The sequence below is a fragment of the Mycobacterium sp. IDUB_3 genome (assembly GCF_055419585.1).
Map to the genome: position 1 here is coordinate 1833553 of NZ_JBVAXZ010000001.1, position 57671 is coordinate 1891223.

The 57671-nt window shown below is 68.6% G+C and carries 53 protein-coding genes and 1 pseudogene (2 of these 54 only partly in view); 26 read left to right on the forward strand and 28 right to left on the reverse strand.

Going from position 1 to position 57671, the window contains the following annotated elements; translation table 11 throughout:
* From ACZYVJ_RS07975 to ACZYVJ_RS07985, 3 genes are all read left to right on the forward strand, one after another.
* On the forward strand, positions 1-3110 hold the 3' portion of the coding sequence (locus ACZYVJ_RS07975) for a multifunctional oxoglutarate decarboxylase/oxoglutarate dehydrogenase thiamine pyrophosphate-binding subunit/dihydrolipoyllysine-residue succinyltransferase subunit (protein ID WP_463830507.1). It extends 613 nt beyond the left edge of the window; only the last 3110 of its 3723 coding nucleotides appear in the window; the start codon falls outside the window, past its left edge; its stop codon occupies positions 3108-3110.
* A gap of 105 nt (positions 3111-3215) precedes the next feature.
* Entirely contained in the window at positions 3216-4043 is an 828-nt protein-coding gene (locus ACZYVJ_RS07980; RefSeq protein WP_463830508.1) for an SDR family NAD(P)-dependent oxidoreductase, read from the forward strand.
* A gap of 97 nt (positions 4044-4140) precedes the next feature.
* Positions 4141-4992, forward strand: a complete 852-nt coding sequence (locus tag ACZYVJ_RS07985; RefSeq protein ID WP_463830509.1) for an SDR family NAD(P)-dependent oxidoreductase — start codon at positions 4141-4143, stop codon at positions 4990-4992.
* Positions 4993-5053: 61 nt separating this feature from the next.
* Here ACZYVJ_RS07985 and ACZYVJ_RS07990 read toward each other — a convergent pair whose 3' ends face one another.
* The 3 genes from ACZYVJ_RS07990 to ACZYVJ_RS08000 form a co-directional block, all read right to left on the reverse strand.
* Entirely contained in the window at positions 5054-5923 is an 870-nt protein-coding gene (locus ACZYVJ_RS07990; RefSeq protein WP_463830510.1) for a glycine betaine ABC transporter substrate-binding protein, read from the reverse strand.
* On the reverse strand, positions 5920-7128 hold the full coding sequence (locus ACZYVJ_RS07995) for an NAD(P)-dependent malic enzyme (protein ID WP_463830511.1): 1209 nt from the start codon (positions 7126-7128) through the stop codon (positions 5920-5922). Before ACZYVJ_RS07995 ends, ACZYVJ_RS07990 begins: the two co-directional genes overlap by 4 nt.
* 99 nt (positions 7129-7227) lie before the next feature.
* Complete coding sequence (locus ACZYVJ_RS08000; RefSeq protein ID WP_463830512.1) at positions 7228-8217, reverse strand: malate dehydrogenase; 990 nt, start codon at positions 8215-8217, stop codon at positions 7228-7230.
* Between the two features lie 190 nt (positions 8218-8407).
* Here ACZYVJ_RS08000 and corA point away from each other — a divergent pair, with 190 nt between their 5' ends.
* Entirely contained in the window at positions 8408-9508 is a 1101-nt protein-coding gene (gene corA / locus ACZYVJ_RS08005) for a magnesium/cobalt transporter CorA (RefSeq protein ID WP_463830513.1), read from the forward strand.
* A 6-nt stretch (positions 9509-9514) separates the two neighbouring features.
* Here corA and ACZYVJ_RS08010 read toward each other — a convergent pair whose 3' ends face one another.
* The 6 genes from ACZYVJ_RS08010 to ACZYVJ_RS08035 are packed head-to-tail and all read right to left on the reverse strand — an operon-like array spanning position 9515 to position 15011.
* Entirely contained in the window at positions 9515-10102 is a 588-nt protein-coding gene (locus ACZYVJ_RS08010) for a suppressor of fused domain protein (protein ID WP_463830514.1), read from the reverse strand.
* Positions 10099-11277, reverse strand: a complete 1179-nt coding sequence (locus ACZYVJ_RS08015; RefSeq protein WP_463830515.1) for an ABC transporter ATP-binding protein — start codon at positions 11275-11277, stop codon at positions 10099-10101. The genes ACZYVJ_RS08010 and ACZYVJ_RS08015 overlap by 4 nt, the downstream gene beginning before the upstream one ends.
* A gap of 4 nt (positions 11278-11281) precedes the next feature.
* Positions 11282-12133 (reverse strand): carbohydrate ABC transporter permease, encoded by an 852-nt coding sequence (locus ACZYVJ_RS08020; protein WP_463830516.1) that lies wholly within the window; start codon positions 12131-12133, stop codon positions 11282-11284.
* Positions 12123-13010 (reverse strand): carbohydrate ABC transporter permease, encoded by an 888-nt coding sequence (locus tag ACZYVJ_RS08025; protein ID WP_463830517.1) that lies wholly within the window; start codon positions 13008-13010, stop codon positions 12123-12125. Before ACZYVJ_RS08025 ends, ACZYVJ_RS08020 begins: the two co-directional genes overlap by 11 nt.
* Positions 13011-13054: 44 nt before the next feature.
* On the reverse strand, positions 13055-14467 hold the full coding sequence (locus tag ACZYVJ_RS08030; protein ID WP_463830518.1) for an extracellular solute-binding protein: 1413 nt from the start codon (positions 14465-14467) through the stop codon (positions 13055-13057).
* Positions 14468-14489: 22 nt separating this feature from the next.
* Positions 14490-15011 carry a YflT domain-containing protein gene (locus ACZYVJ_RS08035; protein WP_463830519.1) on the reverse strand — a complete coding sequence of 174 codons (522 nt, stop codon included), beginning with the start codon at positions 15009-15011 and terminating at the stop codon, positions 14490-14492.
* Positions 15012-15246: 235 nt separating this feature from the next.
* Here ACZYVJ_RS08035 and ACZYVJ_RS08040 point away from each other — a divergent pair, with 235 nt between their 5' ends.
* The 6 genes and pseudogenes from ACZYVJ_RS08040 (at position 15247) to ACZYVJ_RS08065 (ending at position 20675) form a co-directional block, all read left to right on the forward strand.
* Positions 15247-15852 carry a DUF4190 domain-containing protein gene (locus ACZYVJ_RS08040; protein ID WP_463830520.1) on the forward strand — a complete coding sequence of 202 codons (606 nt, stop codon included), beginning with the start codon at positions 15247-15249 and terminating at the stop codon, positions 15850-15852.
* 16 nt (positions 15853-15868) lie between these two features.
* Positions 15869-15990 (forward strand): annotated as a pseudogene (locus ACZYVJ_RS08045) (hypothetical protein); the annotation flags it as partial.
* A 157-nt stretch (positions 15991-16147) separates the two neighbouring features.
* Positions 16148-17455 carry a magnesium transporter MgtE N-terminal domain-containing protein gene (locus tag ACZYVJ_RS08050; protein WP_463830521.1) on the forward strand — a complete coding sequence of 436 codons (1308 nt, stop codon included), beginning with the start codon at positions 16148-16150 and terminating at the stop codon, positions 17453-17455.
* Complete coding sequence (locus ACZYVJ_RS08055) at positions 17452-17994, forward strand: DUF1003 domain-containing protein (protein WP_463830522.1); 543 nt, start codon at positions 17452-17454, stop codon at positions 17992-17994. Before ACZYVJ_RS08050 ends, ACZYVJ_RS08055 begins: the two co-directional genes overlap by 4 nt.
* A gap of 107 nt (positions 17995-18101) precedes the next feature.
* Positions 18102-19460, forward strand: coding sequence for a lytic transglycosylase domain-containing protein (locus ACZYVJ_RS08060; RefSeq protein WP_463830523.1), 1359 nt, complete (start codon positions 18102-18104; stop codon positions 19458-19460).
* A 57-nt stretch (positions 19461-19517) separates the two neighbouring features.
* Positions 19518-20675, forward strand: a complete 1158-nt coding sequence (locus ACZYVJ_RS08065) for an Mrp/NBP35 family ATP-binding protein (protein WP_463830524.1) — start codon at positions 19518-19520, stop codon at positions 20673-20675.
* A gap of 40 nt (positions 20676-20715) precedes the next feature.
* On the opposite strand, the gene tatB is transcribed toward ACZYVJ_RS08065, so the two are convergent.
* The 4 genes from tatB to sigE form a co-directional block, all read right to left on the reverse strand.
* Positions 20716-21132, reverse strand: coding sequence for a Sec-independent protein translocase protein TatB (gene tatB / locus ACZYVJ_RS08070; protein WP_463830525.1), 417 nt, complete (start codon positions 21130-21132; stop codon positions 20716-20718).
* On the reverse strand, positions 21132-22643 hold the full coding sequence (gene htrA, locus ACZYVJ_RS08075; protein ID WP_463830526.1) for a serine protease HtrA: 1512 nt from the start codon (positions 22641-22643) through the stop codon (positions 21132-21134). The genes tatB and htrA overlap by 1 nt, the downstream gene beginning before the upstream one ends.
* 145 nt (positions 22644-22788) lie before the next feature.
* Positions 22789-23184 (reverse strand): anti-sigma E factor RseA, encoded by a 396-nt coding sequence (gene rseA, locus ACZYVJ_RS08080; protein WP_463830527.1) that lies wholly within the window; start codon positions 23182-23184, stop codon positions 22789-22791.
* A gap of 129 nt (positions 23185-23313) precedes the next feature.
* Complete coding sequence (gene sigE, locus ACZYVJ_RS08085; RefSeq protein WP_463830528.1) at positions 23314-24069, reverse strand: RNA polymerase sigma factor SigE; 756 nt, start codon at positions 24067-24069, stop codon at positions 23314-23316.
* A gap of 201 nt (positions 24070-24270) precedes the next feature.
* Between sigE and ACZYVJ_RS08090 the strand changes: the two genes are divergently transcribed.
* The 6 genes from ACZYVJ_RS08090 (at position 24271) to ACZYVJ_RS08115 (ending at position 30690) form a co-directional block, all read left to right on the forward strand.
* Complete coding sequence (locus ACZYVJ_RS08090) at positions 24271-24939, forward strand: O-methyltransferase (RefSeq protein WP_463830529.1); 669 nt, start codon at positions 24271-24273, stop codon at positions 24937-24939.
* A 129-nt stretch (positions 24940-25068) separates the two neighbouring features.
* A complete protein-coding gene (locus tag ACZYVJ_RS08095) occupies positions 25069-25707 on the forward strand; it encodes a TetR/AcrR family transcriptional regulator (RefSeq protein WP_463830530.1) in 639 nt (212 codons plus the stop codon).
* Positions 25697-26650: an ABC transporter ATP-binding protein gene (locus ACZYVJ_RS08100; protein WP_463830531.1), complete on the forward strand. Its 954-nt coding sequence runs from the start codon at positions 25697-25699 to the stop codon at positions 26648-26650. Before ACZYVJ_RS08095 ends, ACZYVJ_RS08100 begins: the two co-directional genes overlap by 11 nt.
* Positions 26647-28290 carry an ABC transporter permease gene (locus tag ACZYVJ_RS08105; RefSeq protein WP_463830532.1) on the forward strand — a complete coding sequence of 548 codons (1644 nt, stop codon included), beginning with the start codon at positions 26647-26649 and terminating at the stop codon, positions 28288-28290. The genes ACZYVJ_RS08100 and ACZYVJ_RS08105 overlap by 4 nt, the downstream gene beginning before the upstream one ends.
* Positions 28291-28297: 7 nt before the next feature.
* On the forward strand, positions 28298-28972 hold the full coding sequence (locus tag ACZYVJ_RS08110) for a methyltransferase family protein (RefSeq protein WP_463830533.1): 675 nt from the start codon (positions 28298-28300) through the stop codon (positions 28970-28972).
* 29 nt (positions 28973-29001) lie between these two features.
* Positions 29002-30690 carry a CocE/NonD family hydrolase gene (locus ACZYVJ_RS08115; protein ID WP_463830534.1) on the forward strand — a complete coding sequence of 563 codons (1689 nt, stop codon included), beginning with the start codon at positions 29002-29004 and terminating at the stop codon, positions 30688-30690.
* Here the strand turns inward: ACZYVJ_RS08115 and glgC are convergent.
* The gene (glgC, locus tag ACZYVJ_RS08120; protein WP_463830535.1) at positions 30687-31901 is read right to left on the reverse strand and encodes a glucose-1-phosphate adenylyltransferase; all 1215 of its coding nucleotides are present in this window, start codon (positions 31899-31901) and stop codon (positions 30687-30689) included. The genes ACZYVJ_RS08115 and glgC overlap by 4 nt on opposite strands.
* A gap of 170 nt (positions 31902-32071) precedes the next feature.
* Here glgC and glgA point away from each other — a divergent pair, with 170 nt between their 5' ends.
* Positions 32072-33235 carry a glycogen synthase gene (gene glgA / locus ACZYVJ_RS08125; RefSeq protein WP_463830536.1) on the forward strand — a complete coding sequence of 388 codons (1164 nt, stop codon included), beginning with the start codon at positions 32072-32074 and terminating at the stop codon, positions 33233-33235.
* Between the two features lie 31 nt (positions 33236-33266).
* Here the strand turns inward: glgA and ACZYVJ_RS08130 are convergent, their stop codons facing one another.
* The 7 genes from ACZYVJ_RS08130 to ACZYVJ_RS08160 all read right to left on the reverse strand — a co-directional run bounded on the left by ACZYVJ_RS08130 (position 33267) and on the right by ACZYVJ_RS08160 (position 38990).
* On the reverse strand, positions 33267-33440 hold the full coding sequence (locus ACZYVJ_RS08130; RefSeq protein WP_003878471.1) for a DUF3117 domain-containing protein: 174 nt from the start codon (positions 33438-33440) through the stop codon (positions 33267-33269).
* 166 nt (positions 33441-33606) lie between these two features.
* The gene (locus tag ACZYVJ_RS08135; protein WP_463830537.1) at positions 33607-34188 is read right to left on the reverse strand and encodes a DNA-3-methyladenine glycosylase I; all 582 of its coding nucleotides are present in this window, start codon (positions 34186-34188) and stop codon (positions 33607-33609) included.
* Positions 34185-34544, reverse strand: a complete 360-nt coding sequence (locus ACZYVJ_RS08140) for a DivIVA domain-containing protein (RefSeq protein ID WP_463830538.1) — start codon at positions 34542-34544, stop codon at positions 34185-34187. Before ACZYVJ_RS08140 ends, ACZYVJ_RS08135 begins: the two co-directional genes overlap by 4 nt.
* Positions 34545-34603: 59 nt before the next feature.
* Positions 34604-35620, reverse strand: coding sequence for a glucosyl-3-phosphoglycerate synthase (locus ACZYVJ_RS08145; RefSeq protein WP_463830539.1), 1017 nt, complete (start codon positions 35618-35620; stop codon positions 34604-34606).
* Complete coding sequence (gene folP / locus ACZYVJ_RS08150) at positions 35617-36441, reverse strand: dihydropteroate synthase (protein ID WP_463832898.1); 825 nt, start codon at positions 36439-36441, stop codon at positions 35617-35619. The genes ACZYVJ_RS08145 and folP overlap by 4 nt, the downstream gene beginning before the upstream one ends.
* A gap of 131 nt (positions 36442-36572) precedes the next feature.
* Positions 36573-38351, reverse strand: coding sequence for a long-chain-acyl-CoA synthetase FadD6 (gene fadD6 / locus ACZYVJ_RS08155; RefSeq protein ID WP_463830540.1), 1779 nt, complete (start codon positions 38349-38351; stop codon positions 36573-36575).
* Positions 38352-38426: 75 nt separating this feature from the next.
* Positions 38427-38990 (reverse strand): TIGR00730 family Rossman fold protein, encoded by a 564-nt coding sequence (locus ACZYVJ_RS08160; protein WP_463830541.1) that lies wholly within the window; start codon positions 38988-38990, stop codon positions 38427-38429.
* An 88-nt stretch (positions 38991-39078) separates the two neighbouring features.
* On the opposite strand from ACZYVJ_RS08160, the gene ACZYVJ_RS08165 reads away from it, so the two are divergent.
* Positions 39079-41205 carry an AAA family ATPase gene (locus tag ACZYVJ_RS08165; RefSeq protein WP_463830542.1) on the forward strand — a complete coding sequence of 709 codons (2127 nt, stop codon included), beginning with the start codon at positions 39079-39081 and terminating at the stop codon, positions 41203-41205.
* Here ACZYVJ_RS08165 and dapE read toward each other — a convergent pair.
* Together dapE and ACZYVJ_RS08175 are read right to left on the reverse strand one after the other, a co-directional pair.
* Positions 41202-42266, reverse strand: coding sequence for a succinyl-diaminopimelate desuccinylase (gene dapE, locus ACZYVJ_RS08170; protein ID WP_463830543.1), 1065 nt, complete (start codon positions 42264-42266; stop codon positions 41202-41204). The two genes, ACZYVJ_RS08165 and dapE, sit on opposite strands and share 4 nt — an antisense overlap.
* Before the next feature lie 157 nt (positions 42267-42423).
* Positions 42424-42651 (reverse strand): PE/PPE C-terminal domain-containing protein, encoded by a 228-nt coding sequence (locus tag ACZYVJ_RS08175; protein ID WP_463830544.1) that lies wholly within the window; start codon positions 42649-42651, stop codon positions 42424-42426.
* A 235-nt stretch (positions 42652-42886) separates the two neighbouring features.
* On the opposite strand from ACZYVJ_RS08175, the gene dapD reads away from it, so the two are divergent.
* Complete coding sequence (gene dapD, locus ACZYVJ_RS08180) at positions 42887-43840, forward strand: 2,3,4,5-tetrahydropyridine-2,6-dicarboxylate N-succinyltransferase (protein ID WP_463832899.1); 954 nt, start codon at positions 42887-42889, stop codon at positions 43838-43840.
* Between the two features lie 8 nt (positions 43841-43848).
* Here dapD and ACZYVJ_RS08185 read toward each other — a convergent pair whose 3' ends face one another.
* From ACZYVJ_RS08185 to ACZYVJ_RS08205, 5 genes are all read right to left on the reverse strand, one after another.
* Positions 43849-45144, reverse strand: coding sequence for an MFS transporter (locus tag ACZYVJ_RS08185; RefSeq protein ID WP_463832900.1), 1296 nt, complete (start codon positions 45142-45144; stop codon positions 43849-43851).
* 188 nt (positions 45145-45332) lie between these two features.
* The gene (locus tag ACZYVJ_RS08190) at positions 45333-46757 is read right to left on the reverse strand and encodes an acyl-CoA synthetase (protein WP_463830545.1); all 1425 of its coding nucleotides are present in this window, start codon (positions 46755-46757) and stop codon (positions 45333-45335) included.
* A gap of 29 nt (positions 46758-46786) precedes the next feature.
* Positions 46787-47695: an alpha/beta fold hydrolase gene (locus ACZYVJ_RS08195; protein WP_463830546.1), complete on the reverse strand. Its 909-nt coding sequence runs from the start codon at positions 47693-47695 to the stop codon at positions 46787-46789.
* A gap of 60 nt (positions 47696-47755) precedes the next feature.
* Positions 47756-50038, reverse strand: coding sequence for a CaiB/BaiF CoA transferase family protein (locus ACZYVJ_RS08200; protein WP_463830547.1), 2283 nt, complete (start codon positions 50036-50038; stop codon positions 47756-47758).
* Positions 50035-51495 (reverse strand): aldehyde dehydrogenase family protein, encoded by a 1461-nt coding sequence (locus ACZYVJ_RS08205; protein WP_463830548.1) that lies wholly within the window; start codon positions 51493-51495, stop codon positions 50035-50037. Before ACZYVJ_RS08205 ends, ACZYVJ_RS08200 begins: the two co-directional genes overlap by 4 nt.
* Positions 51496-51689: 194 nt before the next feature.
* On the opposite strand from ACZYVJ_RS08205, the gene ACZYVJ_RS08210 reads away from it, so the two are divergent.
* The 7 genes in view from ACZYVJ_RS08210 to ACZYVJ_RS08240 are tightly spaced (at most 19 nt apart) and all read left to right on the forward strand, a layout consistent with a single transcriptional unit that may run on beyond the window.
* Positions 51690-52886 carry a cytochrome P450 gene (locus tag ACZYVJ_RS08210; protein WP_463830549.1) on the forward strand — a complete coding sequence of 399 codons (1197 nt, stop codon included), beginning with the start codon at positions 51690-51692 and terminating at the stop codon, positions 52884-52886.
* A gap of 3 nt (positions 52887-52889) precedes the next feature.
* A complete protein-coding gene (locus ACZYVJ_RS08215) occupies positions 52890-54074 on the forward strand; it encodes an acyl-CoA dehydrogenase family protein (RefSeq protein ID WP_463830550.1) in 1185 nt (394 codons plus the stop codon).
* A 19-nt stretch (positions 54075-54093) separates the two neighbouring features.
* Positions 54094-54639: an FAS1-like dehydratase domain-containing protein gene (locus ACZYVJ_RS08220; RefSeq protein WP_463830551.1), complete on the forward strand. Its 546-nt coding sequence runs from the start codon at positions 54094-54096 to the stop codon at positions 54637-54639.
* Positions 54639-55037 carry a Zn-ribbon domain-containing OB-fold protein gene (locus ACZYVJ_RS08225; RefSeq protein ID WP_463830552.1) on the forward strand — a complete coding sequence of 133 codons (399 nt, stop codon included), beginning with the start codon at positions 54639-54641 and terminating at the stop codon, positions 55035-55037. Before ACZYVJ_RS08220 ends, ACZYVJ_RS08225 begins: the two co-directional genes overlap by 1 nt.
* A gap of 8 nt (positions 55038-55045) precedes the next feature.
* The gene (locus ACZYVJ_RS08230; RefSeq protein ID WP_463830553.1) at positions 55046-56158 is read left to right on the forward strand and encodes an acyl-CoA dehydrogenase family protein; all 1113 of its coding nucleotides are present in this window, start codon (positions 55046-55048) and stop codon (positions 56156-56158) included.
* A complete protein-coding gene (locus ACZYVJ_RS08235; RefSeq protein WP_463830554.1) occupies positions 56155-56610 on the forward strand; it encodes a MaoC family dehydratase in 456 nt (151 codons plus the stop codon). Before ACZYVJ_RS08230 ends, ACZYVJ_RS08235 begins: the two co-directional genes overlap by 4 nt.
* Positions 56607-57671, forward strand: partial view of a lipid-transfer protein gene (locus ACZYVJ_RS08240; RefSeq protein ID WP_463830555.1) — the 5' portion only. The gene runs 105 nt beyond the window's last position; only the first 1065 of its 1170 coding nucleotides appear in the window; its start codon is at positions 56607-56609; its stop codon lies beyond the right edge, outside the window. The genes ACZYVJ_RS08235 and ACZYVJ_RS08240 overlap by 4 nt, the downstream gene beginning before the upstream one ends.

Below are 57671 nucleotides of genomic sequence, written 5' to 3' on the forward strand. Positions count from 1 at the left end.
CCAACCTCGGCCTGGCGATCGACCTGCAGGGCAAGGACGGCAAGCGTTCCCTGGTGGTCGCCGGAATCAAGGGCTGCGAATCCATGCGCTTCGCGCAGTTCGTCACCGCCTACGAAGACATCGTGCGGCGCGCCCGCGACGGCAAGCTGACCGCCGAAGACTTTGCGGGCGTGACCATTTCGCTGACCAACCCGGGCACCATCGGCACCGTGCACTCGGTACCGCGGCTGATGAACGGCCAGGGCGCCATCATCGGCGTCGGCGCCATGGAGTACCCCGCGGAGTTCCAGGGCGCCAGCGAGGAACGCATCGCCGAGCTGGGTATCGGCAAGCTGATCACGCTGACCTCCACCTACGACCACCGCATTATCCAGGGCGCCGAGTCCGGCGACTTCTTGCGCACCATCCACGAGATGCTGCTGTCGGACGCCTTCTGGGACGAGATCTTCCGCGAGCTGGGCAACCCGTACCTGCCGGTGCGCTGGAGCACCGACAACCCGGACTCGATCGTCGACAAGAACGCCCGGGTGATGGAGTTGATTGCGGCCTACCGCAATCGCGGTCATCTGATGGCCGACATCGACCCATTGCGGTTGGACGGCAGCAGGTTCCGCAGCCACCCCGATCTGGAGATTCTCAACCACGGGCTGACGCTGTGGGACCTCGACCGGGTGTTCAAAGTCAACGGCTTCGCCGGCAGTGAGTACAAGAAACTGCGCGACGTGCTCGGCCTGCTGCGCGACGCCTACTGCCGCCACATCGGCGTGGAGTACACCCACATTCTCGAACCGTCACAACAGGAATGGCTGCAGCAGCGCGTCGAGACCAAGCACGTCAAACCGACGGTGGCCGAGCAGAAGTTCATTTTGAGCAAGCTGAACGCGGCCGAGGCCTTCGAGACCTTCCTGCAGACCAAATACGTTGGCCAGAAACGATTTTCGCTGGAAGGCGCGGAAAGCATCATTCCGATGATGGATGCCGCGATCGATCAGTGCGCCGAGCACGGGCTCGACGAGGTGGTCATCGGGATGCCGCACCGCGGCCGGCTCAACGTGCTGGCCAACATCGTCGGCAAGCCGTACTCGCAGATCTTCAGCGAGTTCGAGGGCAACCTCAACCCGGCGCAGGCGCACGGTTCCGGTGACGTCAAGTATCACCTGGGCGCCACCGGCGTGTATCTACAGATGTTCGGCGACAACGACATTCAGGTGTCGCTGACCGCCAACCCGTCGCACCTGGAGGCCGTCGACCCGGTGCTGGAGGGTCTGGTGCGGGCCAAGCAGGACCTGCTGGACCACGGCGCCGAAGACCAAGGCGACGAGAAGGCCTTCTCGGTGGTGCCGATGATGCTGCACGGCGACGCCGCGTTCGCAGGTCAGGGCGTGGTCGCCGAGACGCTGAACCTGGCGAACCTGCCCGGTTATCGCGTCGGCGGCACCATCCACATCATCGCCAACAACCAGATCGGCTTCACCACCGCGCCGGAGTATTCGCGGTCCAGCGAGTACTGCACCGACGTCGCCAAGATGATCGGGGCGCCGATCTTTCATGTCAACGGTGATGACCCGGAAGCGTGCGCGTGGGTGGCCAAGCTGGCCGTCGACTTCCGGCAGGAGTTCAAGAAGGACGTCGTCATCGACATGCTGTGCTACCGCAAGCGCGGGCACAACGAGGGCGACGACCCGTCGATGACCAACCCCGCGATGTACGACGTCGTCGACCTCAAGCGCGGCGTCCGCAAGAGCTACACCGAAGCCCTGATCGGCCGCGGCGACATCTCGATGAAAGAGGCCGAGGACGCGCTGCGTGACTATCAGGGCCAGCTGGAGCGCGTGTTCAACGAGGTCCGCGAGCTCGAGAAACACGGCGCGCTGCCGAGCGAATCGGTCGAGGCGGACCAGATGCTGCCGGCGGGTCTGGCCACTGCGGTGGACAAAGCGCTGCTGGCCCGCATCGGTGACGCCTTCCTGGCCACCCCGGACGGCTTCACCGCACACCCGCGAGTGCAGCCGGTGCTGGAGAAGCGCCGCGAGATGGCCTACGAGGGCAAGATCGACTGGGCCTTCGGCGAACTGCTGGCGCTGGGCTCGCTGGTGGCCGAGGGCAAGCTGGTCCGGCTGTCGGGGCAAGACACCAGGCGCGGCACCTTCTCCCAGCGGCACTCGGTGATCTTTGACCGCAACACCGGCCAAGAGTTCACGCCACTGCAATTGCTGGCGACAAACCCCGACGGCACCCCCACCGGGGGCAAGTTCCTGGTCTACGACTCACCGCTGTCGGAGTACGCCGCCGTCGGCTTCGAGTACGGCTACACGGTGGGCAACCCGGACGCCCTGGTGTTGTGGGAGGCGCAGTTCGGGGACTTCGTCAACGGCGCGCAGTCGATCATCGACGAGTTCATCAGCTCCGGTGAGGCCAAGTGGGGTCAGCTGTCCAACGTCGTGCTGCTGCTGCCGCACGGACACGAGGGCCAGGGTCCCGACCACACCTCGGGCCGCATCGAGCGCTTCCTGCAGCTGTGGGCCGAGGGGTCGATGACGATCGCGGTGCCCTCGACGCCGTCCAACTACTTCCACCTGTTGCGGCGCCACGCCCTCGACGGTGTCCAGCGGCCGCTGATCGTGTTCACGCCGAAGTCAATGCTGCGCAATAAAGCAGCGGTCAGCGATGTCCGGGACTTCACCGAGATCAAGTTCCGCTCGGTACTCGAAGAGCCGACCTACGAGGACGGCATCGGTGATCGCGGCAAGGTCACCCGGGTCCTGCTGACCAGCGGCAAGCTCTACTACGAGCTGGTGGCCCGCAAGGCCAAGGACAACCGCGAAGACGTCGCGATCGTGCGGATCGAGCAACTCGCCCCGCTGCCGAAACGCCGGCTGGGCGAGACGCTGGACCGCTACCCGAATGTCAAACAGTACTTCTGGGTGCAGGAGGAGCCGGCCAACCAGGGTGCGTGGCCGCGGTTCGGGCTCGAGCTGCCCGAGCTGCTGCCCGACAAGCTGACCGGGATCAAGCGGATCTCGCGGCGGGCGATGTCGGCCCCGTCGTCGGGCTCGTCGAAGGTGCACGCCGTGGAGCAGCAGGAGATCATCGACACGGCCTTCGCCTGACCGACCAGGGGGCTGCCCCGGGCCGGGATTCGGCAACCCGCGGGTATCAGGGACCGCTGGTACCGGCTAGCCTCGACGCAAACGTGCCGATAAGGAAGGGTGCTCATGCAAGGGTTCGCCGGCAAGGTCGCGGTGGTGACGGGCGCGGGTTCGGGTATCGGGCAGGCGCTGGCCTTGGAGCTGGCCCGCTCGGGCGCCAAGGTGGCCATCAGCGACGTCAACCTCGAGGGCCTGGCCCACACCGAGGAACAGCTGAAGGCGATCGGTGCGTCGTTCAAGTCCGATCGGCTCGACGTGACCGAGCGCGAGGCGTTCCTGGCCTACGCCGACGGCGTCAAGGAGCACTTCGGCAAGGTCAACCAGATCTACAACAACGCAGGCATCGCCTTCACCGGTGACGTCGAAATCAGCCAGTTCAAGGACATCGAACGGGTGATGGACGTCGACTTCTGGGGCGTGGTCAACGGAACCAAGGCGTTCCTGCCGCACCTGATCGCCTCCGGCGACGGGCACGTCATCAACGTGTCCAGCGTGTTCGGGCTGTTCTCGGTGCCCGGCCAGGCGGCCTACAACTCGGCCAAGTTCGCCGTGCGCGGCTTCACCGAGGCGCTGCGACAGGAGATGGGGGCGGCCGGCCACCCGGTGGCGGTGACCACGGTGCATCCCGGTGGCATCAAGACCGCCATCGCGCGCAACGCCACCGCCGCCGAGGGTCTCGACCAGGCGGAGCTGGCCAAATTGTTCGACAAGCGGCTGGCCAAGACCACCCCACACCGCGCGGCCCAGATCATCCTGGATGCGGTGCGCAAGAAGAAGGCGCGGGTGCTGGTCGGGCCGGACGCCAAGATCCTGGACATCCTGGTGCGGCTGACGGGTTCGGGTTATCAGCAGCTGTTCGGGCCGGTGATGGGCCGATTGCTGCCCAAGCAGTGAGCGATCTCTCAGCGTCCCCGATTCACGATTTCGCACTGCTGTAGCCGCCATCGCTGGTAACGATTAGCGTCAAGCGGTCATTCGAGGGAGTTTTTGCATGGATACGTTCGCCGGCAAGGTGGCCGTCGTCACCGGCGCGGGTTCGGGCATCGGCCAGGCGCTGGCGGTCGAGCTGGGCCGGGCCGGTGCCAAGGTGGCCATCAGCGACGTCGACACCGCGGGGCTGGCGCAGACCGCCGAACAGCTGACGGAGATCGGCGCGGCGTTCAAGTCCGATCGACTCGACGTCACCGAGCGTGGGGCCTTCCTGGCGTACGCCGACGCGGTGAACGAGCACTTCGGCAAGGTCAACCAGATCTACAACAACGCCGGCATCACGTTCATCGGATCCATTCAGGACAGCCGGTTCAAGGACATCGAACGGGTGATCGACGTCGACTACTGGGGCGTCGTCAACGGCACCAAGGCGTTCCTGCCGCACCTGATCGCCTCGGGCGACGGGCACGTCATCAACATCTCGAGCGCGCTGGGCCTGTTCTCGGCGCCCGGCCAGGCGGCATACGTCTCGGCCAAGTTCGCCGTCCGGGGATTCACCGAGGCGCTGCATCAGGAGATGGCCCGCGCCGGCCACCCGGTGCGGGTGACGACGGTCCACCCGGGCGGCATCAAGACCGCCTTCGCTCGCAACGCGACCGGCGTCGAGGGGCTCAACCATGCCGAGCTGGCCAGCCTGTTCGAGGAGCAGCAGGCCAAGACCACCCCGCAGCGAGCCGCACAGTTGATCCTCGACGGCGTGCGCAAGAACAAGCCCCGGATCCTGGTCGGTCCCGACGTCAAGGCGATGGACCTCTTGGTGCGGGTCGCCGGGCCGAACTACGACCGGCTGTTGGGCGGGCCCGTGATGAGCCGCGTCAAGGACTTCGTCACCCGGTTGCTGCCGAAGCGCTGACCCGGTCGATGAGCGCGTGGATACGCGCGAACCGGGCCGGGGCACGTCAGTCCTAGCCCGATCACCGGCCGAGCGGGTGCTCGGCGAGCCAGCCTCCCGCCGCCGCCTGCGGGTCGGTGCCGGCGGCCACCTGCCGGCGCATCTCGACCAGGGCCGCGGTGTCCAGCACGCCGGCCACCTCATTGATCGCCAGCAACTGTCGCTCGCTGAGCGCGTTGCGGCGATACAGCGGCACCACGTTCTCGGCGCGGATCAGCGCGGGCTTGCCGTCGGCCAGCGCCACCAGGTCGGCGGGGGTGCCGGGGTCGGTGGTGGTCGTCCACCCCACGGTCAGCTGTCCCGCCCGGATCGCGGCGAACATCGTTGCGCCATCCGGGAATTCGTGCGGCACGGGAAGCAGGCAGGATCCGACCGTCGACGGCTCCTGATGACCCGCGACCGTCCCGACGACGAGGCCGTCGCAGTGTCGGGGCAGCGTGTTCAAGTCGGCACTGACATCGCTGCCGCCCCAGGCCTTCGCGGTCGGCTGACTCACCAGCAACACGGGCTTGTCCTCGGCGGCCGTCGTGTAGTCGCCCGCGGCGACGCCCTCGGGCAGCGCGGCGATCATCGCGCGGTAGACGTCTTTGTCCGACATCGCCGTCGCGCCGGGCTGTAGCGCTTCCAACGTGCGGCCGGTGAACGCGGGAACGACGGTGAATGCGCCGGAATCCAATTGCGGTTTCGGGTCGGGCGCGGTCGCGGCCCGCGCGCCGAATCCGTAGGACCGCAGGGCGGCGACGTACACGCCGGCCAGCAGCGCCGCATCGGCGTCAGGCCGGGATCCGACCACCACTTCGGCACGGGCGCGATGGTCGCCGGTGTCGGTCGCACAACCGGCGACGATCAGTGCGGCGGCGAGCAGCGGCACCGCCAGCCTGCCGATTCTCACCCCCCGGCGACGGAAGTGTCCGAAGGTTCCGTGGCCAGCGCGACCGCCGAGGCGACCGCTTCGCCGACCCGGGTGTCCAGGGGGCTGGGGACGATCCGGTCAAGGGCGAGGTCGTCGCTGACGACGGAGAAGATCGCCTCGGCCGCCGCGACCATCATCTTTTCGGTGATCCGGCGGGCGCCGGCTTCGAGCGCACCGCGGAAAACCCCGGGGAAGGCCAGCACGTTGTTGATCTGATTCGGGAAATCGCTGCGGCCGGTGGCCACCACCGCCGCGTACTTGGCCGCGATCTGCGGGTGGATCTCCGGATCGGGGTTGGACAGCGCGAAAACGATCCCGTTGGGCGCCATGGTGGCGATCATCTCTTCGGGGACCACGCCGCCCGACAGACCCAGGAACACGTCGGCGTCCCGAATGGCGTCGGCCAGGCTGCCGGTCAGACCGGTGGGGTTGGTGCGCTGCGCCAGAGCCGCCTTGACGTCGTTCATGTCGTCGCGACCGGTGTGCAGAATCCCGCGCGAGTCGAGCACGGTGATATCCGAAACGCCCATCACCATAAGGAGATTGGTGCACGCGATACCGGCCGCACCGGCTCCGGACACCACCACCTTCAGCGAGGCCATGTCGCGGCCGAGCACCTTGCCGGCACCCATCAGCGCGGCCAGCACCACGATTGCCGTGCCGTGCTGATCGTCGTGCATCACCGGGCAGTCCAGCGCCTCGATGAGACGACGCTCGATCTCGAAGCAGCGCGGCGCCGAGATGTCCTCGAGGTTGACGGCGCCGAACGTCGGGCGCAGGCGCACCAGGGTTTCCACGATCTCGTCGGGGTCCTTGGTGTCCAGCACGATCGGGATGGCGTTCAGCCCGCCGTATGCCTGGAACAGCGCGCACTTGCCTTCCATGACCGGCAGCGACGCCGCGGGCCCGATGTCGCCGAGGCCCAGTACCGCACTGCCGTCGCTGACCACGGCCACCAGCCGGTTCGCCCACGTGTAGCGGGCCGCCTGGGCGTGGTCGGCGGCGATTGCTCGGCTGACCTGTGCCACGCCGGGGGTGTAGGCGATCGACAAAGCGCGCTGGGTGTCCAACGGGGACGTCAGGCCTACGGAGAGCTTGCCGCCTGCATGTGCCTCGAAGATCTCCGCGTCGGTGATCACGCCCTGCTCGGCATTCGTCTGTATCGATTCAAGCAATTCGGACACGCGCTTCAGGGTACTGACTACCCATTAGTAGGCCTAATTGGTGAAGTAGGTCTCACTGGCGACCCGCTGCGCCCGGCTTCGCCGCGCGTGCGATCGCCACTAGATCAGCTTGAGCTCCGTGACGGCGGCGCGCTCGTCGACCAGCTCGGCGGTGGTCTTGTCGATGCGGCCGCGGGAGAACTCGTCGATCTCCAGCCCCTGCACGACCGACCAGTTGCCGTCCTTGGTGGTTACCGGGAACGACGACACGATGCCCTCGGGCACGCCGTAGGACCCGTCGGAGTAGACCGCCATCGACACCCAGTCGCCGTCCGGGCTGCCCAGCAGCCAGGAGCGGGCGGCGTCGACCGTGGCCGACGCGGCCGAGGCGGCCGAGGAGGCACCGCGCGCGTCGATGATCGCCGCGCCACGCTTGGCGACCGTCGGGATGAAGTCGTTCTCGATCCAGTTCTGGTCGTTGACCACCTCGGCGGCGTTCTTGCCGCCGACCTCGGCGTGGAAGATATCGGGGTACTGGGTGGCCGAGTGGTTGCCCCAGATCGTCACCTTCTTGATGTCGGTGACCGCGGCACCGGTCTTCTTGGCCAGCTGCGAGATCGCCCGGTTGTGGTCCAGGCGGGTCAGCGCGGAGAACCGCTCCTTGGGAATGTCGGGGGCGTTGCTCAGCGCGATCAGCGCGTTGGTGTTGGCCGGGTTGCCGGTCACGCCGATGCGGACGTCGTCGGCGGCGACCGAGTTGAGCGCCTTGCCCTGCGCGGTGAAGATCGCGCCGTTGGCCTCCAGCAGGTCGCTGCGCTCCATGCCGGGGCCACGCGGCCGCGCGCCGACCAGCAGCGCCAGGTTGACGCCGTCGAAGATCTTGTTCGCGTCCGCTCCGATCTCCACGTTGGACAGCAACGGGAACGCGCAGTCGTCCAGCTCCATCACGACGCCCTCGAGCGCCTTGAGCGCGGGCTCGATCTCGAGGAGACGCAGCTCGATCGGTCGGTCGGGGCCCAGCAGCGAGCCACTCGCCAGGCGGAACAACAGGCTGTAGCCGATCTGGCCGGCGGCGCCGGTGACGGCGACCTTGAGAGGACTTGCGCTCACGTCGATTTACTCCTTGTGGAGAAGTTCGTGCAGATTCGGGTTTCGGCTCGAAACTAGCGCACCCCTCTCGCCCGCCGATCCCCGGTCCGCTACCAGGGCTTTCCCGACACCTGACCGTCGCGCTCCGAACAGCCGGGACGCGTAGCATGGAGCACCGCCCGGTCGGACCTGCGGACGGTGGGAGGTGGATGTGTTCCAGGGATTTGACGCATTGCCCGAAGCGCTTCGGCCCCTCGCCCATGAACCGCAGCCCAAGCCGAGCCCGGCCCCCGAACCGCCCAAGGAGACGCTGGTCGATTGCGGCGTCTACGCCGACGGCCACCGGTTGCCCGGCAAACTCGGCTACGCGGCCGCCCTGGATAAAGTGCGCGAGATCGAAACGCTGGGGCACGACGGCTTCGTCTGGGTCGGCTTGCGCGAACCCAGCCAGTCCGAGATGCAGGAAGTGGCCGACGTGTTCGGGCTGCACCCGCTGGCCGTGGAAGACGCGGTGTGCGCCCACCAGCGGCCCAAGGTGGAGCGCTACGACGACACCCTGTTCCTGGTCCTCAAGACCGTCAACTACGTGCCCCACGAATCGGTGGCGCTGGCCCGCGAAATCGTCGAGACCGGCGAGATCATGGTCTTCGTCGGCAAGGATTTCGTGGTCACGGTCCGCCACGGCGAACACGGCGGGCTGTCCGACGTGCGCAAGCGGATGGACGGCGACGCCGAGCAGATGCGGCTGGGCCCGTACGCGGTGATGCACGCGATCGCCGACCATGTGGTGGACCACTACCTCGAGGTGAGCAGCTTGATGATGTCCGACATCGACGGCATCGAGGGGCTGGCGTTCGCCCCGGGCAGCAAGATCGACGTCGAGCCAATCTACCTGCTCAAGCGCGAGGTGGTCGAACTGCGCCGCTGCGTCAATCCGTTGTCGGCCGCGTTCCATCGAATTCAGATGGACAACAAGGACGTGATCTCCAAGGAGGTGCGGCGCTATCTGCGTGACGTCGCCGACCATCACTCCGAGGCCGCCGACCAGATCGCCAGCTACGACGACATGCTCAACTCGCTGATCCAGGCGGCGCTGGCCCGGGTCGGGATGCAGCAGAACAACGACATGCGCAAGATGGCGGCGTGGGCCGGTATCTTGGCGGTGCCCACCATGGTCGCCGCCATCTACGGGATGAACTTCCATTTCATGCCCGAGCTGAACTGGACGTGGGGTTACCCGGGGATCATGGCCGTGATGGCCATCGCCTGTGTCGGACTGTACTTCCAGTTCCGCCGCAACAACTGGCTCTAGCGGGCGTCAATCGGGCTGTGCGGCAGGGCGATTCGGATCCAGCACGTCGACGCCGTCGTTGTCCCACGCTTGACGCATCGCCTCGGCGCCCTTGAGCCGAACCCACGCAGCTTCGGTGGCGGTGATGGGCGTGGCCGACAGGAACTGCACCGGGTCGCGGGGTGGCTCCAGCGGCAGATCGCCAATCTCGCTGCGGCCCAGCAGGACAGCGGTGAACGGCACCCGCGACGACGGGGACGCCCACAGCGGCGAGCCGAGGTCCACCAGCGCGTCGGCGCACAGCACCACACCGTCGACGGCAGGCGCTGCCGCCAGGATCGCCAGACTGCGCGCGATGCCGGAGACCGGACCGGGATCGCGCAGCCGCAGCACGACTTCGGCGCGCGGACCGCGCACCGGGTCGACAACGTCCAGCGTCGGCTCGGCCATCGGGTGACGCGAGCAGCCCAGGGTGACGTAGTGCACCGTCCCGTCCGGCTCGCGGAAACGCAGCACCTCGATGGTCTCGGTGCCCAGGAAGGTCACGCTCGCCGCATCGGGCTCGGCGTCGGTGAAGTGAGCCCGCAGATGCGCACGTACTTGGTCTTGTGTCACGGTGTCCCCGACGGCGCGATGGTCAGGTTCGCGCCCGAGTCGGCGTCGAAGACCGCCAGCTTGGCGGTGTCGAACGCCAACTCGATCGACTGCCCGATGGCCGCCTTCGATTCTGCGGGAACCCTTGCCACGAACTGGTTTTCGTGAGTGTTCGACTCGGCGGCCAGCTCGTCCAACTGGGCCGAGTGGGCGGCCCACGCGGCGGTGGAGAAGTAGACGTACTTGTCCGCGCCCAGCGACTCGACGAGGTCGACCTTCACCTCGAACGTCAGCGCCCTGATGCGCTGGTAACCGTCGATCAGTGCGGCATCGGACAGGTGCTCGGGGCGCACACCGACGATGACGTTCGCGGGTGCCGGATGTTGCCCGATCACCTCTTGGACCTCCGGTGTCAGCATTACCTCGCCGAACGGCAGTTTGAGCCCGCCGGGCGTCAGCGTGGCCGGGAAGAAGTTCATCGCCGGCGAGCCGATGAATCCGGCGACGAACAGGTTGGCTGGATGCTCGTAGAGCTCGTCGGGGCTGCCGATCTGTTGCGCAACACCGGAATGCATCACCACCACGCGGTCGCCCAGCGTCATGGCCTCGGTCTGGTCGTGGGTGACGTAGACCGTCGTGGTGCCCAGCCTCTTCTGCAGCCTGGCGATCTCGCCGCGCATCTGGACCCGCAATTTCGCGTCCAGGTTCGACAGCGGCTCGTCCATCAGAAACGCCTTGGGGTGGCGCACGATCGCGCGACCCATCGCCACCCGTTGCCGCTGCCCGCCCGACAATTGCGACGGTTTGCGGTCCAGAAGTTCGGTGAGGTCAAGGGTTTTCGCCGTTTCCTCGACCTTCTGGGCGATCTCGGCCTTCTTCATCTTGGCCAGCGTCAGCGGAAAGGCGATGTTCTGCCGCACCGTCATGTGCGGGTACAGCGCATAAGACTGGAACACCATTGCGATGTCGCGGTCTTTGGGCGCCTTCTCGTTCACCCGTTGGCCGCCGATGCGCAGTTCGCCCGACGAGATGTCCTCGAGCCCGGCGATCATGTTCAGCGTCGTGGTCTTGCCGCAGCCCGAAGGGCCCACCAGGATCAGGAATTCCCCGTCGGCGATGGTGAGGTTCAGGTCGTGCACCGCCGTCGCGCCGTCGGGGTAACTCTTGCTGACATGGTCCAGCACAATCTCGGCCATCGCGCTATCCCTTCACCGCGCCGGAGGTCAACCCGGCGACGATTCGTCGTTGGAAGATTAAAACAAAAACGATGATGGGGACGGTGATCACGACGGCGCCGGCCGCGATCGAGCCGGTCGGCTCCTCGAACTGCGAACTGCCGCTGAAGTTCACGATCGCCACCGGCGCGGTGATGGCCGCTTTGGTGGCGGTCAGGGTCAGCGCCAGCAGCAGATCGTTCCAGGCGAAGATGAACACCAGGATCGCGGCCGTCACCACGCCGGGCGCCGCGAGCGGCACGATCACCTTGCGGAATGCCTGGGCCGGTGTCGCGCCGTCCATTTTCGCCGCCTTCTCCAGATCCCAAGGGATCTCCCGGAAGAAGGCCGACAGCGTGTAGATCGCCAGCGGCAGCGCGAAGGTGATGTACGGCAGGATCAGGCCGGGCCAGGTGTCGAACAAGCCGATGAATCGCTCGATGTTGAACAGCGGCGTCACCAGCGAGATCGCAGGAAACATGGTGATCAACAGGGTGGTCCCGACCAGTGACCGCTTGCCCGGAAAGTTCAGCCGGGCGATCGCGTACGCGGCCATCGCACCGAGCACCACCGCGATCACGGTGGTGATCAACCCGACTCCGACGGAGTTGATCAGCGCCGAACTGAAGAAGTCACCGCGAAAGATGCCGCGATAGTTGTCGAAGGATATCGACGACGGAATCAGCTTGCCGTCCTTGATCGTTGAGCTTGGCTTCAGTGACAGACTGAAGATCCACAGCACCGGAAGAAGCGCGTACACCACCACCAGGGTGTCGATGACGGCCCAGATCGCGGTGCGTCGCGCGCCCGTCGACAGGCCCGCCCCGTTAGCGGCCATGGACGTCACCCCCGGGCGCCGCCGCGCCGAACACCTTGATGAACAGCAGCGCGATCAGACCCACACAGACGAAGATCAGCACGCTGATCGCCGAGCCGAGCCCGACGTTGAAGCCCTTGAACAGGTTGTCGTAGCCCAGCATCGACACCGAACCGGTGTTGTTGACGCCGTTGGTGATCACGTAGATGTTGTCGAAGATGCGAAACGCGTCCAGGGTCCGGAACAACAAGGCGACCACCACCGCGGGCTTGATGATCGGCAGGGTCACTCCGGTCAGCCGCCGCCACGCGCCCGCGCCGTCCACCTGGGCTGCCTTGAGCAAATCTTCTGGGACCAGCGCCAAACCGGCCAGCAACAGCAGCGACATGAAGGGCGTGGTTTTCCAGACCTCGGCGAGGACGACGATGGCCAGCGACGGGATCTGTTCGGTCAGTGGCGCACTGCCCTGTGGCAGCAGGTTGGCCAGGTAGCCGGTGCCCGGTGTCCACGCGTAATACCAGCTGTACGACGCGACCACGGTGACGATGCCGTACGGAATCAGCACCGCGGTGCGCACCAGGCCCTTTGCGACCAGGGTCCAGTGCATCGCCAGCGCCAGCGCCAGGCCCAGCACGAATTCCAGGGACACCGAGACCACCGTGATGCCCAGCGTCACCGCCAGCGCGGTCCACCAGTAGCGGTCGGTCAGGATGGTCACGTAGTTGGCCACGCCGACGAACGCGGTGTCATTGGGGACGGCAAAGTTGTTGCGCTGCAGGCTCAACCACACGGCATAGCCGATGGGATACGCCGTCACCGCCAGCATCAGGATCGCGGCCGGCGCGACGAGGAGAAACGCCAACCGCTGGTCGGAGGTCCGCCCGCGCAACCGTGACATCGCGGAAGGCGCGCTCGCGGTTCGGGTTTCATCGCCTGCGCGCGTCACGGCAGTAGCCCTTTCCCGTCGATCGCCTTCTGCACCTGGGTGCTGAGCTCGTCGGCGGTCCGCTCGGGGTCGATCTGCGCGATCGGGCTCAGCGTCGCGGCGAGCCGGATGGCCACACCCTGGTAGACGGGCGTGGCCGGGCGCACCGCGGCATCGGTGAGCTGCCGGCGGATGATCGTGTACATCGGATACTTGCTCTGGAACTGCGAATCGGAATACAGCGAGGTGCGCACCGGGGGCAGGCCGCCCTCGATCGCGACGTATTTCTGATGCGCCAGGTTACGCAGGCAACGAACGGCTTCGAAGGCCTCGGCGCGGTGACGGGTGGTGCTGGCCACCGCCAGGTTCGCCCCGCCGATCGTCACCTTGGCCGGACGGCCCGGTGCCACACCGGGATACGGCGCGAAGCCGAAAACCTTCTGGCTGGCCTGATACGCGATACGGAACTGCTCGTCGTCGGGCACGAATGTCCCGGCGTCGTTGACGCTGCCGGCCAGCTTCGGATTCCGGTTGAGCGGCAGGAAGGGGACTCCGCCCTTCACCGCGTTCTCCAGCATGGACGCCAGCGCGTATGGCCAGTTGACGGCGAGCGCCGCCCGACCTTGTTCGAGCGCCAACCGCGCAGTGCTCTCGTCCGTTCGGCTGATCGACGGATCGGCTCCAGGCGCGACGGCCACCGACTTGAGGATGCGCAGCGCCGTGACGGTGGCCGCCCGGTGCGCCGGCGTGTCGGTAAGGCTGACGCGGCGGCCGTCATCGGAGAGCACCTGGCCACCCCCGCTCACCAGCAGCGTGTTGAACCAGACCACCAGGCCTTCACCCTCGTTGGCCTGCACGCCGATCCAGCTGGGCTGCCCCGCGTCGTGCAATCGGGCCGCCTCGGACACCATGCCGTCCCAGGTTCGGGGCGGCTGGGTCACCAAATCGGGCCGGTACCAGAGCAATTCGGTGTTCGTGGTGACGGGCGCGCCGTACAGCTTGCCTTGCCAGCGCGCCGTCGACAGCGGGCCAGGCAAGGTGTCGACCGTGGCGTCGGCCTCGGCTCGCCCCTCCGGGTCGTCGGACAGCGGCAGCGCCCAGCCCGCCTCGCCGAACTCGGCCGTCCACACCACGTCCAGCGACATCACGTCCAGGGTGCGGTCGTGGCCGGTCAGCCGGCGGGCCAGTTGCAGACGCTGCTCGCCGGGGGCCCGGGGCAGGCTGATCTGCTGAATGGCGAAGCGGCCGTTGAATTGCTTGGTGCAGTCCTGGGCTACCGCGGTGAACGTCGCACCGTCGGCGGCCGTCGTGTAGAAGCTGATGATCAGCCCGTGGCTCCCGGCAGCGCACGCCGAGACCGCCGCGGCGATGATCGCCATCGCCAGCGCGATTGCGCCCATCCGGCGCGCGCGCCCGCGACGACTCACCACTAATTCATGCCTCTCGCGCGCCTCAAATCGCCAAGCGCGCCAACAGGTCCCGCGCCTTTTCTGCGTTTTGCGGATCACAGAGCACGTCATAGCGCCCGGCTACCAATTGCATGGTCGAGCTGAAATCCCTTGTGCCACGGGCCATCGAATAGGGAACGGCGGACGTGATCAGCCCGAAGAAGACACCGGCGACCAAACCGGTGACCAGCGCCCCCCACGGGTTCGGGCTGAAGAAGCCCAGCACCAGCCCGATGAACAACCCGAGCCACGCCCCGCTCAGCACGCCGCCGCCCAGCACCTTGGGCCACGTCAGCCTGCCGGTGACCCGTTCAACCTGCATCAGGTCGACGCCGACGATGGTCACCTGCTGCACCGGGAACTGCTGGTCGGACAGGTAGTCGACGGCGCGCTGCGCCTCGGCGTAGGTGGGATAGGACCCGACCGGCCACCCCCGCGGCGGCGTCGGCAGCCCCGGCCCGCGGCGCCCCGCCGCACCCGGAGGCGTGCCGCCGGGAACCTGCCCAGGCTGGAATGGATTACTCATCGCCGCTCATTGTCCTCCGCCTCGGCCGTCGTTTCATCTCAGGGCCTCCCCACCCTATCCGTCGACCTCCCGTCACCTGCGAAAACATGGTTCGCGCGGCGGCGCAAATCCGGTCCCGGTGCCACCAAGAGGAGGATTTCGCTCCGAACAGACGCGGATCCGGCGTGGCATCTGGTGAGCCCGGCGCCGATTCGCGGCGGCACCCGTCACCTGCGGATGGGTTAGGTTGAAAACCATGACAGCTCCCGGAGACGGCTTCGGCGAGGGCGGCCACCACGAGAAGGACGACTCGCCCGCCGGCGGCAGCGGGCCCGCCGACCGGCCGGACGCGACCGCGCCCTGGGAGCCGCCCGCCGCACCGCCGCCGCCCGCCGAATCGGCGCCGCCGTATCCGCCGCCGAGCCCCGACTACGCGTCCGGGTACCCGCCGCCTTACCCACCGTCCGTCGGTCCTCCGCCCGGATACGGGCAGCCGCCCGGCCACGGCGGCCCGGCCTATCCGCCGCCCCCTCCGTCCTACGGCGGCCCGCCCACCTACGGTCCCCCCTCCTATCCGGGCGGTTACTACCCGACACCGGATTACCAGAGCGGCTACGGACCCGCGGGACCCCATCAGCCAGGGACGAACAAGCTGGCGATCGCCTCGCTGATCGCGGCCTTCACCGGCCTGCTGTGCGGCATCGGCTCGATCGTGGCCATAGTGCTGGGCGCGATCGCCCTGGATCAGATCAAGCGGACTCGCCAGGACGGATTCGGCATGGCGGTGGCCGGCATCGTCGTCGGAATCGCCACTCTGGTGGTGATTTTGGTGGTCGTGCTCTTCAAGCTGCACTCGCTTTAGCGCATCCAGACCCGGGACGATCGCAAGCGCGGCGGAGCCGGGCGCAGCGGGTCGTCACGCATCGGACCCGGGACGATCGCGAGCGCGGCGGAGCCGGGCGCAGCGGGTCGTCACGCATCGGACCCGGGACGATCGCAAGCGCGGCGGAGCCGGGCGCAGCGGGTCGTCACGCATCGGACCCGGGACGATCGCAAGCGCGGCGGAGCCGGGCGCAGCGGGTCGTCACGCATCGGACCCGGGACGACGGGCCCGGCTTGTCAGCCATCGGGCGGAGGGCTGCCTAGGCTCTACATCCATGGGATCGGTCAACAGGGTGTACATCGCGCGGCTGTCGCGGATGTTGGTGCTGGGTCCGCTCGGCGAATCCGTCGGCCGAGTGCGCGATGTCGTGATCAGCATCAGCATCGTGCGCCAGCAACCGCGCGTGCTCGGGCTGGTCGTCGACCTGGCGACGCGGCGCAGTATCTTCATCCCGATCCTGCGGGTCGCCTCCATCGAACCCAACGCCGTGACGCTGAGCACCGGCAGCGTGTCCCTGCGCCATTTCGTGCAGCGGCCCGGCGAGGTGCTGGCGATAGGCCAGGTGCTCGACTCGCAAGTCAAAGTGAAGGACCCCGATCTGCCGGAACTCGCCGGCCTCGACGTGGTCGTCACGGACCTGGGCATCGAACAGACCCGGACTCGGGACTGGATGGTCACCAGGGTCGCCGTCCGCGTGCCCAGGCGGCTGGGACGACGCGGGCCCGTGCACGTCGTCGACTGGCAGAACGTGCAGGGCCTGACCCCGTCGGCGCTGGCGTTGCCAGGCCAGGGAGTGACGCAGCTGCTGGAACAGTTCGAGGGCCGCAGGGCGGTCGACGTGGCGGATGCCATCCGCGGGTTGCCGGTCAAACGGCGCTACGAGGTGCTCAAGGCCCTCGACGACGACCGGCTGGCCGACGTGTTGCAGGAGCTGCCCGAATTGGATCAGGCCGACGTGCTGTCGCAGCTGGGCACCGAACGCTCGGCTGACGTGCTCGAGGAGATGGATCCCGACGACGCGGCCGACCTGCTCGGTGTGCTGAATCCGACCGACGCCGAGATGCTGCTGACCCGGATGGATCCCGATGACTCCGAGCCGGTGCGCCGGCTCCTCGCCCACTCCCCCGACACCGCCGGCGGCTTGATGACATCGGACCCGGTGGTGCTGACCCCCGACACGTCGGTCGCCGAGGCGCTGGCGCGGGTTCGCGACCCCGAACTCACCACCGCGCTGTCGTCCATGGTGTTCGTCGCGCGCCCGCCGACGGCCACCCCCACCGGCCACTACCTGGGTTGCGTTCCCCTGCAGCGACTGCTGCGTGAGCCGCCGGCGGCTCTGGTCGGTGGGATTGTCGACAGCGACCTGTTGACTTTGAGACCGGAGACCCCGCTCGGTGCGGTCACCCGCTACCTGGCCGCGTACAACCTCGTGTGCGGGCCGGTGGTCGATGACCAGAATCATCTGCTCGGCGCGGTGACGGTGGACGACCTGCTCGATCACCTGCTGCCGCACGACTGGCGGGTCGACATGCAGGAGTTCGACGCCGCCGGGCGGATCAACGGACTGGGAGGATCCGAGTGAGCAAAGCCTCGGCCCCACGGGGCCTGTACACCCCGCGGACGTCGCGCAGGTATTCACCGCGGCTGGACCCCGAGGCCGTCGGGCAGATCACCGAATCGATCGCGCGCTTCTTCGGCACCGGCCGCTATCTGCTGATTCAGTCGGTCGTGGTGGTGGTGTGGATCACGTTCAACCTCATCGCGGTCGCGGCGCGCTTCGACCCTTATCCGTTCATCCTGCTGAACCTCGCCTTCTCGACTCAAGCCGCCTACGCGGCGCCGCTGATCCTGTTGGCGCAGAACCGCCAGGAGAACCGCGATCGAGTCGCGCTGGAGCAAGACCGTCGTCGCGCGGCCGAAACCAAGGCCGACACCGAGTACCTGGCGCGCGAACTGGCCGCGCTGCGGCTCGCCGTCGGCGAGGGCGTGACACGCGAATACCTGCGTCACGAGCTCGATGACCTGCGCGAACTGCTCACCAACCTGCAGCCCGAAACCCGCGACGTCGACTCGATTCAGGGCGGCGACGGCCTGGAGCGAACGGCTAAGAAATCCAGGTGAGAACCGTTTGGACCATTGCGCCACTCGTGTCACAAGAGTTATGTATGGTGATCTGGTTCACCGAGCTAACAGAAAGTGGACCCAGCTCACATATCTAGGACGGTCGAGTGCGCATTGGGGGAAGCCGGGGTGAGAGCCCCGCCGCCGCGACTGAGCGGCAGCGAGCACTTCGGAACACGCGCAAGCCGATTTTCGGCGTAGCAATGATTACTCCACTGGTCTTCGCGGGGGCGGTCAGCGCGGCGGCCCCTTCGCTTCCGGTGCGAATGCCGCCGCGGCATGCCGCCGTCACCCCGGTGGCCGCGGTCTCGCCGACCTTCCCCGACCTCACCGGGCCCGCCGTGGTCGCGATCGACCGTAGCCCGACCGCCTTTCACGTCGCCGAGCCCGCCTTGTCCGCGCCACCGCCGGCGATGATCGTCAATGCGCCCGGTGCACTGGGCATTCCGAGCATCGCGCTGGCCGCATACCGCAGCGCGGAACAGAAGATGGCCGTCGCCGTCCCGGGCTGTGGCGTCAGCTGGAATTTGCTGGCTGGCATCGGGCGCATCGAATCGGGTCACGCGGGCGGCGGCGCTGTCGACGCGCGCGGCACCGCGATCAACCCGATCTACGGCCCGTCCCTGGACGGCACGCTGCCCGGCAACGAAACGATCATCCAGAGCAGCGCGGGCAGCCGCGTCACCTACGCCCGCGCGATGGGACCGATGCAGTTCCTCCCGGGGACCTGGGCGCGCTACGCCTCCGACGGCAAAGGCGACGGCGTGGCGGATCCGCAGAACATCTTCGACGCCACCCTGGCGGCCGCCCGCTACCTGTGCAGCGGCGGGCTCAACCTGCGTGATCAGTCGCAGGTGCTGACCGCGATCCTGCGCTACAACAACTCGATGCCCTATGCGCAGAACGTGCTGGGCTGGGCGGCGGCCTACGCCACCGGCGTGGTGCCGGTCGACCTGCCGCCAATGACCGGACCGCCGCCGCCGCTGGGCGACGCGCACCTCGAGCACCCCGAAGGGCTCGGCCCGAACCTGCCGATGAACATCAACGGCCTGCCGCTGGACGACCCGCTGGCGCGCGTCCCGCTGATCGACTTGAGCAGCCCGGCGCTCGTCAGCCCCCCGCCGATGTTCCCGTGGATGACGCCCACACCCCAGCAGGCGCCGGCCCAGCTTCCCGGTTGCACTGTGATCTGCATCAGCTCGCAGGGCACCCCGCCCGGGGGCCCGCCGCCGCCGTCCGCCCCCCAGGCGCCGTTCGCCCCCCAGGCGCCATTGGCCCCCCAGGCGCCATCGCCGTTCGGCGCGCCGCCCCCGGACGCCGGGCCCTCGCCGGCGCCCCCGGCCGCGGCGCCGGCACCTCCGGCCGCCGGACCCTCGCAGGCGACACCGGCGCCCAAGCCCGCCGGCCCGTCGGGCGTGGCACCCGGCGCGCCCAAGCCGAAGCAGGCGGGGGCCGGACCGGCCTGACCGGCCCAGCGGGTCACCGCAAAACGGCACCGTCGCGCACGCCTACACTCGGCGGTGATGTCCCGCCATGACTCTTCCGATTCAGCAGCCGACCTGAGCGCGGCTATCCGCACCGCCCTGGGCAAGGTGATCGACCCCGAACTGCGGCGTCCGATCACCGAACTCGGGATGGTCAAGAGCATCGACACCGAGCCCGACGGCGCGGTGCATGTCACGATCTACCTGACCACCGCCAGCTGCCCGAAGAAAACCGAGATCAGCGACCGCGTCAGTCAGGCGGTCGCCGACGTCCCGGGCACCGGCGCGGTGAAGGTCACCCTGGACGTGATGAACGACGAGCAGCGCACCGAGCTACGCAAGCAGTTGCGCGGCGACGCCCGCGAGCCCGTTATCCCGTTCGCACAACCGAATTCGCTGACCCGGGTCTACGCCGTCGCGTCCGGCAAGGGCGGGGTCGGCAAGTCCACCGTCACGGTCAACCTGGCCGCGGCGATGGCGGCCCGCGGCCTGTCGGTCGGTGTTCTGGACGCCGATATCCACGGCCATTCCATCCCCCGGATGATGGGCACCACCGAACGGCCCACCCAGGTCGAGTCGATGATCCTGCCGCCGATCGCGCACGAGGTGCGGGTCATCTCCATCGCCCAGTTCACCGAGGGCAACACCCCGGTGGTGTGGCGCGGCCCCATGCTGCACCGCGCGCTGCAGCAGTTCCTGGCCGACGTCTACTGGGGCGATCTGGACGTGCTGCTGCTCGACCTGCCCCCGGGGACCGGCGACATAGCCATCTCGGTGGCGCAGCTGATCCCGAACGCGGAGATCCTGGTGGTGACCACGCCACAGCTGGCCGCGGCCGAGGTCGCCGAGCGGGCCGGCAGCATCGCGCTGCAGACCCGCCAGCGCCTCGTCGGCGTCGTGGAGAACATGTCCGGGCTCACCCTGCCCGACGGCTCCACGCTGCAGGTCTTCGGCGAGGGCGGTGGCCAGCAGGTGGCCGAGCGGCTCTCCCGGGCGGTCGGTGCCGACGTGCCGCTGCTGGGTCAGATCCCGCTGGATCCCGAACTGGTGGCCGCGGGCGATTCCGGCATGCCGCTGGTGCTGAGCGCACCCGATTCGCCGGTGGGCAAAGCGCTGCGCGGGGTGGCCGACAGCTTGTCGTCGCGCAAGCGCGGGCTCGCCGGCGTATCGCTGGGGCTCGATCCGACCCGGCGCTGATTAACGCAACCGGCGCCCCTATTGGCGGCTGGTGGGGCGCTCAGGTCGCGTCGGTGTCGAACGGCGTGTGACCGCCGGCCTGCTGTTCGGCCGCCAGCGCCTGGCCGTTCGCGGCGGGCGGGGCCGGGTGCGGCGTCTGCGGCGGGGCGCCATTCGCCGGTTTCTCGAAGGCCCCGGTCAGGAAGGAGTCATCGCCGTCCAGCAGATGCTTGGTCAGCGCCGCACGCGGTGTCATGCCCCGCAGTTTCTGCAGTTCGCTGAGCGGCACGCGTAGATCGTCGAACTCGGGCCCGAGGTCCTCGCGCAGCTGGCTGGTCACACCGCTGAGGTAGTCGCGCGCCTGCCGCAAGGCGTTGGACGTCCACCGGATGGCACCCGGCAGCCGCTCGGGCCCAAGCACCACCAGCCCGACCACGACGAGGACGAGCATGTGCTCCCAGCTCAGGCTGCCGAACATCAGCTGTCGGGGTCTGGCTTGACGGTCAGCGTGACGTGCCGGCCGTCACGGACGACTTCGATCGGCGAATCCTGGCCGATGGTCAATTGCCGCACCGCGACGACGAACTCGTCGGCGTCGGCGACCTTGCGGTTACCGACCTTGACGACGACGTCGTTCTCCAGCACTCCGCCCTTCTGCGCGGGGCTGCCCGCCTTCACGTTGGCCACCTGCGCGCCGGACGCGATCGCATTGCTCACCGACCGGGTGCTGACGCCCAGCGTCGCGTGCACGATCTTGCCGTCCTTGATCAGCGTCTCGGCGACCTGCTTGGCTTCGTTGATCGGGATCGCGAAGCCCAGCCCACTTGCGCTGTCGGACAACGACTTACCCGCCGTGTCGATGCCGATCACCTGGGAATCCATATCGATCAGCGGACCACCGGAGTTTCCGTGGTTGATCGAGGCGTCGGTCTGCAGCGCGTCGATCACCGTGTCGGTGTCCGAGCCCTCCCCCGACAACGGCACCGGCCGGTGCAGCGCGCTGATGATGCCGTGCGTCACGGTGCTGCGCAGGCCCAGCGGCGCACCCGCGGCCAGGACCTCGTCGCCCACCCGCACCTTGTCGGAGTCGCCGAGGCGCGCCACCGACAGGTTGTCGACGTTGTCGACCTTGAGCACGGCCAGGTCGGTCTTGGGGTCGCGGCCCACCAGATTCGCCGGCACCTCCTTGCCGTCGTTGAACACCACCGTCGTCTTGAACTGACTGGGGTTGTTCGCCGCCTCGGAGATGACGTGGTTGTTGGTGACGATGTAGCCGCGGCCGTCTATGACGACGCCGGAGCCCTGCATGCCTTCCTGGTCGCTCTTGGACTCGATGGTCACCACCGCACCCGTCGTCGCGGCCGCCACCTTGGCGAAGCGGCCGGCCGGGCCTTCGCCGTTACCGTTGGTCGACAGCGTCACCTTCGAGGTGGTGAACGCCTCGGCGACCTCGGCCGTCTTGCGACCGATCACACCGCCGAGCACGCCGATGACCAACGCGATCACCATCAGAATCAGCAAAGCCAGGTAGGATACCTTGCCGCCGAACAACACGTCGCGCACGCCCAGTTTGCCGCCGTAGCCGAGCGCGGTCCCGGATCGCGACGGCGCCACCGCCGGCGTGCCCAACGCTGCCGCGGCCCCCGGGTCTCGCCATGGATCGTCTCGCTCGTCGGGCTCCGCACCGTTTTTCTCCCCGGCCAGCGCGTTGGCGTCCACCGGGTGGCGCTGCAGCGAGTCGGGGCTGCCGTCGGGCCGGTGGAAAGCCTCCTGTAGCACGGGGTCGGCCGGTCGGTTGCTCGGCCGGAATTCCGCCTGGTCCCGGTACTTCTGCGGACGGACCCGTTCGGCCACGAACGACCCGCGCAGCCCGTCGGGACGACCGAACTCCCGAGTCGAAGCGGGGTCGACCGGCGGACGCGAGACGGGGCGCGGCGCTAAGCGGTTGCCGCTGTCTTTTGCTTGGTCGTAGCCTTGGTCGGAGGTCACGTCATCCCTTTTGGATCATTTGCCTGAGCGCTCGAGACACGCCTTTACCGGGCGAAATGCGCGGCACCGGCGTTGTCCGTGTCCACCCTAGTATCCATGGCGCGCCGTCGGTCGGCATGAATGCGCGTGTGGGGCGGGCTGGACGCTACCGGCGCTTGCGCCGCTCACGTCCGTCACGGTCCGCGAAGCGGTCGGATGCCTGCGCGGAGGAATCGTCGGGCGACTCGTAGGGAATGTCGGCCAACATGCCGAGCAGCGTGCTGGGGATGCGGATGGGGCGCGAATCGCGCAGCGCCGCGCGCGCCCGACTCTGGTCCTCGACCTCGCCCGCGCACTGGGCGCACAACGACAGATGGTGGGCGGCACGCAGGTGCGCGTTCATCCGGAGCTCGCCGTCGACGAACGCTGCGATCGCTTCGACGGACAGGTGCTCGGTGGAACCGAACTGGCGCGGTGCGCCGACGGGCGCGTCGCTCTGGGAGGCGAACTGAGTGGGGAGCCAGGAGAACGCGCGGCGGAACACATGTCCACGATCGGGCATCACCAACTCCTCGCCATTCATTTCTTATCGCCGCCTTATTCGAATGTAGCGCGAGAGAGCGCGCGATACCGAGGCTAAGGCCGCAAAGCCGCTGAATAGCTGCCCGAACGTTAAGTGGGCGGTCGGTGATTACGCCGACTTGGCGCGCACGGCGTCGTGGTCGGGGTGCGCGGCCAGGTAGTCCCGCAGCGCCTGGCGGCCGCGGTGGATGCGGCTGCGCACCGTGCCCAGTTTGACGCCCAGCGTGGCACCGATCTCCTCGTAGGACAGGCCTTCGATGTCACACAGCACGACGGCGGCACGGAATTCCGGCGGCAGCGAATCGAGCGCGGCCTGCAGGTCGGGGCCCAGCCGGGAATCGTGGTAGATCTGCTCGGGATTCGGCTCGTCGGCGGGCACCCGCTCGTAATCCTCGGGCAGCGCCTCCATCCGGATGCGCGAGCGCCGGCGCACCATGTCGAGGAACAGGTTGGTGGTGATGCGGTGCAACCACCCTTCGAACGTTCCCGGCTGGTAGTTCTGCACGGACCGGAAGACCCGGATGAAGGTCTCCTGGGTGAGGTCCTCGGCGTCGTGCTGATTGCCGGAAAGCCGGTAGGCCAGCCGGTACACCCTGTCGGCGTGCTGGCGCACCAACTCGTCCCATGACGGCATGGCCGCCTTGTCGCCAGTCGCGTCGAACACCGCGGTCCCTTGCAGCGCGTCGGACGGCTGCACCCACTCGTCGGCGGGCAGCTCCTGCGCGTGAGACATGCTGGATGGGCTGAGAAGCGTGGTGATGATCAAGTCCTCCGAATCCGGCGTGCCAAACAGTGACACTTCGTCACTGGCGGCAACAGGTAGTTCCCATTCGGTATTCCCGGTCCAACGCCCTCCGCGATCCATAGGGCTACCGTCGCGTACCGGAGTATGTGCGGTATATGAACAATCTGAGCTGACCCTGAGAAACCGTAACGTAACCTGCGCTGTGCAGGAGATATCCATCGCGCAGTGACATTAAACGCAGCGGGAGTGTTGGGCGTGTCACCCCGTTCTGATTCAGGCGCGCCTGTCGGACTGTGCGCCGAAGTGGAATACGCTGCGGGCATGGACGGCACCGACGCAGAAGCCCCCGGCCAGGCAGCGCCCAGCCGGGCCGAATCGCTCTTCGCGCACGCCGAAAGCTCCATATCGGAAGACGCGCTGTTGGCGGCCGCGCGCGAGCGGGCCGTGGACATCGGCGCCGGTGCGGTGACACCGGCGGTCGGCGCGCTGCTGAGCCTGCTGACCAAGCTCAGTGGCGGCAAGGCCATCGCCGAAGTGGGCACCGGCGCGGGCGTCAGTGGGCTGTGGCTGTTGTCCGGCATGAGCGACGACGGCGTCTTGACGACGATCGACATCGAGCCCGAATATCTGCGGCTGGCCAAGCAGGCGTTCACCGAAGCCGGCATCGGCCCGTCGCGCACCCGGTTGATCGGTGGCCGCGCCCAGGAGGTGCTCACCCGGCTCGCCGACGAGTCCTACGACTTGGTGTTCATCGACGCCGACCCGGCCGATCAGCCGGACTACGTCGTCGAGGGCGTGCGACTGCTGCGCCCCGGTGGCGTGATCGTGGTGCATCGCGCCGCGCTGGGCGGACGGGCCGGTGACCCGGCTGCCCGCGACGCCGAGGTGGTCGCGGTGCGCGAGGCGGCGCGCCTGATCGCCGAGGACGAGCGCCTCACCCCGGCGTTGGTGCCGCTGGGCGACGGCATCCTGGCCGCCGTCCGCGACTGATCCGCCTGGCTTTCTGCCTCCCGCCGCTGCGGCGTTGACCCCGCCGTTTCGTGGTCGCCCGCATCTTTATGAATTCTTGACGCGCGCCGTCCTTGACGGCGGGCTGAACGTGCGTTTAGCGTACTGAACATGCGTTCAGCCGACTTGACCGCAGCCGCCCGGATCCGAGACGCGGCGATCGAACAATTCGGCGAGCACGGGTTCGGCGTGGGGCTGCGCACCATCGCCGAAGCAGCCGGCGTGAGTGCCGCGCTGGTCATCCACCACTTCGGCTCCAAGGACGGCCTGCGCAAGGCCTGCGAGGACTACATCACCGAGACGATCCACGGCACCAAGTCGGAGGCGCTGCAGTCCAACGATCCGGCCACGTGGTTCGCCAAGATGGCCGAGATCGAGGAGTATGCGCCGCTGATGGCCTACCTGGTGCGGGCCATGCAGTCCGGTGGCGAACTGGCAAACATGTTGTGGCGCAGGATGATTGACAATGCCGAGGAATACATGGAAGAGGGCGTGCGCGCTGGGACGATCAAGCCCAGCCGCGATCCCAAGGCCAGGGCCAGGTATCTCGCCATGACGGGCGGCGGGGGTTTCTTTCTCTACATCCAAATGCACGAGACGCCAACGGATCTTCGGGCGGTGCTGCGCGACTACTCGCGCGACATGATATTGCCCGCACTCGAGATCTACACCGAGGGGCTGCTGACCGACCGGACCATGTACGACGCATTCCTGGCCGCTGAAGATCAAGGAGAATCTGATGCCAACTGAAAACGCCACCGGTGTCGCGCCAATCGAGATCCGCGGGCTCACCAAGAATTTCGGTGTGGTGCGGGCGCTGGACGGCCTGGACCTCACGGTGCGGGAAGGCGAAGTTCACGGGTTCCTGGGGCCCAACGGCGCCGGGAAGTCGACGACCATCCGCATCCTGCTGGGCCTGGTCAAGGCCGACGGCGGCAGCGCGCGGCTGCTCGGCGGCGACCCCTGGACTCAGGCCGTCGCCCTACATCGCCAAATCGCCTACGTCCCAGGCGACGTCACCCTGTGGCCGTCGCTGACCGGCGGTGAGACCATCGACCTGCTGGCCCGCATGCGCGGCGGCATCGACAAGAAGCGCCGTGCCGAGCTGATCGAGCGCTTCGACCTGGACCCGCACAAGAAGGCGCGCACGTATTCCAAGGGCAACCGCCAGAAGGTCTCGCTGATCTCGGCGTTCTCGTCGCACGCCAGACTGCTGCTCCTGGACGAGCCCAGCAGCGGCCTGGACCCGTTGATGGAGAACGTGTTTCAGCAGTGTGTGGCGCAGGCACGCGACCGGGGCACGACGGTGTTGTTGTCCAGCCATATCCTGGCCGAAACCGAAGCGTTGTGCGAACGGGTGACGATCATCCGCGCCGGCAAGACCGTCGAGAGCGGGTCGCTGAACTCCATGCGGCACCTGAGCCGCACCTCGATCAAGGCCGAAATGACCGGTGATCCCGGTGATCTCAGGCGCATCAAGGGTGTCGAGGACGTCACCGTCGAGGGCAACACGCTGCGCGCGCAGGTGGACAGCGAGAGCCTGGGCGAGCTCATCCGGGTGCTCGGCGATGCCGGGGTGCGCAGCCTGGTCAGCCAGCCGCCGACCCTCGAAGAGCTTTTCCTGCGCCACTACGACACGTCCGGCGGCGACGGTCGGCACGGACGCGACGAAGCAAAGGTCTCGCTGTCATGAGCACACCCACGCTGGACCGGCCTTTCGCGTCGGCATCGCCTGCGCCACTTAAGAGTTCGAGCTTCTCCGGAACGCTCGCGATGCTGCGGCTATACCTGCGCCGCGACCGCGTATCGATGCCGCTGTGGGTACTGCTGCTGTCGGTACCGTTGGCCACGGTGTACGTCGGCAGCATCGAAAAGATCTACCCCACCGAGGCCGGCCGCGCCGGGTTCGCGGCCTCCATCATGGCCAGCCCGGCCCAGCGCGCCCTCTACGGCCAGATCTACAACAACAGCCTTGGTGCCGTCGGGATTTGGAAAGCCGGCATGTTCCATGTGTTGATCGCGGTGGCCGTCATCCTCACGGTGATCCGTCATACCCGCGCCGACGAGGAGAACGGTCGGACCGAGTTGGTGGACTCGACCGCGATCGGCCGCTACGCCAGCCTGAGCGCGGCGCTGCTGCTGTCGTTCGGAGCATCGATTGCCACCGGCGCGATCGGTGCGGCCGGCCTGTTGAGCACCGACGTCCCGGCCGGCGGGTCGCTGGCCTTCGGGGCGGCGCTGGCCTGCTCCGGCCTGGTGTTCACCGCCGTCGCCGCGGTGACCGCGCAGCTGTCGCCGAGCGCCCGGTTCGCCCGCGGCGCCGCGTTCGCCGTATTGGGCGCCGCGTTCACCCTGCGCGCCGTCGGCGACGCCGGTGACGGCACGCTCTCGTGGCTTTCCCCGCTGGGGTGGTCGCTGCAGGTCAAACCGTATGCGGGCGACCGCGGGTGGGTGCTGGTGCTGCACCTGGTGACGACGGCCGTACTGACCGTGCTGGCGTATCGGTTGCTCGCCGGCCGCGACGTCGGCGCCGGGCTGATCGCGGAGCGGCCCGGCCCGGCCAGCGCCGCCCCGGCGCTGGGTAACGTGTTCGGGCTGACGTGGCGGCTGGACCGCGCCGCGCTGCTGCTGTGGACGGTGGGGTTGTGCCTTTATGGCCTGCTGATCGGCAGCGTGGTGCACGGCATCGGCGATGAGCTGGGCGACAGCGGCGTGGCGCGCGACATCGTCGCGCGGATGGGCGGCACCAGCGCGCTCGAGGAGGCGTTCATCGCCGTCGCGTTTTCCATGATGGGCATGGTAGCCGCCGCGTTCGCGGTGTCGCTCACGCTGCGGCTCCACCAGGAGGAGTCGAGCCAGCGAGCCGAAACGGTGCTGGCCGGCGCGGTGTCGCGAACCCGCTGGCTGACAAGTCATCTGGTGACCGCACTCGCCGGATCCGCGGCGGCGATGCTGGCCAGCGGCCTGACCGCCGGTGTCGTCTACGGCGTCGCGGCCGGCGACGTCGCCGCCAAGCTGCCGATGGTCGTTGCCAGCGCGGCGGTCCAACTGCCCGCTGTGTGGCTGTTGTCGGCCGTGACGGTCTGCGTGTTCGGCATCGCGCCGCGCCTGACACCGGTGGCCTGGGGCGTGCTGATCGGTTTCGTCGCCCTGTACCTGATCGGGTCGTTGGCCGGTTACTCGCAGTGGCTGCTCGACCTGGAACCCTTCGCACACATCCCGCGGATCGGCACAGATTTCACCGTCGTACCACTGTTATGGCTACTGGCCTTGGACGTAGGGTTGGTGGTTCTGGGTGCCATAGCTTTTCGGCGCCGCGATCTGCGCTACTAGGAGCGTGATGAAAACCGGGATCAGGGTAACGGCAACCTCCCTCTGGGGCATTCTCTCCTGGATTTTGATCCTGCTCCTGCCGGCCGGGACGCTGCACTACTGGCAGGCGTGGGTCTTCATCGCCGTGTTCACGTTGGCGACCATCGTCCCCACCGTCTACCTGGCCCGCACCAATCCCGCGGCCCTGCAGCGCCGGATGCGTGCGGGCCCGCGGGCGGAACCCAGGAAGGCCCAGAAGTTCATCATCGCCGGGTCGTTTCTGGGCCTGTTCGCGACAATGGTGTTCAGCGCGCTCGATCATCGCTTCGGCTGGTCGTCGGTGCCGCCGTGGCTGTCGGTGCTCGGCGACGTGCTGGTGGCGACGGGCCTCGGCATCGCCATGCTGGTGATCGTCCAGAACAGCTATGCCGGCGCCACGGTCACGGTCGAAAGCGGCCAGACGGTCGTGTCGAACGGCCTCTACAAATTCGTGCGCCATCCGATGTACGTCGGCAATGTGATCATGATGATCGGTATCCCCCTGGCGCTCGGCTCGTACTGGGGATTGCTCTTCATCATCCCGGGCACCGTGGGGCTGACGCTGCGCATCCTCGACGAGGAAAAGCTGCTTTTCCGGGAATTGCCCGGATACCGCGACTACGCCGACCGCGTGCGCTACCGGCTGGTGCCTTACATCTGGTAGCCACCCGACCCGCCGCTTAGGGTATTGCCGTGCTGCGTAATCGGCCGCCGGCCTTGTACCGCCCGTGGCGGCGCCCGGGCGCGTTGCGGTATGCGGTGACCAGGATTCGCGGCGTCGCCAAGCCCCCCGTCACCGTCACCGACCCGCCCACCGATCCGCAGGTCGAGCGTGACGTCGCCGTCACCACGCGCGACGGAACGGTCGTGCGGGCCAACGTCTTTCGCGAAGGCGGGGCCGAAGCACCCCGGCCGGTCATCCTGAGCATCCACCCGTACGGCAAGGACAACCTGCCGACCCGCCGCGGCAACAAGACGACGTTCTCGGTGCAGTACCGCATGATTCGCCAGCCGCAACCGGTGGCGTTCTCCACCCTGACCGGCTGGGAGGCGCCGGATCCGGCATGGTGGACCGCGCAGGGCTTCGTCGTGGTGAACGCCGACTCGCGCGGCTGCGGCCATTCGGACGGCACCGGGAACCTGCTGTCCCGCCGGGAAGCCGAGGACACCTACGACCTGGTGCAGTGGATCGCCGGACAACCGTGGAGTGACGGGAACGTGGTCATGCTCGGGGTGTCCTACCTGGCCATCAGCCAGTACGCCGTGGCCGCCCTGCAGCCGCCGGCGCTGCGGGCGATCTGCCCGTGGGAAGGTTTCACCGACGCCTACCGGGACCTGATGTTTCCCGGCGGCGTGCAGGAGATCGGCTTCAGCCGGTTGTGGTCGCGCAACCTCAGTCGGGACACACGGCAGAGCTACGACCTGGCGCGGATGCAGGAAGACCACCCGCAGCGTGACGAGTTCTGGCGCTCGCTGGCCCCTGACCTGTCGGCGATCCAGGTCCCCATGCTGGTCTGCGGCAGCTTCTCGGACAACAACCTGCACAGCCGCGGCTCGATGCGGGCATTCGTGCACGGCGGCTCCGGCCACGCCCGGCTCTACACCCACCGCGGCGGCAAGTGGACGACCTTCTACTCCGACGCGGCGCGCGCCGAGCAGCTGAAGTTCTTTCGCGATGTGCTCGACGGCGCGCGGCCCTCGCGCAGTGTGCGCCTGGAGGTGCGCGAAGACCGCGACACCGTCACCGCGGTGCGCGAAGAGGCCGAATGGCCGCTGGCCCGCACGCGTTGGCGCCCACTGTATCTGGGCGATGCCGGCGCGCTGACGGCCGAGCAGCCCGCGCACCCCGGCCGCAGCACGTTCCGAACACGTTCCGGTGCAGCATCTTTCACCTGGACCTTTCCCGAGGACGTCGAGCTGACCGGCCCGATGGTGGCCCGGCTGTGGGTCGAGCTGAGCGGCTGCGACGATGCGAATCTGTTCGTCGGTGCGGAGAAGTGGCGCGGCGAGCGGTTCGTCGGCTTCGAGGGGTCCTACGGTTACGGCCGCGATCGAGTGACCAGTGGGTGGCAGCGGGTCGCGCTGCGCGCCCTGGACCCCGAGCTGTCCCGGCCGGCCCAACCCGTCATCACGGGCATCGATCCGCGGCCGCTGTCGGCCGGCGAGGTGGCCGCGGTCAAGGTGGAGCTGGGCCCGTCGGCGACGCTGTTCCGCGCCGGCGAGCAGTTGCGGCTGGCGATCGCCGCGCGCTGGTTGGCCCCGAGAAACCCACTCACCGGCCAGTTTCCGGCGTGGTACGCGGGCTCGCCGCGCGGCCGCGTTACGTTGCACTGGGGTCCGCGGCGCGAGGCCCACCTGCTGGTCCCGGAGATCCCGGGCTAGATCCAGACGCCCTTACCCACCGCGACGACGCCGCCGGCGCTGATCGCGAAGCGTTCGCGGTCCTTTTCCAGATCCACGCCCACCATCTCGCCCGGCCCGACGACGACGTTCTTGTCCAGGATCGCGTGGCGTACCACCGCGCCGCGGCCGACGCGTGCGCCGGGCATGATCACGCTGCCCTCCACGATCGCGCCGTCGTCGACCACCACGTTGGACGACAGCACCGAGTTGCGCACCGAGGCCGCCGAGATGATGCTGCCGGCGCCCACCACGGACTCCTGCGCCGAACCGCCGTTGACGAACTTGGCCGGCGCCAGGTTCTCCGACTCGCCGCGGATCGGCCAGCGCTTGTTGTACAGGTTGAACACCGGGTGCACCGACACCAGGTCCATGTGCGCGTCGTAGAACGCGTCCAGCGTTCCGACGTCGCGCCAGTAGGCCCGGTCGCGATCGGTGGCGCCGGGCACCTCGTTGTCGCTGAAGTCGTACACCGCGGCCATTCCGTCGTCGACCAGCCGCGGGATGATGTCACCGCCCATGTCGTGATCGGAATGGTCGTCGTCGGCGTCCGCGCGGATCGCGTCGATGAGCACCTTGGTGGTGAAGATGTAGTTGCCCATCGACACGAACGTCTGCTCGGGGTCGTCCGGGGTGCCCGGCGGATCCAGTGGCTTCTCCACGAACTTGCGGATGCGGCCCGACTCGTCGGAGTCGATGCAACCGAACGCGGTGGCTTCGTTGCGGGGTACTCGGATGCCGGCCACCGTCGCGCCAGCGCCGCTGTCGATGTGGAACCGGACCATCTGCTCGGGGTCCATCCGGTACACGTGGTCGGCACCGAAAACCACGATGTAGTCGGGGTCTTCGTCATAGATCAGGTTGAGCGACTGGTAGATCGCGTCGGCCGAGCCGGTGTACCAGCGCGGGCCGAGCCGCTGCTGGGCGGGCACCGGCGTGATGTACTCACCGGCCAGGCCGGACAACCGCCAGTTCTGCGAAATGTGACGGTCCAGTGAATGCGACTTGTACTGGGTGAGAACGCAGATGCGCAGATACCGGGCGTTGACGAGGTTGGACAGGACGAAGTCGATCAGTCGGTAGGCGCCCCCGAAGGGAACCGCAGGCTTGGCGCGGTCCGCGGTCAGCGGATATAGCCGCTTGCCCTCACCGCCGGCCAGGACGATGCCCAGCACGTGTGGCGCTTCCCTCATGGTGTCAAACCTATCGGCCGTTGCGGAGGGCTGCCAGGGGGACGGGGTGATTGGCAAAGTTCTGTGGGGCTGTCCGTCAAGGTATTTGGCCGCGCATGCCGCGAAGATCGCGCAGGCCGTGTGGCGAACCCGACTCGCGGCGGGCCCCGTCGCCGAACTACCGTTCGGGTATGCGGGTGGCGATGATGACGCGGGAATACCCACCAGAGGTCTACGGCGGAGCGGGAGTACACGTCACCGAGCTCGTCGCCCAGCTGCGCCGGCTCTGCGCGGTCGACGTGCATTGCATGGGCGCACCGCGGCCGGGGGCTCACGTGCATGAGCCCGACCCGCGGCTGCGGGGCGCCAACGCGGCGATGTCGACCCTGTCGGCCGACCTGATGATGGCCAACGCGGCGTCGGAGGCCGACGTGGTGCATTCACACACCTGGTACACCGGCATGGCCGGGCATCTGGCCGCGCTGCTCTACGGCGTCCCGCACGTCTTGACCGCGCATTCGCTCGAACCGCTGCGCCCGTGGAAGGCCGAGCAACTCGGTGGGGGCTACCGGATCTCGAGCTGGGTCGAGCAGACCGCCGTGCTGGCCGCAGACGCCGTCATCGCGGTCAGCTCCGCGATGCGCGAGGACGTCCTGCGCGTCTATCCCACACTGGATCCCAGCGCCGTGCACGTCATCCGCAACGGCGTCGACACCGACGTCTGGTACCCGGCGGGGCCCGGGCAACGCGGGTCGATGCTGACCGAACTCGGCGTCGATCCGGCCCGGCCCATCGTGGTGTTCGTTGGCCGGATCACCCGGCAGAAGGGGCTGGCGCACCTGGTGGCGGCCGCCCACCGGTTCAGCGCGGAGGCGCAGGTGGTGTTGTGCGCCGGGGCGCCCGACACCCCGGAGATCGCCGAGGAGATCCGCGACGCCGTGGCCGCGCTGTCCAGCAGCCGCACCGGAGTGTTCTGGATCCAGGAGATGCTGCCCATCGGGGAGCTACGCGAAATCCTCTCGGCGGCATCGGTTTTCGTATGCCCGTCGGTGTACGAGCCGTTGGGCATCGTGAACTTGGAAGCGATGGCCTGCTCGACGGCGGTGGTGGCTTCCGATGTCGGCGGCATCCCGGAGGTGGTCGCCGACGGAATCACCGGGACGCTGGTGCATTACGACGCGGACGACGCGCAGGGGTATCAGACCGGATTGGCCGAAGCGGTCAACGAGTTGATCGCCGACCGCGACAAGGCGCAGCGTTACGGTACGGCGGGACGCCAGCGCTGCGTCGAAGAGTTCTCCTGGGCCCACGTCGCCGAGCAGACCCTGGAGATCTATCGGAAGGTGTGCGCGTAGCGCCGCCGACATCCGTTTCGGGCGGCAAGCCCTAGCTGGAGCTCGTGACGCCCTTGAGTTCGTCACCGAGGGCAGCGGCTTCGTCGGGCGTCAGCTCGACGACAAGTCGACCGCCGCCCTCAAGTGGTACCCGCATCACGATGCCTCGCCCCTCCTTTGTTGCTTCCAGAGGACCGTCTCCGGTCCGGGGCTTCATCGCCGCCATCGAGTGCTCCCTCCAGGTTCGAGCTGGCCCGCCCATGCGGACCTGGTCGGCACCGAGCATGTCCCGCCAGCGAAATTCAAGCCATGCCCGGCATCGAAGTGCCTTATCACCCCCCCATTGTTCCCTATCCAGGTCACCACTTGTACAAAGACCCACAACTGTGTGCTCAGCGGATGGTGGCGGGCACCCAGCAACCGCGAATATGGTCGTCGACCATGCCGGTCGCCTGCATCAGCGCATAGGCGGTGGTCGGGCCGACGAAGCGGAAGCCGCGCCGCTTGAGTTCACGGGCCATGGCCTTCGATTCGTCAGTGGCCGCAGGGATTTGGGACGGGTCGGCCGGCCGGACCCGCGGCGACGGCGCAAACGACCACAGTAGGTCCGCCAGGTCCGCCGGAGTTCCCAGTTCCGCGGCGGCGCGCGCGTTGGCGATCGTCGACTCAATCTTGGCGCGGTTGCGCACGATTCCCTGATCCGCCATCAGCCGCTGCACGTCGGCGTCGGTGTACTGCGCGACCTCGGCGATGTCGAACCGGGCGAACGCACGCCGGAAATTCTCCCGTTTCCGCAGAATGATCAGCCACGACAGACCACTTTGAAAGGCCTCCAGGCTCATCCGCTCGAACAACGCGACCCCGTCGCGCACCGGTCGGCCCCATTCCCGGTCGTGGTAGTCGCGATAGAGCTCGAAATCGGGTCCTGGTCGCACGGTCGCCCAGCTGCAGCGAACCAGCTCGTCCTCACTCACACTGAGTCCTGACGATCCTCGCCGTCGTCTGGTTCCCCGGGTTCGCCCTCGGTCTCCCGGCCGGTGGCCGGCGAGGCGTGCACGGCGGCCAGCTGGCCGCGCAGCGCCTCGAGCTCGCGCGCGAGCCGGTCCAGTACCCAGTCCACCTCACTGGCCTTGTAGCCGCGCAGGACCTGGGTGAACTTGACGGCGTCGACGTCGGAGCCGGTCACTCCGAACGCGGGCAGCACCGTGGCCGTCGTCCCCCGGGGCAGCGGCGGCAGCTGCTCGCCGCGACCGAACAACAGGCTGGCCGCGCCGAATAGGACGATCGCCACCAGCACCAGGACCACCAGGTACAGCAACACCAACGCCACGTGATCGATACTGCCCTATGCCACCGACGCGGCGACGTTCAGCGTGACCGCGCCGGGAGCTACCGGGGCCTGAGCACCTGCATCGGTGGCCGGTCGGCCAACGACACCGGCGAGGTGCGCTGGGTGTAGCCCTGAAAGTCGGTGCCCTCGTGGGCGTCGGCGACGAACTGGGTCAACCCGACGCCGGAGTCCGGGATGCCGCAGCGCGACAGCAGGGTCGCGATGATTTGGCGGCTCATCACGCCCAGCTCGGCCAGCGGCCGGTTGCGGTGTGCGCGCACCCCCAGGTTGACCTGGGCGATCGCGTCCAGACCCAGCCGGTCGAAGGTATCGACCAGCAGGCCGATCTCCACGCCGTAGCCCGGCGCGAACGGCAGCGAGGTCAGGAGTTCCCTGCTGGCCGCATACTCACCGCCCAGCGGCTGCACGACGCAGCCCAGCTCCGGACGCAGCGCCGCCAGCAACGGCCGGGCCACCAGCTCGGTGACCCGCCCACCGCCGGTGGCGCTGACGTCGCCTCCGACGTCGCCGACGTCGCTTAGCTCGCTGCCCCGCAATGGCCGTCGGTAGAAGCTTTTGACCAAGTGAATGCCGTCGCCGGTGAGCATCGGGCCGACCAGCCACGGCACGAACATCGGGTGCGGGTTGATCAGGTCGGAGTCGACGAACACCACGATGTCGCCGCTGGTGGCCGCCAGCGAGCGCCACAACGCCTCGCCCTTTCCGGGTCGTATCGGCACCTCGGGCAGGGCCTGCTCGCGGCTGACGACGCGGGCGCCCGCGGCGACGGCGCGGATCTCGGTGTCGTCGGTAGAGCCCGAATCCAGCACGATCAGCTCGTCGACCAGCCCATCGACCAGCGGTGAGATGCTCTCGATCACCGACTCGATCGTTTCTTCCTCGTTGAGGGCAGGCAGCACCACCGAGATGGTCCGCCCGGCCTTGGCGGCCTCGAGTTCGGCGATGGTCCAGCCCGGACGGCTCCGCCTGTCGTTGGCCAGCCACACGTCTCCGGGCCGCGCGGCGAGCACCGTGTCGTTGGCGAGATCACCGGTGAACAGGTCCGATGCGGTCATGCCAGCCCCCTCACCGTGCGCGCCGGCGGGCGGGTTCCCTGAATCGAGGCCACCATTTCCAGCACCCGGCGGGTGGCGGCGACCTGGTGTACGCGAAACATGCGCGCACCCGCGGCGGCCGCCAGCGCGGTGGCGGCCAGCGTTCCCTCGAGCCGCTCGGTCAACTCCACACCCAGAGTCTCCCCGACGAAGTCCTTGTTACTCAAAGCCATGAGCACGGGCCACCCGGTATCAACGAGATCGCTCACGTGGCGCAACAACAGCAGCCCGTGGAAGGTGTTCTTGCCGAAGTCGTGGGTGGGGTCGATCAGCACCCGGTCGCGGGCCACCCCGCAGGCCACGGCGCGCTCGGCGGCTGCGGTGACCTGGGCGATGACGTCGTCGACCACGCCGCGGGTGGTGGTTCCGTAGTTCACCCGGAACGGGCGCGTGCGCGGCAGCGCGTTGCCGGTGTGCGAACACACCAGGCCCGCCCCGAACTCGCCGGCCACCTCCGGTAGCGCCGGGTCGATGCCGCCCCAAGTGTCGTTGATCAGGTCCGCCCCGGCCGCGCAGGCCACCTTGGCGACCTCGGAGCGCCAGGTATCGGCGCTGATCAACTGGTCCGGATAGGCGTCGCGCAGCCATTCGATGAACGGCACCAGCCGGGCGATCTCGGTGTCGGCATCGACCTCTTGACCGGGGCCTGCCTTGACGCCGCCGACGTCGATGACATCGGCGCCGTCGGCGACGGCCCGATGCACGGCCGCCCTGGCGGCCTCGTCGCTGAAGTTCGCACCCTTGTCATAGAACGAGTCCGGGGTGCGGTTGATGATCGCCATGATCAGCGCGCGATCGCCCGCGACCGGGCGGCCGCACCAAGTTGACTGGCCGGACGGCTCGGGCGGTGTCGATTGCACATGTACATGGTGCCCGGTCGCCGCCGATCGCGCGGCTCGGGGACCGCCGACGCCTATGGGCGTTTGCCCTCGGCCACTTCGTCGGGGTACTCGTCGTAGAAGGGCACGTAGCCCTCGTCGCGCCCGGCCAGCACGTACAGCGGGTCCGCCACGTCCGAGCCGTAGGCCTGTTCGCGCAGCTCTACCTTGCGGCTCTTGAATGTCGTCGTCTGCTCGATGGAGTCCACCACCCGCACGAACAGCGGCAGCGCATAGGCGGGCAGCTGGTCGTACACGGAGCGGGCCAGCGACTGCCCGTCGAACTCGGCGCCGCCGCGCAGTTTGACCGCGGCCATCCCGGCGCGGCCGCCGGTGCGCGGCACCTCGACCCCGAAGACCGTGCAGTCCTCGACGGAGTCGTCGGACGCCAGCGCCGCCTCGACCTGCGTGGTGGCCACGTTCTCGCCCTTCCACCGGAAGGTGTCGCCGAGCCGGTCGACGAACGCGGCGTGTCCCATGCCCTGCGGGCTCATCACGTCGCCGGTGTTGAACCAGCAGTCGCCCTCACGAAAGGCGTTGCGCACCAACTTCTTTTCGCTCGACTCCTTGTCGGTGTAGCCGTCGAAAGGCTGCAGCCGGTTGACCGGGCTGAGCAACAAACCGGGCTCGCCGGCCGGTACCCGGCGGACCCGTCCGTTGTCGTCACGCAGCGGGGCGCCGGTGTCGGGGTCGTACTCGACGTAGGCCAGCGGCATCGGGAAGACGCCGGTGGAGCGAGGCACGTTGAAGATGTTGATGAACGCGGCGTTGCCTTCGCTGGACGCGTAGAACTCGCAGACGCGGGCGATGCCGAATCGCTCGGTGAACTCGTCCCAGATCTCCGGGCGCAGCCCGTTTCCGGCGATCAGCCGCACCTTGTGTGCGCGGTCGGTCGGCTTGGCCGGCTGGTTGAGCAGGTAGCGGCACACCTCGCCGATGTAGATGAACGCGGTGGCATCGTTGGCGATCACCTCGTCCCAGAACTTCGACGCCGAGAACGACTTGCCAAGCGCCAGCGTCGCCCCCGAGTTGATCACCGACGACAGCGCCACCGTCAGCGCGTTGTTGTGGTACAGCGGCAGGCAGCAGTAGAGCGTATCGGAGCTCTTGAGCCGCAACCCTATCCCGCCGAACGCCGCGAGCGCCTTGAGCCACCGCAGGTGCGTCATGACACTGGCCTTCGGGAATCCCGTTGTACCCGAGGTGAAGATGTAGAACGCGGTGTCCCTGGCGTGCACGGCCGACGCCGACGCGGGGTTGGTGGCCGGCGCGCTCACCGCGAACCGCTCCAGGTCCTCCACGGTCAGCGTCTCGGTGCTGCCCGAGCCGCCGCACTCGGCCACGGCGCTGACCAGATCGGTCTCGGCGATGAGCACCTTGGCGTCCAGCAGGCCGAGGCTGTGCGCGAGCACCTCGCCGCGCTGGTGGTAGTTGAGCATGCCTGCGACCGCGCCGCACTTGACCGCGGCCAGCATGGCCAGCACGGTGTTGGGCGAGTTGCGCAGCATGATCGCGACGACGTCGCCCTGGCCGACACCGCGCGCCGCCAGCACGGCGGCGTACCTGTTGGCGGCCGCGTTGGCATCGCGGTAGGTCAGTTTCTGATCGCCCATGCGCAGGAAGATCCGGTCGCCGTAGCGCGCGGCCCGGTCGGCGAACACCGTGCCGATCGATTTCTTGGAGCCCGGCTGGGCCAGCAGTCCGGTCATCGCGCCACGCACGATCACCGGCAGGTCGGCCAGCACCGCCGGCGCCCGAAATGCGATGTCGGTCAGTTTGACCGCCGTGCGCGCTCCCCCGTCACGATCGGACAACGTGATCCCCTCGATTCGTTTCCAAAGTCAAGCTCGGCGGACAGCCTAATAGGGGTGGCAAACCCGTCGGCGGCCTCAGTCGGGTGCGCACGCTTTGAGCGCGGCACTCACCTTGTCGACCAGCACCAACCGGTCCATCGCCACCTGGGAGATGTAACCGCTGTCCAGCAATCCGCACAACCAGGTCCACAGCCCTTCGTAGTGGCCGAAGGGATCCAGCAACACGATGGGTTTGTCGTGCAGACCGAGGAAGGCCGTCGTCCATGCGTCAAGCAACTCGTCGAGGGTGCCCAGGCCACCCGGCAGCACGACGAACGCGTCGGCGCGGTCTTCCATGAGCTGCTTGCGCTCGTGCATGGTGTCGCTGACGATCAGCTCGTCGGCGTCCGCGTCGGCGATCTCGCGGCGCATCAGGATCTTGGGGATGACGCCGACGGTCCGGCCGCGCCGGGCGCGCGCCGCGCTCGCCAACGCGCCCATCGCCGACACCCGGCCCCCGCCCCACACCAGCGTCCAACCGCGCTCGGCGATCGCCTCGCCGAGTTCCGCAGCGACTCCGAGCAATTCGGGATGCTGCGGCCCGGATGCGCAATACACACACACCGACCACTCGCTGGACGAAACGCGTTGGCCGGGCATATCCGCCAAAGGTAGACCAACCGCATACGGCCCGTCATATCTGGGGCTTTCGCCCTGCCGCCCGGCTCTCGCACCATAAAATTCGGCAGTGCCGATTCGATGGAACGTCCCCCAACATGCGACGGCCTCAGAGCGGCTCGATGCGGCGTTGGCCGACGGGGCGCGGGGGGCGGTGGTGCTGGGACCCGACGGCGTCGGCAAATCCACACTCGCCCGGGTGGCAGCCGAGCGGTTCGCCGGGCGGCACCCGAACACGCTCGTCCGCTGGGTGACCGGCACCCCGACCGAACGCGCCGTCCCGTTCGGGGCGTTCAGCCATCTGGTGGAGATCGCCGAACTCGGCAAGCCGGCCGCGCTGTTGCGGGCCGCCCGGGCATCGCTGGGCGGTGACGACCTGCTGCTGATCGTCGACGATGCCCACCACCTGGACGTGCTGTCGGCCACGCTGGTCTACCAGCTGGCGCGCGACGGCGCGGGTCGGCTCATCGTCACCGCGCAGGGCGACTCCGCCCCCGACGCGATCGCGGCCCTGTGGACCGACGGCCTGCTCACCCGGATCGACATCGAGCCGCCCGGGGGCGCGACCGCGCCGGCCGAGATCAACACCTTCCTCGCCGAGCTCCCGGCGGCGGCGCGGTCGGTGCTGGAGTATCTCGCCGTCGCGGAGCCGCTGTCGGTCGCCGATCTGACCGCGCTCGCCGGCGACGGCGCGGTGGCCGACGCGGTGAGGTGGGGCGCCGCGGAGACCCGGACGCGCGGCGGCTCGTCGGATGACCCGGTCGTCTATACGGCCCACCCGCTGTTCGCCGAGCGCACGCGGGCCGCGCTCGACCCCGAAGACGCCCGGCGACGACGCACCGACCTGGTCACGCTGCTGTCGCAGCGGCCGTCCGAGCACCTCAGTGACAGGTTGCGGCTGGTGTCGCTGGCGCTGGACAGCGACACTCCCCCGCGGGTCGCCGACGTCGTCGCCGCCGCCCAGCAGGCGCTGCGGCTGGGCGACCTGGCGTTGGGCGAACGGCTGGCCCGGTCGGCGCTGCAGCGCTCCGGCGGGTTGGCGGCGCGGCTCGCGCTGGCGCACGCCCTGGCCTGGCAGGGCCGCGGCCGGGAGGCCGATTCGGTGCTGGCCGACGTCGACTCCACCGCGTTGACCGAAGCGGCGTTGATGGACTGGGCACTGCTGCGGGCGGCGAACCAGTTCTGGATGCTCAGCGAACCCGAGCGCGCCACCGCGTTCCTGCGGACCGTGCGCAACCGGGTCACCGATACCGGCCCGCGGACCACCCTGGACGCGCTCAGCGCGACCTTCGCGATGAACGCGGGCAACGTCGGGCACGCCGTGAAGGTCGCCGGCGACGTCCTCGCCTCGCCGGCCGCCGACGACCAGGCGGTGGCCTGGGCGGCCAGTGCCGGCGCCCTGTCCGCGGCGCGCGAAGGCCGATTCGACGACGTCGAGCCGCTGGCGCAGCGCGCACTGGCCGCCGAGCACCCCGGGCTGCTGCGCTTCACCATCGGGCTGGGCCAGACCACCGCGCTGTTGATGGCCGGCCGCCCCGACCAAGCCCGCCGGCTCGCACAGCAATTCACCGACTTCGCCGAGCTGCAACAGCCGGGCCGCGCCATCGGCGAGGTGCTGCTGGCCCACGTGCTGATCGCTGGCGGCGAATTCGCTTCTGCGGCAGCGTTATTGGCCCCGGCGGCCGCCACCCTGGAGCGCACCGGTTACTCGTGGGGGCCGCTGTCGCTGACGCTGCTGGCCACCGCGCTGGCCCAGCAAGGCGACACCGCCGCCGCGGCAAAGGCGTTGAGCAGGGCGGAATCCCGGCACGGCACCAAGTCGGCGCTGTTCGCGCCCGAGCTCGGGGTGGCGCGGGCATGGCGGCTGGCGTTGGTGCGCGACACGCATGGGGCGGTGGCCGCCGCGCGCGACGCCGCCCGGATGGCCGAACGCGGTGGACAGCGGGGCGTGGCGGTGCGCGTCTGGCACGAGGCCGTGCGCCTCGGCGACACCCGGGCCAACGATCCTTTGGCCCGGCTCTGCGCCGAGATCGACTGCGTCGCAGGCAGAATCGCACTGACCCATGCCCGCGCGCTGGCCGCCGGCGATGACGCGGGTCTGCGGGCGGTATCGGACCAGCTGACCTCGATCGGCATGCACGCGGCCGCCACCGACGCCGCCGCTCAAGCGCGGCGGTGCGGGGCCGGGACTGCTTAGCCGCTCAGGTAACCGCGCAGCACGTCCGCCGCGGCGGTGATGTTTGCGACCGCGACCCGCTCGTCGCGCTTGTGCGCCAGGTTGGGATCACCCGGCCCGAAGTTGACCGCCGGTATGCCCAGCGCGGCGAACCGTGCCACGTCGGTCCAGCCGTACTTGGCCCGGACGTTGCCGCCGGCCGCCTCGACCAGCGCCTTGGCCGCGGGTTCGGACAGCCCGGGCAGCGCACCGGCTGCCGCGTCGGTCTGTTCGATGTGCACGTCGAGCCCGGCGAGCACGTCGTGCACGTGTTGCAGCGCCTCGGGCAGCGACCGGTCGGGGGCGAAACGGAAGTTGACCGTCACCGCGGCCGCGTCGGGAATGACGTTGCCCGCCACGCCGCCATCGATGCGCACGGCCGACAGGCCCTCACGGTAGACGCAACCGTCGATGTCCACGCTGCGCGCCTGGTACGCCGCCAACCGCTCCAGCACGGCGCCGAGCTTGTGAATCGCGTTGTCGCCCAACCAGGATCGCGCCGAATGGGCACGGGTGCCGCTGGCGCTGACCACCGCCCGCAGGGTGCCCTGGCAGCCGGCCTCGATGTAGCCTCCGGTGGGCTCGCCCAGAATGGCCACGTCGGCGGCGAGCCAGTCCGGCAGCTCGCGTTCAATGCGGCCCAATCCGTTTGCTGCGGCGTCGATTTCCTCGCAGTCGTACATCACCAGCGTGAGATCGTGCACGGGGTCGGCCACGGTGGCGGCCAGATGCAGGAAGACCGCGTCCCCGGATTTCATGTCCGCCGTGCCACAGCCGTACAGGTCGTCGCCCTCGCGGCGGCTGGGCAGGTTTCCGGCCACCGGCACGGTGTCCAGGTGCCCGGCCAGCAGGACCCGCGACGGCCGCCGGTGATTGGTGCGTGCCAGCACGGCGTTGCCGTTGCGAATGATCTCGAACCCAGACGTCTGGGCGCGCAGCGCGGCCTCGACCTCGTCGGCCAGCCGCGCTTCGTCCCTCGATTCGCTGGGGATGTCGACCAGCGCGGCGGTGAGCGCGATCGGATCTCCGCGTAAGTCCAGCACGGTCTCAGGGTAGTGGTGATCGCAAGCGCGGCGGAGCCGGGCGCAGCGGGTCGCCACCATCGATCCAGTGGTGATCGCAAGCGCGGCGGAGCCGGGCGCAGCGGGTCGCCACCCTCAACCCGGCGGCGATCATGAACCGCGCGGAACGCCGCGTGCGCTAGACGAGCAAGCGCGTGGGCATCACCTTGGGCTTGACGCCGTACCGCGGCCCCATCCCGTAACCGCCCCGCCCCGCCGAGGCGACGGCCGGCATCCCGGAAGCCCACGTCGTATGCGCCTCTTCGGTCGGCGCGGTCCAGCCCGTGCCCGCGACGGTCTCGGCAGTCAGCCGTGGTGCGGCCGCCGACCACGCGGCGGGCGTGGACAACCCGCCGACCGGCGACAACAAACCCCCGCGACAAGGCCAGAAACGACCCGCGGACCCCGCAAGCTACGTACCCGAAACGGCGCAATTCACGCCGCTGACCTGCTGGGACCGGGACGGTTGACCGCGTGCGAATGCGCACGACGGCGGGTTGTGCGCAATTGCCTTGCCCGCGTGGGACTTTGAACGCCGGGGCGCGCCGGGGGCGCGGGCCCCGCGCGGGGCGGGCGGATCGGGACGCGGCCCACGAAGTAACCTGACCGCCGTGACTGGAGCTGCAGGTATCGGGCTGGCAACGCTGGCCGCCGACGGATCGATCCTCGACACGTGGTTTCCCGCACCGGAACTGACCGACTCGGGCACCAGCGCGACGTCGCGGCTGGCGCTGTCCGACATTCCCCCGGAACTGACCACTCTGATCGGACGGGACGACGACCGCGGCACCGAGACAGTTGCCGTGCGCACGGTCATCGGCTCGCTGGACGACGTGGCCGCCGACGCCTACGACGCCTACCTGCGATTGCATCTGCTCTCGCACCGGCTGGTGGCGCCGCACGGGCTGAACGCCGGCGGCTTATTCGGGGTATTGACCAATGTCGTCTGGACTAACCGGGGACCGTGCGCCATCGAGGGATTCGAGGCGGTCCGGGCCCGCCTGCGCCGGCACGGATCGGTGACGGTCTACGGCGTCGACAAGTTCCCGCGGATGGTCGACTACGTCCTACCGACCGGGGTGCGCATCGCCGACGCCGACCGGGTGCGCCTCGGCGCCCACCTGGCTCCGGGCACGACGGTGATGCACGAGGGCTTCGTCAACTACAACGCCGGCACGCTGGGGGCGTCGATGGTGGAGGGACGCATCTCCGCCGGCGTGGTGGTGGACGACGGCTCCGACATCGGCGGCGGCGCCTCGATCATGGGCACGCTGTCCGGCGGTGGCACCGAGGTGATTTCGATCGGTAAGCGCTGCCTGCTCGGCGCCAACGCGGGCCTGGGCATCTCCCTGGGCGACGACTGCGTCGTCGAAGCGGGCCTGTATGTCACCGCGGGCACCAAAGTCATTACGCCCGAGGGCAAAACGATGAAGGCCCTGGAACTGTCCGGCGGCAACAACCTGTTGTTCCGTCGCAATTCGGTGAGCGGGGCGGTCGAAGTGGTGGCCCGCGGCGGACAGGGCATCGCCCTCAACCAGGACCTGCATGCCAACTGAGGGTGCGCCTATAGGTCGGCGGGGACCCGCTCGTCGACTTCGACGGTCTGCAGCGCGGTCCCCCTGGTTTCGGGCAGCAGCGAGACGGACACGAAACTGGCCACCACGAGGGTCGCCATCATGAGCCCGATCGCCCAGCTACCGTAGATCGCCTGCAAGGTGCCCGCCAGCAGCGGCGGCACCGCGGCGCCGAGGATGCCGGCCAGGTTCATCGCCACCGCCGCACCGCTGTAGCGGTAGCGCGTGGCGAACAGCTCGGGAACGAAGGCCCCGGTGGGGCCGTTGGCCACCGCCGCGCAGGCGAACATGCCCAGGACGGCGACCGCGTACAAGACCGGGTTGCCGGTATCCATCAGCGGGATGACCACGAACGCCCACGGCAGGCACGCCGCCAGCCCGCACAGCATCACCCGGCGACGCCCGACGCGGTCGGACAGCCACGCCCCGAACGAGACGAACGCGATGCTCGTCAGCCCGCCCAAGGCGCCGACACCCCAGATGAAGCTGCGCGAGTAGCCCAGGTGGGAGTGGGCGTACATGACGAGGAAGGTGTTGCCCAGGTAGACGAAGCCCATGCCGCCCAGGAAGCAGCCCGCGACCAGCACGATCTCCCGCCGCTGCAGGCGGACCAGCTCTGCCAGCGGCGCTTTGGGCACCAGGTTGCGGGCCTTCTCCTCCACGAACAGCGGGGTCTCGTCGATGTTGAGCCGCACGTAGAGGGCGATGGCGATCAGCCCGCTGCTGATCAGGAAGGGCACCCGCCATCCCCAGTCCAGGAACGCGGGGCTGCTCTCGCCCACGGTGAGGCTGACGGCGAGAAAGGTCAGGCTGGCGAGGATGCCGGCCGTGCCGCCGCCCAGCGAGGTGAACATGCCGTACCAGCCGCGTTTGTCGGGAGGCGCGTATTCGGCGCTGAGCAGGACGGACCCGGCCCATTCGCCGCCGACGGCGAAGCCTTGCAGCAGCCGCAGGACGATGAGGATCAACGGCGCCGCGATCCCGATCGACGCCGTGTCGGGGACCAGGCCCACGCTGACCGTCGATGCGCCCATGATCAGCAGCGTGGCGACGAGGGTCTTTTTGCGGCCCAGCCGGTCGCCGAAATAGCCGAAGACGGCCGCGCCCAGCGGGCGGGACAGGAACGCCGTCGCGAACGTCGCCATCGACGCGATGGTGGCCACCGTCGGACCCAGGTGCGGAAAGAACACCGCGGGAAACACCAGCGCCGCCGCGGTCCCGTAGATCAGAAAGTCATAGAACTCGATGGCCGAACCCACCAGGCAGGCCACCGCGATCCGCCGCATGGGGGTGGGGGCGGCGGTCCCCACGGGCCGAGCGGGCTCACCCATGGCGGCCGTTCGCTGTCCGGATACATCGATGCACGGTTACGACGGTAGGTGAAGCTTCGCGGCCACGCTCGGCGCTGGAGCTGGCAAGTTGCTGCGTGTCTCGGCGCCCGGCTGACCAGCTGCTACCCGGTTTGAGCGGCCGCTCAGCCGTCGGTCAGCAGCTGCTTTTTGAGTACCTTGCCCATGGCGTTGCGCGGCAGCGCGTCCACAATGCGGACCTCGCGCGGCCGCTTGTGCACCGAAAGCTGCTGGGCCACATAGTCGATCAATGCGTCGCCGTCCGCCGATCCGACCACGAACGCGACGATCCGCTGACCCAAATCCTGGTCGGGCATCCCGACCACCGCGGCCTCCTGGACGCCCGGATGCCCGAGCAGCACCGTTTCGATCTCACCCGCGCCGATGCGGTAACCGCCGGACTTGATCAGGTCCACCGACTCGCGCCCGACGATGCGGTGCATGCCGTCGGCGTCGATCACCGCGACGTCGCCGGTGCGGTACCAGCCGTCGGAGTCGAACGCCTCGGCGGTGGCGTCCGGCCGGTTCAGGTAGCCGTCGAACATCATCGGCCCGCGCACGTGCAGCTTCCCAACGGTCTCGCCGTCATGTGGCACCAGCCCGCCGCCGTCGTCGAGCACGCGGGTCTGCACACCGGTGAGCGGCAGGCCCACCCACCCCGGGCGCCGCTCGCCGTCGGCCCGGGTGGACAGCGTGATCAGCGATTCCGACGCGCCGTAGCGTTCGATGGGCTGATGTCCGGTGAGCCCGGCCAGCCGGTCGAACACCGGAACCGGCAGCGGCGCGCTGCCGGAGACCAGCAGCCGTGCCGGGCGCAGCGCCCTGGCGGCCGCCTCGTCGTCCGCCACCCGCGACCACACCGTGGGCACCCCGAAAAAGAGCGTGCCGCCGTGGTCGGTCCCGGCCTGCGCGTAGCCCGCCGGCGTCGGCTTGCCGGTGTGAATGAAGCGATTCCCGATCCGCAGCGAGCCGAGCAGACCCAGCACCAGGCCGTGCACGTGAAAGAGCGGCAAGCCGTGCACCAGGACGTCGTCTGCGGTCCACTGCCAGGCTTGCGCGAGGGCATCGAGGTCGGCCGCGATCGCCCGCCGGCTCAACACCACGCCTTTGGGCAGCCCCGTCGTCCCCGAGGTGTAGATGATCATCGCGGTGGCCTCAGGCGACGGCTCGGCGTAGCGGTGCCAGGAGCGCGCATGCAACCGCACCGGGATGTGCGGCAGCCACTCCGACGCCGAGTCTTCTGGGGGCGCCGCCCCAAGCCAGGCCTGCACCCCGGAGTCGGTGAGCATGTGCTGGCGCTCGGCCGCGCCGACGTCGGCGGGCACCGGGACGAAGGGCACCCCGGCGATCAGGCACCCGGTGACCGCCAGCACCGTCGCGGCGGTCGGTGCGGCCAGGATGGCGACGCGGCCCGCGCCGCCGACCCGTTCGGCCACCGACGTCGCGGCGCCGGCCAGGTCGCTGCGGCTGAGCACGGTGCCGTCGATGCGCACCGCGTCGGCGACATCGTTGGCGGTGAGGACCGAAGGATCAAGCGACGCCAGCAGCACGTCAGCAGGCTACCCGGCCGCGGCGTGGGTCAGCCTTTCTCGTCCCAGATCTTCATCAGGGTGGACAGGATCTCCTCGCCGCGGCCCAGCCCCGCGAGGTGGCTTTCGCCGGGCAGTACGAACAGCTCGCAGTCGGGCAGCAACGAGACCACGTGCTGGCCATGGGCGAACGGCACGATGTGGTCGCTGTCGCCGTGCCACCACCGCACCGGGACCTTGACCTCGTCGAGCCGGAATCCCCAGTCCCGGGTGAACAGGATGATGTCGTTGAAGGGGGCCGCCAGCTGCTTGCGGCTGCCGTTGAGCAGGTCGTCCAGGAACATCGCCCCGAACTCGGGCCGGGTGAGCAGGCGCCGGTCGGCCTCCGGCGACACAGCGGCGTACAGATACAACGCGGTGCTGGCGACCGGTCGGATGGCACGGACCAAGAGGCTCGCGCCGATCCGCAGCGGGTCACCGCCCAGCTGCAGCAGCGGCGCCACCCGTTTGCCCAGGTTCATCAGGCCGCTGGTGATGCCTTCGTCGCCGAGGAACGGCGCGACGCCGCCGAGTATGCCGGCCGCGACCACCCGATCGGACAGCACCGCGGCCGACGCGAGCGCGTACGGACCACCGCCGGACAGGCCGATGACGGCCATCTTGTCGATGCCGAGCGTGTCGGCGATGGTCCGCAGGTCGTCGGCGAAGGCCCGGATGTTCTCGTAGCGGTGGGGCGTCGACGAGCCGATCCCGGGGCGGTCCAGCCCGATCAGCCGGATCTTGTGGTCTTCGGCGTACAGGCGGGCTTCGGTGGGAATCTGGCGCCGCGCGCCGGGGGTGCCGTGCAGCCAGAAGACGGCCCGGCCCTGCGGATCGCCGAACTCGGCGAAGCCGATCTGGCGGTCTTCGCCGACGGCGACGTTTCCTTCGAGTTTGGGGCGGGCGATCTCGATGACCATGTCCAGCAGCTTGGCATGTCAGGCGCGGTTCACCAAAGGGCGGCTGGGCGTTGCTGGCGGCTAGGCGTTGAGCACCCGCTCGCCGATCACCCGCCGATGACGCAGGTCCGCCACCTCTTCCTCGGACAGGCCCAGCTCACGCAGGACCTCGTCGTTGTGCTCACCGAGCGTCGGCGGCGCGGTGCGGTGGTGGTGCCGCGGTCCGGGCGTGATGCGAAAGGGCCAGCCGGGGTAGCGGTGGGGGCCGGTGATCCGGTGTTTGAGCTCCTCGTAGTAGCCGCGCGCGTCGAGCTGGGGTATGCCATACATCTGCTCGCCGGTGATCACCCGCTCGGCCGCGATCCCCTGTGCCTGAAGGGTGTCGACGATCGCCGCGGCGGTCTGCGTGCGGGTCCAGGCGGCAACGAGCTCGTCGAAGACGTCGTGGTCGATCGGCTGATCGGGCACCGACAGCGCCACCCACACGTCGTCCTCGTTGGTCGGGTAGACGCCCTGCAGGCAGCCGCGCCGACGGTTGCCCTCGCGCGGGCGCACCACGCCGGTCATCGAGTACTCGATCACCGGTTCGGCGGTGACCGCGGCGGCGACTTCGATCTGGGCTATCTCGATGAGTTGGCCGGCGCCGGTACGGTTGCGGTGCTCGAGCGCGGCCAGCAGCGCGACCCCGGCGTGCACGCCGACGATCGGATCGGCGGGACCCTGCGGGTTGCACGGCGGGCCGTCCGGGTAGCCGGTGACCGCCGACATTCCGGAGGTCTGCTCGAAGTTCAGCGCCCAGCCGACGTAGTCCCGCCACGGGCCGTGCAGGCCGTACCCGGGCATCCGCACCACGATCACGTCGGGTTTCAGCGCAGTCAGCGAGTCGTAGTCCAGACCGAAGTTTTCGACGACGCGGGGCGAGAAGTTCTCCACCACGACGTCGGCGTCGGCGGCGAGCCGCCGCGCCAGCTCGAGACCGCTCGGCGATGTCAGGTCGAGCGTGAGGTCGCGCTTGTTGAGGTTGGTGCCCTGCCAGATGGGGCTGCGCTCGTACCAGTCGTCGCCCTCGTAGGCGAAGGCCCCCGAGTAGCGGTGCCCGTCGGGCCGCTGGATCGACTCGACTTTGACGATGTCGGCGCCGAACGCCCCGAGGTAGCAGGTCAGATACGCGCCGGCCCAGAACGTGGTCAGGTCGAGCACCCGCAGCCCCGCGAAGGGCAGTGGGTCCGCCGACCGCCGCAACGCCCGGCCGTCGCCGGCCCACTTCGCGGTTCGCGACGCCCGGGAGCGCGGCGCCGGAACACGCTGCGCAACAGTGGTTTCCGAGAACCTGAACGGCGTTCCGGGGCGCCGAAATGATCCGGTTTCGACGAAGAACCGCCGCTCGGCGTATTGCGGGCACTCGAGCACGCTGGCGCCGTCGTTGACCGGGGCGGCCGGAATCCGGAGCGCCTGAGCGAGTTCCACGATCTCGGCGACGGTCTGGCCGGCCAGCACCGGCTCGGCCTTGGCGAAGAAGTCGTCACGCTCCGGCCCGCCCATCATGATCGCGAGCTGGTGCTCGCCGAACTCTGGCAGGCCGAGCATCGCGCAGACGTCCAGCCAGTGCTGACCCGTCAGGCAGTTGATGCCCACCCAGCCGTCGGCGGCCCGGACGACACCCAGCATGGGCGCCGACCGCAGGTTGGCGGGCAGGCCGAGCCGTCGCATCCGTTGCGCCATCAACATCGGATAGGGCAACGTCGACAGCAACGATTCCAGCTGGGAGACATCGACTTCGGCGACGCGGGCGTCAGGCCGCGACCGCAGGGCGGTCAGCGCACCGAGCGCGCCGTAGGCGCCGGCGACGTACTCGGCGATGCGGGCGCCGACCTGCACCGGTGGGCGCCCGGGATCCCGGGAGCTGATCCAGCCGGATGCCGCCTGCAGGGTCAGCGGTGTGCTTTTCCGGTGACGGGACGGACCGGACTGACCGAACCCAGAGATGCGTAGTAACACCAGGTTTGGGTTGATCCGCTGCAGGTCATCGACCCCGAGCCCGCAGCCCTCGAGCGTTCCGGCGCCGGCATCCTCGATCAGCAGGTGCGCCCCGGCGATGAGTTCGCGCGCGGCCGCGAGGTCTTCTTCCTCCGAAAGATCCAGCGTGGCAGTCTGTTTGCCGGCGTTCAGGTACTCGAACAGGCCGGACCGATCCGGGTCGACGATGCCCGGCGGGAAGGGGCCCCAGCGCCGCAACGGGTCGCCGGTGGGCGGCTCGATCTTGATGACCTCGGCGCCCAGGTCGACCAGGAGCTTTGCCGCGTAGGGACCCGAGATCTCGCTGGCGATTTCGACGACGTGCAGCCCCGCGACGGGTCCCGTCACGCGGGAACCCCGATGGCCATCGCTTCCATGTACTGGTGCAGCCCGCCGATTCCGCCGCCCTCGCGGCCCAGCCCGCTGAGCTTGAAGCCGCCGAAGGGCGCACCGCCGGGACTGACGCCGTTGACCGCGATTTGGCCGGTGCGGATGCGGCGCGCCACCCCGACGGCGCGGTCCACGTCCTCACCCCACACCGCACCCGAGAGTCCGTATTGCGAGTTGTTCGCGATGGCGACTGCGTCGTCGTCGTCGCGGTAGCGCAGTACGGTCAACACCGGGCCGAACACTTCCTCTTGCGCGATAGTCGAATTCGGCTCCACCTCGGACAGAATGGTCGGTTCGACGTAGTAGCCGACGTCCAGGCCGGCCGGCCGCCCGCCGCCGGTCACCAGCTTCGCCCCTTCGCTGCGCGCGCCGGCGATGTGCGCCTCGACCCGGTCGCGTTGCGCCGCACTGATCAGCGGACCCATCTGCACGTCCGGATCGGTGGGGTCGCCCACCTTGACCGCACGGGCCAATGCGGCCAGCCGATCGACGACGTCGTCGTGCAGTGAATCGGGCAACAGCAGCCGGCTGTGCAGGATGCAGGCCTGTCCGGCGTGCAGCGAACAGGATTGAAACAGCATCTGTTCCAGCATCTCGTCGGTGACGACGGCGTCACCGAGGACGATGCTGGCCGACTTTCCGCCGAGCTCCAACAGGATTCGCTTCATCGTGTCCCCGGCGGCGGACATCACCTGGCGGCCCACCACCGAGCTGCCGGTGAAGCTCACCATGTCGATGCGCGGATCGGTGGTCAGCAGCTTGGCGGCCTCGACGCCCGAGGGGGTGACCACGTTGACCACACCCGGCGGGATGTCCGTGTGCTCGTCGATGAGCCGCGCCAGCGCCAGCCCGGCCAGCGGCGTCAGCGGAGATGGCTTGAGCACGACCGTATTACCCGCGGCCAGAGCATGATTCAGTTTCATGACGTTGAGGCAGTGCGGGAAGTTCCACGGCGTCAGCACCGAAACGACGCCCAGCGGCGCGTGTCGCAGCAACGTGGTACCGGCGCTGAGGCCGGTGACCTCCTGGTCGACCAGCTGGGTCGCGAGCTGGGCGGCGTGCATGGACATGAACCCGGTGCCGTCGATCTGCATGATGCGCTCGTTGGCGATGCAGCCCCACTCCGCCTGGGACAGCGCGAAGAAATCGTCGGCGTGTTTGGTCAGCGCCTCGCCCAGTTGGTTCAGACACCCGGCGCGCTGCTCGGCGGTCATGGTGCCCCACGGTCCGCTGTCGAAGGCGCGGCGCGCGGCCGCGATCGCGTCATCGACCTGCGCGACGCTCGCGTCGGGCGCGGTGGCGATGACGGCCTCGGTGGACGGGGACAGGTCGTCGTAGCGACCGTCCTGCGGCTCGACCCACTGGCCGTCGATGTAGAGCGGGTAGGTCTGGACAAGAGCGGGCGAATCGGCCATGTTGCTTCCTCCGGTCATCTGATCATTTGGTGTACACCCCCGCGTGTCCACCGTCAATTAGCAATTGCGTGAAATCCGAGCTATTTCAATATTTTGGTGCCGTATTGACAGCACGCGGCGGCGCGGAGTAGACACAGTCGGCAGACAGATTGCACCAATCTGTCGGATCGGGTGTCCTGCGAGAGGGGCTTGCCGTGCAGACTCATCCGCCGCTGCGCTCGCCGAGCTTCCCGCTGCACTCCCCCGACTTCTACGCGGGGGACCCGTATCCCGCCTATAGGGAGCTGCGTGCGACGGCGCCGGTGTGCTGGAACGACGTCACCAACTTCTGGGCTTTGCTCAAGTACGAGGACATCCGGTTCGTCTCGAGCAACCCGGCGCTGTTCACCTCGACCCTGGGCATCACGATCCCCGATCCGCAGATGCCCAACCCGGTGCAGCAGGGCAGCCTGATCTTCACCGATCCGCCGCGGCACCGGCAGATGCGCAAGCTGATCAACTCCGGATTCACCCGACGCCGTGTTTCGGTGCTCGAGCCCAAGATCCGCGAGATTGTTCGCGGCGTTCTCGACGGCATCCAACCCGGCTCCGTGCACGAGTTCGCCGAACAGATCGCCGCTCCCCTGCCCACCCGGATGATCGCCGAGCTGATCGGCGCCCCGCCCGACGACTGGGAGCAGTTCCGCGCGTGGTCGGACGCGGCCACCGGAACCGCCGATCCGGAGATCGAGCTGGACCCGCTGGTGGCGGCCGGGCAGCTCTACGAGTACTTCCAGAAGCTGATCGCGGCCCGCCGCGTGCAACCGCGCGACGACTTGCTCTCGGTCCTGGCCGAGGCCGAAATCGACGAACACCGGCTGGACGATGACGACCTGCTCAACTTCGCCTTCCTGCTGCTGGTGGCCGGCAACGAAACCACCCGCAACCTCATCGCGCTCGGAACGCTGGCTTTGATCGCGCATCCCGACCAATACCGCCTGCTCGTCGAGGATCCCGCCCGCATCCCCCTCGCGGTCGAGGAGATGTTGCGGTGGAACAGCCCCGTGGTACACATGGCCCGCACCGCGACCGCCGACGTCGAGATCCGCGGTCAGCGGATCCGCGCCGGCGAGGTGGTGGTGATGCTCTACGGGTCGGCCAACCGGGACGAGGACGTTTTCGGTCCCGACTCCGAGGAGTTCAACGTGACCCGTCACCCGAACCCGCACATCGCCTTCGGCTGTGGTGAACATTCTTGTGTGGGTGCACAATTGGCACGACTGGAGGCGACGGTGCTCTTCGAGGAGTTGCTGCCCCGGTTCCCCGCCATGGAGCTGGTGGGCGAGGTGGATCGGATGCGGGCCACCATGGTGCCCGGGGTGAAACGCATGCCGGTGCGGATGGGGGCCTGAGCAATGGACCTGGAATACACGCCAGAGCAATGCACGCTGCGCACCGAGATCCGCGCGACGCTGGAGACCGTGATGACGCCGGAACGCGTCGCCGCGGTCAGCGAGCGGATGGAGGGCGGTCCCGAGGTGCGCGAATGCGTCCGCGCCCTGGCGGCGGCCAACCTGCTGGGCGTTGGATGGCCTAAAGAATATGGCGGACAAGGGTTCTCGGCCATAGAGCAATTCATCTTCTCCGAGGAGGCGCGCCGGGTCAGCGCCCCCATTCCGCTGGTGACGCTCAACACCGTCGGCCCGACGTTGATGCACTACGGCACCGAGGAGCAGAAGCAGCGGTTTCTGCCGGCGATCCTGGACGGCTCCGTGGAGTTCGCCATCGGCTACTCCGAGCCGGGCGCGGGCAGCGACCTGGCCTCGGTGCGGACGACGGCCGTGCGCGTCGGTGATGAGTATGTGATCAACGGCCAGAAGATGTTCACCAGCGGCGCCGCCTACGCCGACTACATCTGGCTGGCCGTGCGCACCGATCCGGATGCCAAGAAACACAAGGGCATGTCCATCCTCATCGTGCCGACCTCCTCGCCCGGATTCTCCTGGCAGCCGCTGCACACCATGCCGGGCATCTCGACCTTCTACACCTTCTACGACGAGGTGCGGGTGCCGGTCAGCGCGCTGGTGGGCGAGGAGAACCAGGGCTGGCAGCTGATCACCACGCAGTTGAACTTCGAACGCGCCGCCCTGGGCAATCTCGGCGCGCTCGAGCCACTGTTCGAGAAGACGCTGGATTGGGCCGTCACCACCGAGCTCGACGGTGGCCGCGTCATCGACCAGCCCTGGGTGCAATCGGCGCTGGCCCGGGTCGAAGCCCAAGTCGCCGCATACAAGCTCGTCAATCTGCGAGTGAACGCGGCGATGACCAAGGGGGTGCTGAGCATGGGCGAGGCGTCGGCGGCCAAGGTGTTCGGCACCGAGCTCACCCAGCAGGTCGCCCGGGAGCTGCTCGAGGTGCTGGACGGCAACGGGGTGCGGCGCGGCGCCGAGGCTCCGCTGCGCGGCGCGCTGGAATCCGCCTACCGCCAAGCCGTCATCAATACGTTCGGGGGCGGCGCCAACGAGATCCAACGTGACATCATCGCCATGGCCGGGTTGGGCATGCCCCGGGCACCGCGCGACCTTCGGGCCGCGAAATAGCAAGGAGGACAGGACTGTCGTGACCGACTCAGAAACCGTCAGCGCCAAGGTGCGGGCCCTCGTCGGCCAGCCGACGGGTGGCACCGGAAAGCCCTCGCTGGCGCCGGACCCGGTGAACCAGCCGATGATCCGGCACTGGGCGTACGCGATGGCCGACATGAACCCCGTCTACATCGATCCGGAGTTCGCCGCGTCGTCACGGTTCGGCGGCATCGTGTCGCCGCCGGTGATGCTGCAGACCTGGACCATGCCGTCGCCGAAGCTGGAGGGAATCGGCGAGCGCGGTGGGGCGCCGGTCGAGATCCACAGCAACCCAACGGCGTTCCTCGACGAGGCCGGCTACACCAGCACGGTGGCCACGAATTCGGAGTTCGAGATCGAGCGGTATCCCAGGCTGGGCGACGTGATCAGCGCGACGACCGTCTACGAGTCGGTCTCCGAGGAGAAGAAGACGGCGCTGGGCACCGGGTTCTTCCTGACCTGGCTCACGACCTACACCGACCAGAACGGCGAGGTGTTGGGACGCCAGCGATTCCGGGTGCTGCGCTTCAGGCCGGCCAGCTGATGGCGGCCCGTCTGGCTCCGGCGATCACCGCAGACACGGAATTCTTCTGGAATGGGTTGCGGGAGAACAAACTCCTGATCCAGCGCTGCGCCGGCTGCGGGCAGCTGCGTCACCCGCCCCGCCCGATGTGCCCCCACTGCCGCTCGCTGGAGTGGGAGTCCATCGAGTCGTCGGGACGCGGCACCGTCTTCAGCTACGTGATGCCGCACGAGCCGAAGTTTCCGTTCTTCGAGTACCCCTACGTGGTCGTGCTGGTGGAACTCGAGGAGGGGGTGCGGCTGGTGTCCAACCTGACCGGCATCGACCCGGCCGACGTGACGCCCGGAATGCCGGTCGAGGTCTACTACCAAACCTTCGACAACGACCTGGTGCTGCACCAGTTCCGGCCGAGCGCCTAGGCCCCGTCATGGACTTCTCGTTCACCGAAGAGCAGGAGACGATCGCCAAGCTCGCCCGCGACCTGTTCGGGCGCCGCGCCACCCCGGAACGGCTGACCGAGCTGGAGGCCGGCGACACCCGCCACGACGCCGCGCTGTGGGAAGAGCTGGCCGCCGCCGACCTGCTGGGCACCGCGCTGCCGGAGTCGGTCGGAGGCAACGGCGGTGGCTTCGTGGAGCTCGGGGTGCTGCTGGCCGAGGTCGGATACAGCGTCGCGCCGGTTCCCGGCTACGCCACGCTGGTGCTGGGCGCCGACCCGATCGCCCGGCACGGCAGCCACGAACAACAGCAACGGTTCCTGCCCGGCGTGGTCACCGGATCCCGCATCCTGACAGCGGGATTGGTCGAACCCGGCCGTTCGGATCCGGCTCGCCCGGCCACCACCGCACGCCGTGACGGCCCGAATTGGCGCCTCGACGGCGTCAAGGAGTTGGTGCCGGCCGCCCAACTCGCCGACACGTTGCTGATTCCCGCCGCACTTGACGACGGCACCGTGGGCCTGTTCCTCCTCGCCGCCGACGCCGCCGGCGCCGAGATCCGCCCGGTGCCCACCACGAACCGCGAACCGCACGCGGACGTATTCCTCGATGGCGCCATCGTTTCCGCGGCCGACGTGATCGCCGGCGCCGGGGTGGTCGAGGCGCTCTATACCCGGGCCCTGGTGGCGCTGTGCGCAATCCAGCTGGGTGTCGCGGAGCGGGCGCTGTGGATCGCCGCCGAATACACCACGGGGCGTGAGCAATTCGGGCGTCCGATCGGCAGCTTCCAGGCGGTGCAGCAGCGCATGGCCGACGCCTTCATCGACGTCGAGGCGATCCGGTGGACCACCTGGCAGGCGGCCTGGCTGATCGCACACGGGCGCCCGGCTGACCGGGCGGCGCGCATCGCGAAATTCTGGGCTGCCGAGGCCGGCGCACGCGTGGCCGCCACCGCCCAGCACGTCCACGGCGGCATCGGCATCGACGTCACCTATCCCCTGCACCGCTATTTCCTGTGGGCCAAGCACAACGAGCTGACCCTCGGTCCGGCTTCGGCGCAGCTGGCCCACCTCGGCGCAACCTATTCGGAAGGACCCGCATGACGACTACCACCGGCCGGACCACCACCCTGCGATGGCAGGACATCGCGAAGGGCGACGAGGTCACACCGCTCGAAATCCCGATCACCACAACGATGATCGTCGCTGGCGCGATCGCCTCCCGCGACTTCATGCCGGTGCACCACGACCGCGATTACGCCAAGCAGCAGGGCTCACCCAACCTGTTCATGAACATCCTGACCACCAACGGCTACTGCGTGCGCTTCCTCACCGACTGGGCCGGACCCGAGGCGATGGTGAAGAACCTCTCGATTCGCCTTGGCGTGCCGTGCTTCCCGGACGACCCGCTGCGGTTCACCGGCAGCGTCACCGGCAAGACCGCGGGCTCAGCTGGTGAGAACTTCGTCGAGGTGACCTTCACCGGCGCCAACAGCCTGGGCGACCACGTGTCCGGCACCGCGGTGCTCAGCCTGCTCGACGGGTACCAGGCATGAGCCGGACGCTCCCGGGCGCCGCGGCCATCGTCGGGATAGGCCAGACGGAGTTCTCCAAGGAATCCGGGCGCAGCGAGCTGCAATTGGCGTGCGAGGCGGTCAGTGCCGCACTCGACGACGCCGGCCTGGCGCCCAGTGACGTCGACGGCATGGTCACGTTCACCATGGATTCCAGCGACGAGATCGACATCGCGCGCAATGTGGGCATCGGCGACCTGAGGTTCTTTTCCCGCGTGCACCACGGCGGCGGGGCGGCCGCCGGCACCGTCGTGCATGCGGCGATGGCCGTCGCCACCGGCGTCGCCGACGTGGTGGTGTGCTGGCGCGCGTTCAACGAACGATCCGGCTTCCGGTTCGGTGGCAGCGGCCGCAGCATGGCCGAAACGCCGTTGTTCATGGCGCATTACGCGCCGTTCGGGCTGCTCACGCCCGCGGCCTGGGTCGCGGTGCACGCCCAGCGCTACATGTCGACGTACGGCGTCACCAACGAGGACTTCGGCAGGATCGCCGTCGTCGACCGCAAGCACGCGGCGACCAACCCGGACGCCTGGTTCTACCAACGCCCGATCACCCTGCAAGACCACCAGAACTCGCGCTGGATAGTCGAACCCGTGCTGCGCCTGCTGGATTGCTGCCAGGAGAGCGACGGCGGCGTCGCGCTGGTCATCACCAGCGCCGAGCGCGCCCGCGACCTGCGCCAGCCGCCGGCCATCATCACCGCGGCCGCCCAGGGCGCGGCCGACAACGGCGAGATGATGACCAGCTATTACCGCGACGAGATCACCGGGCTGCCCGAGATGGGCGTGGTGGGCCGCCAGCTGTGGCGCGACTCGGGCCTCAAGCCGCAAGACATCCAAACCGCCTTCATCTATGACCATTTCACGCCGTTCGTGTTCGCCCAGCTCGAGGAGCTCGGGTTCTGCGGGCGCGGGGAGGCCAAGGACTTCGCCACCGTCGAGCGGCTGTCACTGGGTGGGGAATTCCCCATCAACACCAACGGTGGCCTGCTCGGCGAGGCCTACATCCACGGCATGAACGGCATCACCGAGGGGGTGCGTCAG

Coding starts and splice junctions, on each gene's coding strand:
- ACZYVJ_RS07980 (WP_463830508.1), top strand. CDS start 3,216: ATGCAAGGGTTCGCCGGCAAGGTCGCGGTGGTGACGGGCGCGGGTTCG.
- ACZYVJ_RS07985 (WP_463830509.1), top strand. CDS start 4,141: ATGGATACGTTCGCCGGCAAGGTGGCCGTCGTCACCGGCGCGGGTTCG.
- ACZYVJ_RS08015 (WP_463830515.1), bottom strand. CDS start 11,277: ATGGCCGAGATTGTGCTGGACCATGTCAGCAAGAGTTACCCCGACGGC.
- ACZYVJ_RS08020 (WP_463830516.1), bottom strand. CDS start 12,133: ATGGCCGCTAACGGGGCGGGCCTGTCGACGGGCGCGCGACGCACCGCG.
- ACZYVJ_RS08025 (WP_463830517.1), bottom strand. CDS start 13,010: ATGTCACGGTTGCGCGGGCGGACCTCCGACCAGCGGTTGGCGTTTCTC.
- ACZYVJ_RS08035 (WP_463830519.1), bottom strand. CDS start 15,011: ATGAGTAATCCATTCCAGCCTGGGCAGGTTCCCGGCGGCACGCCTCCG.
- ACZYVJ_RS08040 (WP_463830520.1), top strand. CDS start 15,247: ATGACAGCTCCCGGAGACGGCTTCGGCGAGGGCGGCCACCACGAGAAG.
- ACZYVJ_RS08050 (WP_463830521.1), top strand. CDS start 16,148: ATGGGATCGGTCAACAGGGTGTACATCGCGCGGCTGTCGCGGATGTTG.
- ACZYVJ_RS08065 (WP_463830524.1), top strand. CDS start 19,518: ATGTCCCGCCATGACTCTTCCGATTCAGCAGCCGACCTGAGCGCGGCT.
- tatB (WP_463830525.1), bottom strand. CDS start 21,132: ATGTTCGGCAGCCTGAGCTGGGAGCACATGCTCGTCCTCGTCGTGGTC.
- rseA (WP_463830527.1), bottom strand. CDS start 23,184: ATGCCCGATCGTGGACATGTGTTCCGCCGCGCGTTCTCCTGGCTCCCC.
- sigE (WP_463830528.1), bottom strand. CDS start 24,069: ATGGATCGCGGAGGGCGTTGGACCGGGAATACCGAATGGGAACTACCT.
- ACZYVJ_RS08090 (WP_463830529.1), top strand. CDS start 24,271: ATGGACGGCACCGACGCAGAAGCCCCCGGCCAGGCAGCGCCCAGCCGG.
- ACZYVJ_RS08095 (WP_463830530.1), top strand. CDS start 25,069: ATGCGTTCAGCCGACTTGACCGCAGCCGCCCGGATCCGAGACGCGGCG.
- ACZYVJ_RS08100 (WP_463830531.1), top strand. CDS start 25,697: ATGCCAACTGAAAACGCCACCGGTGTCGCGCCAATCGAGATCCGCGGG.
- ACZYVJ_RS08105 (WP_463830532.1), top strand. CDS start 26,647: ATGAGCACACCCACGCTGGACCGGCCTTTCGCGTCGGCATCGCCTGCG.
- ACZYVJ_RS08110 (WP_463830533.1), top strand. CDS start 28,298: ATGAAAACCGGGATCAGGGTAACGGCAACCTCCCTCTGGGGCATTCTC.
- glgC (WP_463830535.1), bottom strand. CDS start 31,901: ATGAGGGAAGCGCCACACGTGCTGGGCATCGTCCTGGCCGGCGGTGAG.
- glgA (WP_463830536.1), top strand. CDS start 32,072: ATGCGGGTGGCGATGATGACGCGGGAATACCCACCAGAGGTCTACGGC.
- ACZYVJ_RS08130 (WP_003878471.1), bottom strand. CDS start 33,440: ATGGCGGCGATGAAGCCCCGGACCGGAGACGGTCCTCTGGAAGCAACA.
- ACZYVJ_RS08145 (WP_463830539.1), bottom strand. CDS start 35,620: ATGACCGCATCGGACCTGTTCACCGGTGATCTCGCCAACGACACGGTG.
- folP (WP_463832898.1), bottom strand. CDS start 36,441: ATGGCGATCATCAACCGCACCCCGGACTCGTTCTATGACAAGGGTGCG.
- ACZYVJ_RS08160 (WP_463830541.1), bottom strand. CDS start 38,990: ATGCCCGGCCAACGCGTTTCGTCCAGCGAGTGGTCGGTGTGTGTGTAT.
- ACZYVJ_RS08185 (WP_463832900.1), bottom strand. CDS start 45,144: ATGCGGCGGATCGCGGTGGCCTGCCTGGTGGGTTCGGCCATCGAGTTC.
- ACZYVJ_RS08195 (WP_463830546.1), bottom strand. CDS start 47,695: ATGGTCATCGAGATCGCCCGCCCCAAACTCGAAGGAAACGTCGCCGTC.
- ACZYVJ_RS08205 (WP_463830548.1), bottom strand. CDS start 51,495: ATGGCCGATTCGCCCGCTCTTGTCCAGACCTACCCGCTCTACATCGAC.
- ACZYVJ_RS08215 (WP_463830550.1), top strand. CDS start 52,890: ATGGACCTGGAATACACGCCAGAGCAATGCACGCTGCGCACCGAGATC.
- ACZYVJ_RS08225 (WP_463830552.1), top strand. CDS start 54,639: ATGGCGGCCCGTCTGGCTCCGGCGATCACCGCAGACACGGAATTCTTC.
- ACZYVJ_RS08230 (WP_463830553.1), top strand. CDS start 55,046: ATGGACTTCTCGTTCACCGAAGAGCAGGAGACGATCGCCAAGCTCGCC.
- ACZYVJ_RS08235 (WP_463830554.1), top strand. CDS start 56,155: ATGACGACTACCACCGGCCGGACCACCACCCTGCGATGGCAGGACATC.